General features: G+C 69.5%; 43 protein-coding genes (1 of these 43 cut by a window edge). 20 read left to right on the top strand and 23 right to left on the bottom strand.

Annotated features, from left to right (window positions below; genetic code table 11):
- Positions 1-300 precede the first annotated feature (300 nt).
- Positions 301-669: a DUF2958 domain-containing protein gene (locus tag AC07RV_RS17350; protein ID WP_208513757.1), complete on the top strand. Its 369-nt coding sequence runs from the start codon at positions 301-303 to the stop codon at positions 667-669.
- Between the two features lie 376 nt (positions 670-1045).
- Complete coding sequence (locus AC07RV_RS17345; RefSeq protein WP_208513750.1) at positions 1046-1414, top strand: hypothetical protein; 369 nt, start codon at positions 1046-1048, stop codon at positions 1412-1414.
- 77 nt (positions 1415-1491) lie between these two features.
- Here AC07RV_RS17345 and AC07RV_RS17340 read toward each other — a convergent pair whose 3' ends face one another.
- From AC07RV_RS17340 to AC07RV_RS17320, 5 genes are all read right to left on the bottom strand, one after another.
- Positions 1492-1854, bottom strand: coding sequence for a hypothetical protein (locus AC07RV_RS17340; RefSeq protein WP_492713692.1), 363 nt, complete (start codon positions 1852-1854; stop codon positions 1492-1494).
- Between the two features lie 150 nt (positions 1855-2004).
- Positions 2005-3375 carry a cytochrome-c peroxidase gene (locus AC07RV_RS17335; protein WP_492713690.1) on the bottom strand — a complete coding sequence of 457 codons (1371 nt, stop codon included), beginning with the start codon at positions 3373-3375 and terminating at the stop codon, positions 2005-2007.
- Entirely contained in the window at positions 3372-4940 is a 1569-nt protein-coding gene (locus AC07RV_RS17330) for a metallophosphoesterase family protein (protein ID WP_492713688.1), read from the bottom strand. Before AC07RV_RS17330 ends, AC07RV_RS17335 begins: the two co-directional genes overlap by 4 nt.
- Before the next feature lie 121 nt (positions 4941-5061).
- Positions 5062-5589, bottom strand: coding sequence for a PPC domain-containing DNA-binding protein (locus AC07RV_RS17325; RefSeq protein ID WP_492713686.1), 528 nt, complete (start codon positions 5587-5589; stop codon positions 5062-5064).
- 156 nt (positions 5590-5745) lie between these two features.
- Positions 5746-6156 (bottom strand): thioesterase family protein, encoded by a 411-nt coding sequence (locus tag AC07RV_RS17320; protein WP_492713684.1) that lies wholly within the window; start codon positions 6154-6156, stop codon positions 5746-5748.
- Between the two features lie 185 nt (positions 6157-6341).
- Here AC07RV_RS17320 and AC07RV_RS17315 point away from each other — a divergent pair, with 185 nt between their 5' ends.
- On the top strand, positions 6342-7268 hold the full coding sequence (locus AC07RV_RS17315) for a transcriptional regulator GcvA (protein WP_492713682.1): 927 nt from the start codon (positions 6342-6344) through the stop codon (positions 7266-7268).
- Here AC07RV_RS17315 and AC07RV_RS17310 read toward each other — a convergent pair.
- From AC07RV_RS17310 to AC07RV_RS17295, 4 genes are read right to left on the bottom strand one after another with little or no spacing between them, the layout of a single operon-like run.
- Complete coding sequence (locus tag AC07RV_RS17310) at positions 7256-8164, bottom strand: amidohydrolase family protein (protein WP_492713680.1); 909 nt, start codon at positions 8162-8164, stop codon at positions 7256-7258. The genes AC07RV_RS17315 and AC07RV_RS17310 overlap by 13 nt on opposite strands.
- Before the next feature lie 28 nt (positions 8165-8192).
- On the bottom strand, positions 8193-9191 hold the full coding sequence (locus AC07RV_RS17305) for a Bug family tripartite tricarboxylate transporter substrate binding protein (protein ID WP_492713678.1): 999 nt from the start codon (positions 9189-9191) through the stop codon (positions 8193-8195).
- A gap of 36 nt (positions 9192-9227) precedes the next feature.
- A complete protein-coding gene (locus AC07RV_RS17300) occupies positions 9228-10454 on the bottom strand; it encodes a CaiB/BaiF CoA transferase family protein (RefSeq protein ID WP_492713676.1) in 1227 nt (408 codons plus the stop codon).
- A 35-nt stretch (positions 10455-10489) separates the two neighbouring features.
- The gene (locus AC07RV_RS17295; protein WP_492713674.1) at positions 10490-11269 is read right to left on the bottom strand and encodes an enoyl-CoA hydratase-related protein; all 780 of its coding nucleotides are present in this window, start codon (positions 11267-11269) and stop codon (positions 10490-10492) included.
- 274 nt (positions 11270-11543) lie between these two features.
- On the opposite strand from AC07RV_RS17295, the gene gbd reads away from it, so the two are divergent.
- The 6 genes from gbd to AC07RV_RS17265 are packed head-to-tail and all read left to right on the top strand — an operon-like array spanning position 11544 to position 17523.
- Entirely contained in the window at positions 11544-12683 is a 1140-nt protein-coding gene (gene gbd / locus AC07RV_RS17290) for a 4-hydroxybutyrate dehydrogenase (protein WP_492713672.1), read from the top strand.
- Between the two features lie 30 nt (positions 12684-12713).
- Positions 12714-13691, top strand: coding sequence for a Bug family tripartite tricarboxylate transporter substrate binding protein (locus AC07RV_RS17285; RefSeq protein ID WP_492713670.1), 978 nt, complete (start codon positions 12714-12716; stop codon positions 13689-13691).
- Between the two features lie 59 nt (positions 13692-13750).
- On the top strand, positions 13751-14743 hold the full coding sequence (locus AC07RV_RS17280) for a TRAP transporter substrate-binding protein (RefSeq protein ID WP_093352731.1): 993 nt from the start codon (positions 13751-13753) through the stop codon (positions 14741-14743).
- Complete coding sequence (locus AC07RV_RS17275; RefSeq protein WP_492713668.1) at positions 14740-15672, top strand: amidohydrolase family protein; 933 nt, start codon at positions 14740-14742, stop codon at positions 15670-15672. Before AC07RV_RS17280 ends, AC07RV_RS17275 begins: the two co-directional genes overlap by 4 nt.
- Before the next feature lie 41 nt (positions 15673-15713).
- Complete coding sequence (locus AC07RV_RS17270; RefSeq protein ID WP_492713666.1) at positions 15714-16217, top strand: TRAP transporter small permease; 504 nt, start codon at positions 15714-15716, stop codon at positions 16215-16217.
- Between the two features lie 28 nt (positions 16218-16245).
- Positions 16246-17523: a TRAP transporter large permease subunit gene (locus tag AC07RV_RS17265; RefSeq protein ID WP_492713664.1), complete on the top strand. Its 1278-nt coding sequence runs from the start codon at positions 16246-16248 to the stop codon at positions 17521-17523.
- A gap of 25 nt (positions 17524-17548) precedes the next feature.
- Here AC07RV_RS17265 and AC07RV_RS17260 read toward each other — a convergent pair whose 3' ends face one another.
- Together AC07RV_RS17260 and gcvA are read right to left on the bottom strand one after the other, a co-directional pair.
- Entirely contained in the window at positions 17549-18037 is a 489-nt protein-coding gene (locus AC07RV_RS17260) for a YbaK/EbsC family protein (protein WP_492713662.1), read from the bottom strand.
- 34 nt (positions 18038-18071) lie between these two features.
- Positions 18072-18989 carry a transcriptional regulator GcvA gene (gcvA, locus tag AC07RV_RS17255; protein WP_492713660.1) on the bottom strand — a complete coding sequence of 306 codons (918 nt, stop codon included), beginning with the start codon at positions 18987-18989 and terminating at the stop codon, positions 18072-18074.
- A gap of 176 nt (positions 18990-19165) precedes the next feature.
- Here gcvA and AC07RV_RS17250 point away from each other — a divergent pair, with 176 nt between their 5' ends.
- The 3 genes from AC07RV_RS17250 to AC07RV_RS17240 are packed head-to-tail and all read left to right on the top strand — an operon-like array spanning position 19166 to position 23301.
- On the top strand, positions 19166-20512 hold the full coding sequence (locus AC07RV_RS17250; protein WP_057597089.1) for an aminotransferase class III-fold pyridoxal phosphate-dependent enzyme: 1347 nt from the start codon (positions 19166-19168) through the stop codon (positions 20510-20512).
- Complete coding sequence (locus tag AC07RV_RS17245) at positions 20509-21327, top strand: enoyl-CoA hydratase-related protein (RefSeq protein WP_492713657.1); 819 nt, start codon at positions 20509-20511, stop codon at positions 21325-21327. Before AC07RV_RS17250 ends, AC07RV_RS17245 begins: the two co-directional genes overlap by 4 nt.
- A gap of 24 nt (positions 21328-21351) precedes the next feature.
- The gene (locus AC07RV_RS17240) at positions 21352-23301 is read left to right on the top strand and encodes an AMP-binding protein (RefSeq protein WP_492713655.1); all 1950 of its coding nucleotides are present in this window, start codon (positions 21352-21354) and stop codon (positions 23299-23301) included.
- Between the two features lie 13 nt (positions 23302-23314).
- On the opposite strand, the gene AC07RV_RS17235 is transcribed toward AC07RV_RS17240, so the two are convergent.
- The 6 genes from AC07RV_RS17235 to AC07RV_RS17210 are packed head-to-tail and all read right to left on the bottom strand — an operon-like array spanning position 23315 to position 29882.
- Positions 23315-24307 (bottom strand): ABC transporter ATP-binding protein, encoded by a 993-nt coding sequence (locus AC07RV_RS17235; protein WP_492713653.1) that lies wholly within the window; start codon positions 24305-24307, stop codon positions 23315-23317.
- Entirely contained in the window at positions 24304-25308 is a 1005-nt protein-coding gene (locus tag AC07RV_RS17230) for an ABC transporter ATP-binding protein (RefSeq protein ID WP_296776320.1), read from the bottom strand. Before AC07RV_RS17230 ends, AC07RV_RS17235 begins: the two co-directional genes overlap by 4 nt.
- 20 nt (positions 25309-25328) lie before the next feature.
- Positions 25329-26240: an ABC transporter permease gene (locus AC07RV_RS17225; protein ID WP_296776316.1), complete on the bottom strand. Its 912-nt coding sequence runs from the start codon at positions 26238-26240 to the stop codon at positions 25329-25331.
- Positions 26237-27433, bottom strand: coding sequence for a M20 aminoacylase family protein (locus AC07RV_RS17220; protein ID WP_296776313.1), 1197 nt, complete (start codon positions 27431-27433; stop codon positions 26237-26239). The genes AC07RV_RS17225 and AC07RV_RS17220 overlap by 4 nt, the downstream gene beginning before the upstream one ends.
- Positions 27434-27444: 11 nt before the next feature.
- The gene (locus AC07RV_RS17215; protein ID WP_296776311.1) at positions 27445-28410 is read right to left on the bottom strand and encodes an ABC transporter permease; all 966 of its coding nucleotides are present in this window, start codon (positions 28408-28410) and stop codon (positions 27445-27447) included.
- Between the two features lie 5 nt (positions 28411-28415).
- The gene (locus AC07RV_RS17210) at positions 28416-29882 is read right to left on the bottom strand and encodes an ABC transporter substrate-binding protein (protein ID WP_296776308.1); all 1467 of its coding nucleotides are present in this window, start codon (positions 29880-29882) and stop codon (positions 28416-28418) included.
- Positions 29883-30082: 200 nt separating this feature from the next.
- Between AC07RV_RS17210 and AC07RV_RS17205 the strand changes: the two genes are divergently transcribed.
- The 3 genes from AC07RV_RS17205 (at position 30083) to AC07RV_RS17195 (ending at position 34534) form a co-directional block, all read left to right on the top strand.
- Positions 30083-30736: a TetR/AcrR family transcriptional regulator gene (locus AC07RV_RS17205; RefSeq protein ID WP_093354835.1), complete on the top strand. Its 654-nt coding sequence runs from the start codon at positions 30083-30085 to the stop codon at positions 30734-30736.
- A gap of 261 nt (positions 30737-30997) precedes the next feature.
- Positions 30998-32674 carry a tannase/feruloyl esterase family alpha/beta hydrolase gene (locus tag AC07RV_RS17200; RefSeq protein ID WP_444814288.1) on the top strand — a complete coding sequence of 559 codons (1677 nt, stop codon included), beginning with the start codon at positions 30998-31000 and terminating at the stop codon, positions 32672-32674.
- Positions 32675-33022: 348 nt separating this feature from the next.
- Positions 33023-34534, top strand: a complete 1512-nt coding sequence (locus AC07RV_RS17195; protein ID WP_296776301.1) for a Fic family protein — start codon at positions 33023-33025, stop codon at positions 34532-34534.
- Between the two features lie 51 nt (positions 34535-34585).
- On the opposite strand, the gene AC07RV_RS17190 is transcribed toward AC07RV_RS17195, so the two are convergent.
- From AC07RV_RS17190 to AC07RV_RS17165, 6 genes are all read right to left on the bottom strand, one after another.
- On the bottom strand, positions 34586-36217 hold the full coding sequence (locus AC07RV_RS17190; RefSeq protein ID WP_296776298.1) for an alpha/beta fold hydrolase: 1632 nt from the start codon (positions 36215-36217) through the stop codon (positions 34586-34588).
- Between the two features lie 112 nt (positions 36218-36329).
- Positions 36330-37040 carry an MOSC domain-containing protein gene (locus AC07RV_RS17185; RefSeq protein WP_296776295.1) on the bottom strand — a complete coding sequence of 237 codons (711 nt, stop codon included), beginning with the start codon at positions 37038-37040 and terminating at the stop codon, positions 36330-36332.
- On the bottom strand, positions 37037-37729 hold the full coding sequence (locus tag AC07RV_RS17180; RefSeq protein WP_296776292.1) for a glutamine amidotransferase: 693 nt from the start codon (positions 37727-37729) through the stop codon (positions 37037-37039). Before AC07RV_RS17180 ends, AC07RV_RS17185 begins: the two co-directional genes overlap by 4 nt.
- 33 nt (positions 37730-37762) lie before the next feature.
- Entirely contained in the window at positions 37763-38557 is a 795-nt protein-coding gene (locus tag AC07RV_RS17175; RefSeq protein WP_296776325.1) for an aldolase, read from the bottom strand.
- Positions 38558-38574: 17 nt separating this feature from the next.
- A complete protein-coding gene (locus AC07RV_RS17170; RefSeq protein WP_296776290.1) occupies positions 38575-39225 on the bottom strand; it encodes a glutathione S-transferase family protein in 651 nt (216 codons plus the stop codon).
- A 5-nt stretch (positions 39226-39230) separates the two neighbouring features.
- Positions 39231-40214: a Bug family tripartite tricarboxylate transporter substrate binding protein gene (locus AC07RV_RS17165; protein ID WP_296776287.1), complete on the bottom strand. Its 984-nt coding sequence runs from the start codon at positions 40212-40214 to the stop codon at positions 39231-39233.
- 98 nt (positions 40215-40312) lie between these two features.
- On the opposite strand from AC07RV_RS17165, the gene AC07RV_RS17160 reads away from it, so the two are divergent.
- The 5 genes from AC07RV_RS17160 to AC07RV_RS17140 form a co-directional block, all read left to right on the top strand.
- Positions 40313-40834, top strand: coding sequence for a helix-turn-helix domain-containing protein (locus AC07RV_RS17160; protein WP_208508864.1), 522 nt, complete (start codon positions 40313-40315; stop codon positions 40832-40834).
- Positions 40835-41311: 477 nt separating this feature from the next.
- The gene (locus tag AC07RV_RS17155; protein ID WP_296776279.1) at positions 41312-42268 is read left to right on the top strand and encodes a hypothetical protein; all 957 of its coding nucleotides are present in this window, start codon (positions 41312-41314) and stop codon (positions 42266-42268) included.
- Entirely contained in the window at positions 42265-43299 is a 1035-nt protein-coding gene (locus tag AC07RV_RS17150; protein ID WP_296776276.1) for a hypothetical protein, read from the top strand. Before AC07RV_RS17155 ends, AC07RV_RS17150 begins: the two co-directional genes overlap by 4 nt.
- 87 nt (positions 43300-43386) lie before the next feature.
- On the top strand, positions 43387-43689 hold the full coding sequence (locus AC07RV_RS17145) for an I78 family peptidase inhibitor (RefSeq protein ID WP_296776273.1): 303 nt from the start codon (positions 43387-43389) through the stop codon (positions 43687-43689).
- Between the two features lie 168 nt (positions 43690-43857).
- Positions 43858-45306 carry the start of a glycosyltransferase gene (locus AC07RV_RS17140; protein WP_296776270.1) on the top strand. The gene runs 1917 nt beyond the window's last position, so only the first 1449 of its 3366 coding nucleotides appear in the window; its start codon is at positions 43858-43860; its stop codon lies off the right edge, out of view.

Raw genomic sequence — 45306 nt, 5'->3', positions numbered from 1 at the left:
TGGCCAGCGCGCTGTGCGCGAGTAGTTGATCAGCGCGGGCTTTGGGCCCGCGGGTCGCGTTGTGTGGAGTGCACGACTCGCTGCGCCTCGTGCTTGGTGAGGTCAGGTGTGGCGTGGCATGGCGGAGGCTGGGGACGGGGCTGGCTCGCGTGACCGTGAGCGTGCCACGCCGTTCTCGCTGTCAAGGCCTGCGCGCGCTCTGCGCGCTGGCGGCCTGCGGCCGTCTTCGAGCCTTGACCGCTGCGCTTCGGCGTGACCGTGACGGTCCTGGGCAATCCCGCCCTTTCTTTGGAGCGTCACATGAATGCCTCGTACTTCTTTTTGAGCGACGAACAGGTTCGGCGACTTGCTGCGAATGGCCGCGCATCGCGCGAATTTGAGGCGCGCGACGAACTCTTCGATCCGCCACCTGTGGTCAAGCTCTTCACGCCGGATGCCGGCGCGACGTGGTTGCTGAGCGAGATCGATCCCGCCGATCCGACGATCGCCTTTGGATTGTGCGATTTGGGTCAGGGCTATCCCGAGCTGGGATGCGTGAGTCTTGACACGCTGGCTTGCCTGAGGGGGCCGTTGCGCTTGCCCATCGAGCAGGACGTGGGCTTCCAGGCGACGCGACCGCTCAGTGCCTATGCAGCCTCTGCGCGCCTGGCGGGCCGCATCGTGGCCTGAGCGGTCGGTTTGTGCCGGCGGTATGGCAGCCGGCATTTTTTTGCTTTTTCTACGTCCCTTCTCTCTTTCTTGGTGAGGGGCGCTGCCCTTTGCGTCTGTGGGAGGGCGGTCCGAGGTTGCTGCGATGGGTACTAGGCGCGGCGCTCAGGTCGTTGCCTGGTGGCCAGGCCGTTCCCGGGACCGCCTCTTTCCGACGCCTGGCTGCGGGCCTTGCGGGCGCCAGGGTGCGGCTGCGCCCCCGTCCTCACCCGGTCCCTGCGCTTTGCTGCGGGCTGCGGCTTGCGGGCGGGCCCTGGCGCCCGCGCGGTCCTCGCCGTCATGGCGTCGAGGCGGCTCCGCGGGAGCCGGCCCGTCACCTCAGAAAGGCAGACTCACCATGGACACCCCCGATCCTCGTACGCCATTCACACCCTCCGCCGCAGGCGGTCTGCCCGGTGTCGGCGGTCCGCTTGAACCGCAGGCTTCAATCGTGTGGCGCTACGCTCTCAGCGTCGATCGTCACTGGGCGCTGGTCTTCGATGCGCAGGGGCGCAATCTTGGGGAGGTTCACCGTCCCGCCCTGGCCGCGGGGCCTGATGGCCGGCTTCTCACCTTCGAGCAGGTCGTGCGTCTGATGTGTGCGGCGCCGCGCATGCGCACGCTGCTGCAGGAGATCGTTGCAGCTGGTGGCGCCGACGTGCCCGCGTCCCGCGCGCAAGATGGGTGCTTGGCCCGTGCCCGCGCCCTTCTGGCGGAGCTGGGGTAGCTGTCCCGCCGGTGCGGCCGCCCTCGTCATTCGCTGGCGGCCGCGGGCCCATGCGATCGTATGCGGTCTCTCTTTGCTCAGGGAATCACGATCGATGTGTCGGTCTTCACGCGATCGAGCGCCACGAGCGAGCGAAAACTCTTGTCGGCCTCGTTCTGAGCCGACGGGCGCCTCGTGAGACCTTCGTAGCTGCGCATATTGGGCGCGACCAAGGCGCTCGCGCTTTTGCTCGTCCTCAGCGGCGCGGCGCGCTCGCAATGTGCTGGAGAACTGTATGAGCCGCCTGCTCTCCCACTCATGGTGGTCGGACAGATGATTCTCTTTTTTGACCGTTTTGCGCTCGTCTTCGTGATCTTGAGCGTGCTGGCCTGCCACGCCGCGCGTCGCAGCTGGCCCGAGAAAGGGAAGTTCGCTTGAGCGAACGCTAGGGTGTTCGGCATGCCGAACACCTGCTGAAGAGCCAAAGCTGGTGTTGGCTGAGGGGTCGACGGCGATGCCATGCGCTTCGAGGGGGCGGGGGCTCGCTGCTGGCGAAGTCGGGCGCTCACATGAGCGTGGAAACCAGGTTTCCAGCGTTGGGCGCGTCGCTTTTACCGGGTCGCGGGCGCGTTCGCCACCGCGGCAACGCCGGGCGCGCGCATGGCCGCCTCGTAGCGCGCATCGGTCAGCGTGCCGAGGAAGGCGCTGATCGCGTCGATCTCCTCGTCGCTGAGCCCTGGCGTGCTGCCCGGGCGGCGGTTCATCGGCGTCGAGTTCACGTTGATATTCGCGCGATGCGCGGCGGGCACGTCGTCGAAGGTGGCGTGGCCGTGGTACCACTTGGCCGGATCGGTCGAGCGCGTGGCGTAGAAGGCCACCGCCTCGCGCAGCGTGGCGAAGGTGCCGTTGTGCATGAAGCTCTGGCGCACCGCGACGTTGCGCAGGCCCGGGGTGCGGAAGTAGCCGCACCACTGGCCGGGATCGGGCCAGCGCAACTGCGAGGCGGTGCGGCACAGCCCGTTGTCGAAGTGGCGCGCATCGCGGTTCGCGGGCAACGCCAGGTTGCGCGGCACGGCGATCGCGTCGTAACCGAAGTCGGTGAACAGCGAGCGCTCGGGCCGGCTCGCGGTGTCCGAGAGCGTGTGGCAGGACATGCAGTTGCCCTTGTCCGGATTCTTGAACAGCGCCAGGCCGCGCATCTCCTGCGGCGCCAGCGGCGTGCGCTGGCGCAGGTAGTCGTCGAAGCGCGAGCTGAAGGGCGCCATCTCGTCGCTCTGGAGGTAGGCCTGCAGCGCCAGGCCGATACCCTGGACCATGCGCTGCGGATCGCGCAGCACCTCGGGGCCCAGCGCCTGCGACAGCGCCGGCGCGAGTTCGGTGGCGCGTACCTTGCGCAGCAGGCTGCGTGGCGAGGCGTTGTTCATCTCGTCGGGATCGAACAGCGGGCCGCGAACCTGCTCGGCCAGCGTGTCGGCGCGGCCGTCGGCGAACAGGCCGCCGAACGGCGATGCGTAGGGCGCGTCGTCGTCCTGGTAGAAGTGGCGCCGCGGCACGTAGCGCACGTACAGCAGCGAGGGCGCGGTGCGCGCGCTGAAGCGGCCCGCGCGGCTGCCCTGCGGCGTGCGCGGCCCCGCGAGCGATGGCGCATTCAGCGTCGACGTGAAGGCGCGCAGCGGGTCGTGGCAACCGGCGCACGACAGGCCTTGCGGCTGCGACAGCCGGGTGTCGAAGAAGAGGCGCTTGCCCAGGGCCGCGAGCGCGGGATCGGGCCGGAACACGGCCGCCGTGGGGTCGACGCGCGCGGCGAGCTTCGGTGTGGCGCCGATGTGCTCGATCACCTGGCTCGCGGGCCCGCCCGGGCCGATGACTTCCATCGATCCGGGGGCGGCACCCGCGGCACCCACGATCCATCCGAGGCAGGCCGCGCCCAGGGCGAGCGCGGCGCCCGCGAGCGGGGGGAAGCGCGTCGAGCGCCGCGTCACGGCGTCAGGAAGCCGGTCTTGTCGCAGCTCAGCGCCCGGCCGGTCTGCCCGCAGGTGGCGAGCAGCTTGCCGGCCACGGTGTAGGCCTTGAAGGTCCAGCCCACGTCGGGCGACTTCTTGCGCTCCATCAGCATGAAGCCGAAGGTGTTGTGGTGCGTGATGCGGTCGATCGTCACGCCGGGCGCGGGGGTGGTGCCGGCGGGCAGCGGGTCGGGCAGCGCCACGTCCAGGTTGTCGCCGCCGTTGCCCGTCACCACGGTGGCCGGATGGTCGGTGGCGAAGTTCAGCGCCTGGAAGTCATGCACGTGGCCGTGCAGCGCGATGTGCACGCCGCTCGGGTAGTAGGCCTTCGCATAGAGGTTGTTCATCACGGACTGCAGCGCGAGGTTGCCCGGCGCGGGCGTCGCGCCCGCCACCGGCGCGAAGGCCAGGATCGGGTGATGGTTGGTGAAGATGGTGGTGCTCATGCCCGGCTTCGCCGCCAGCGCCGCCACGGCCTGGAACTGCTTCTGGTAGGCGATGAATTGCGGGTCGTCGGTCTTCAGCGCCGCCTTGCCGGCCTTGGCCGAGTCGAACACGATGACCTGCGAGCCGCCGCCCAGCGAGACGGCATAGGGCTCGGCATAGTTGCCCGTGCTGTCGTTGGTCGGGTCGTTGCACGAGCGCTTGTCGGCGTAGGCGCGCGTGTCGAGGAAGCGGTACCAGCCCTGGCCGCCGCGCGCGCACTCCTCGTGGTTGCCGCGCACCAGCACCCAGGGAGCTTTCGCGAGCAGCGGCGCGGCGGGCCTGAAGAAGTCGGCCTGCCAGGTGTCCCAGCCATAGCCCCAGGGGCTGCCCTTGCAGCCGGCCACGTCGGCCGGGCAGGCGTTCTCGCGGTAATGGTAGTCGCCGATGTGCAGCACCAGGTCGGGATCGAAGCCGGCGGCGGTGGCGGCCAATGGAGCGAACGGCCACACGCTGCTGTCGTTGCAGGGCTGGTAGGCGTTGTCGGCCTTCTTCAGGCGGCAGCCGGTGTCGGCCAGCACCAGGATGCGCTGCGGCTCGGCCTTGGGCAGCGGCAGCGCGCGGCTGCCGACGGCGACCTGCTTCGCTCCCGCGGGCAGGGTGGCCTCGCAGGTCGACACCGGAAATTCCGAAGGCTTCGAGTCGGCGGGATCGCTGGCCGTGGTGCGCAGCGGCATCGAGCCGGAGCCGATGCGCAGGCTCATGCGGCTGGCCTTGCCGTCGACCGTGATCTGCGGGCAGGTGGCGTTCGCATCGGCCGCCGTGTCGGCGGCGGGGGCGGCGTAGCTGGTGATGACGCGCGCGAAGGCCGCGTTGCCGTCGCCGATCTCGACCCAGGCGGCCTGCAGGTTGGCGTCGGCCGTGGCCGCGTCGGGCGCGGGTGGCGGCGCGGAAGCCGGCGGCGCTGCGGGCGCACCGGCCACCGGAACGAAGCTGCTCGAGGAGCCGCCGCCGTTGCATGCCTGCAGGGCGGCGAATGATGCGAGCGCGGCGAAGGCGGCGAGCCAGCGCAGGCGGCGTGCGTCGAGCCGCGCGCGCGGCGTCGTGGGAGTGGCGTGCATGGGGATCCCTCTGTTGTGGGTTGTTGTCGTGGGTCCCCGGAAGATACGAAGCCAACATGCAAGCCGTGTTACAGCGCCGTGTCACCGGCCCGCGCCAGCCCCTTTCACGCCCGCATGCCGTTTACTTCGCGCCCGGATGCAACCCCAGCACATTCGCCCCGATCGCAGGATCGACGAAGCGCTCGAGCCGCTGCGGATGCAGGATCACCGTGATCTCGCACGAGCCCGTGCCCACCGTCAGGCCCAGCAGGTGGCCGCCCGCGCCGATGAAGGTGCCGTCGGTCACGATGCCGTGCGCGTGGATCGAGGGCTTGCCTTCCTTCCAGGCGATCGAGCCCGTGAGGTTGGCGAGCTCCACGTCCTTGAAGGTCTTCGGGTTGAAGACCTTCTTCGCGAAGTCGTAGAAGCCGAAGGTGGCCTCGCGCATGAAGCCGATGCCCACGATGCTGGCGCTCGGTATCTGTTCGACCACGGCGAGGCGCTCGAGGTGCGCGAGCACGTCGTCGCCGTTGCGCAGCACCATCAGATAGCCGGTGGGCGTGCGCGTGACCTTGCCGGTCAGGTCCTGCGCGCCGGCCGAGGCGCTGAAGGCGAGGGAGGCACAGGCGGTGGCCAGTGCGAAGAGGGCGGAGGCGAGGGTCTTGAACATCGGTCTGTCTCGTTTCTTTTTGAAGATGCAACCAGGTTGCGGATTCGGCTTATCGCCGCGCGGGTGAGGAACGGCCGCACGCCCGCACCGAAAGTGCTGGCGCGCCGCTGTCCGGCACGGGGAGTCGCAGGCCGGGGCCCGCGGAATATCAGGAACTCACGAGGCGTTCGTGTCCTTGGCGACGGCCGCGTGCACCTTGGCGCGCAGCCGCGCGACGTCGACGACGAAGCGGCTGTGCGTGCCGCTCGCGACCTCCTTGTCGCCTTCGTGCACCCTGAACTCGAAGTCCACGCCGCGGCCGTCGACCGCGCGCACGCGCGCCTCGATGCGCACCGGCTGGCCCAGCAGCGTGGCGCCCACGTGCTTGAGCGCGATCGCGGTGCCGACCGAGGATTCGCCCGCGCCCACGTGGTCGAGCAGGAAGTCGAGGCAGGTCTGCTCGACGTCGCGCACGAGCTCGGGCGTGGCATAGATGCGCAGGTCCTCGCCGAGGAAGTCGACGGTGCGCGGGCGGTCGATCACGAGTTCGCGGCGGGTGAGGGCGCCTGCGCGCAGTTCTGGGTTCATGGGGGTTGGTCCGAAAGCGTTGAGCGTCAATTGACGTTGTCCCGACTGGCCGTGCGTCGGTGTGAAGGGCAGTCTAGGAATCGCGGCGCGGCGCGGCAAACGAGTTTTTCTCGAAGCATTGCGTAGAAAATATTGAAGGCCCCGGGCCCCCGTCCCGTGCCCGCTCCCGAAGGAATCCGTCCACCATGTCGCGCCCCATTCCCCCGCTCAATCCGCTGCGTGCCTTCGAGGTCGCGGCGCGGCACCTGAGCTTCACGCGCGCGGCCGACGAGCTCTTCGTCACGCCCTCGGCCGTGAGCCACCAGATCAAGACGCTCGAGGAGAACCTCGGCATCGCGCTGTTCGTGCGCGACACCAAGTCGCTTGCGCTCACCGCCGCCGGCAAGGCCTACCTGCCGGGCATCCAGGAAGCCTTCAAGCAGGTGATGTACGCGACGCAGCAGCTGCGCCAGTCGCAGGGCACGCCCTCGCTCAAGATCAACCTGCCGCCGACCTTCGCGGTCAAGTGGCTGATCCCGCGCATGCGCCGCTTCATGCAGGCCTACCCCGACATCGACCTCGAGATATCGACCTCCAAGCACATGGTCGACTTCACGCGCGAGGACTTCGACATGGCGGTGCGCTACGGCCGCGGCATCTACCCGGGCCTGCACTCCGAGCTGTGCCTGCCGGTCGAGGTGTTCCCGGTCTGCAGCCCGGCGCTGATGCAGGGCGAGCATCCGCTGCGCACGCCGGCCGACCTCAAGCACCACGTGCTGCTGCACGACAACAGCACCTACAGCGACGTGAGCAATCCCGACTGGGGCATGTGGCTCGAGCATGCGGGCGTGAGCGACGTGGACGTGACGCGCGGCCCCTCGTTCTGGCCCAGCCACCTGGTGATCGCCGCCGCGGTCGACGGGCTCGGCGTGGCGCTGGTGAAGAAGAACTGGGTGATGAAGGACCTGGCCGACGGCCTGCTGGTGCGGCCCTTCGATGTCACGCTGCCGGTGGAGTTCTCCTACTTCATGGTCTATCCGCAGGACCGCGCCGCCGACGCGCGCATCGCGGCCTTCGTGTCATGGGTGCACGAAGAGCGCGCGAAGGACGAGGCGGCGGCTCAGAGTCGGTAGAGCCGCACGGCGTTGTCGTGCAGCAGCCGCCGGCGTTCCGTGTCGGAGTGCCCGGCGATGGCCGCGAGAAAGCCGCGCAGGATCGTCTCGTAGCTGGCCACCAGGCTGTCGACCGGGAAGTTGCTCGCGAACATGCAGCGCGACGCGCCGAAGATCGCGATCGCGTCGCGGATCAGCGGCACGTTGGCCTCCTCGGTCCATGGCAGGCCGCGTTGGCCCAGGCCCGAGATCTTGATCGCGGTGTTGGGCGCATCGGCCAGACGCTCGAGCGCGCGGCGCCAGCCCGCGAGGCCCTCGGCGCTGCGGTCCGCGGGCAGGCCGCTGTGGTTGAGGATCAGCAGCGTGCGCGGAAAGTCGCGCGCGAGCTGCGTGGCCTGGTCGAGGTTCCACCACGGCGCCTGCAGGTCGAACGAGAGCCCATGCGCCTCGAGCAGTGCATAGCCCGCGCGCCAGCGCGGATCGTCCATCGAGCCCGCCACGCCGCGTGCGGCCTCGGCGGCCGACGGCGCCGTCACCGGCTTGTGGCGGATGCCGCGCACCAGCGCGAACGCGGCCTGCGCCGCGAGCACCTCGGCCACGTCGCCGCGATCGAGCGCCGCATGCGCGACGATCGCCGAGGGCCGGCCCTCGGCGGCCGCGAGGCCGGTGAGCCAGCGGGTCTCGGCCACCGGATCGGTGCGTTCCCACTCGGCCTCGATGTGCACCGTGCGCGCCGGCGCGAAGCCGCGCGTGTCGCGCGCGAGATCGGCCGGCAGGTAGTTGCGCTTGAGCGCCGAGTAGTCGCCGTAGCGGAAGTTCGGCACCGTCTCGCCCTGCAGCCAGGGATAGGGATGCGCATCGAGCTTCCAGAAGTGCTGGTGCGCGTCGACGAAGGGTTCGCTGAATTCGAAAGCCATCGCGCGATTCTCGGCCGTGCGCCGTGCCTCAGCTCGACAGGTTGATCTTGCCCGCCAGCGCCTTGAAGAACTCGCTCTCCCTGGCCATCACCGCCTCGAGCGCGGCATCGTCGGCGTAGGTGTCGGTGCTGAAGTGCAGCTTGGTCAGCGCCTCGAGCCAGGCGGGTTCCTTCACGGCCTTCGCGACCGCGCCCTTGAGCACCGCGATCACGTCGTCGGGCGTGCCGCGCGGCGCCGACAGGCCGCGCCAGATGCCGATCGACAGGTCGATGTTGCGTTCTTTGAGTGTCGGGATCTTCTCGAAGCCGTCGGCCACGCGCCGGTCGGCCATCACGGCCAGCGCCTTGAGCTTGCCCGCGGCCACGTAGCTCGACACCTCGGCCGTGCTCACGGTCACCGCGTCGATGTGGCCGCCGAGCAGCGCCAGCACCGCGGGCGCGCCGCCTGCATAGGGGATGTGGTTGAACTTCGCGCCGGTCTTCTCGGCCAGCGCGGCAGCCGCCATGTGCCAGGTCGAGCCGTGGCCCGCATTGCCCACGCGGATGTTCGCGTCGCCCTTGCGCGCGGCCTCGAGGAACTGCTCGAGCGTGGCGTAGGGCGCATCGGCGCGCACCACCACCGCGGCCGGGTCGGCATTGAGCCGAGCGATCGGGCGCAGGTCCTTGTACGAGAACTTCGCCAGGCCCAGGTGGTTGAGAAAGGTCAGCTCGGTCGACGACAGCACGATGCGGTAGCCGTCGGGCCTGGCGTTGACCACGTCGCCCAGCCCGAGCACGCCGCTGGCGCCGGGCTTGTTGATGACGACCACCGGCTGCGGCAGGTACTTGGCGACCGCCGCGCCGAAGGCCCGGCCCACCACGTCGGCGCCGCCGCCGGCCTGCCAGGGCACGACCAGCTCGATCGGCTTGTGCGGATAGGGGCCGCCTTGCGCCCGCGCGAAGCCCGGCGCGAGCAACAGCGCGCCCGAAAGCGCGGGGATGGCGCCGAGCCAGCGGCGGCGCGAGAGGTCGATGGTGCTTTCCTGCATGGTCTTGTCTCCGTCTCGTTGTGTTTCTTGCGTGTCTCAGTCCGCCGTCGCGTCGGCCGCGGCATGCGCCGCGCCGAACGCGCCGTTGCTTCGCAGCGCGGCGATGTCCTCGGCCGTCATGCCGATCTCGCCGAGCACCTGCTCGGTGTGCTGGCCCAGCAGCGGCGCCGGATGCCGCACCTGCTGCGGCGTGCCGCCGAGTTTGACCGGAAAGCCCAGGGCGCGTGTCTCGCCCTCCACCGGGTGCTGGATCTTCAGCACCATGTTGCGCGCCACCGCCTGTTCGCTCGCCAGGGCTTCGGCGTAGTCGTAGATCGGCGCGGCCGGCACGCCCGCGGCCAGCAGCGCATCGACCCATTCGGTGGCGGTGCGGCGCGCGAACTCGCGCTCGAGCTCTTCGATCAGCACGACGCGGTTGCGGATGCGCAGCACGTTGTCGGTGAAGCGCGCGTCGCGCACCAGGTCCTCGCGCCCGATCACGCCGCACAGCGCGGTCCAGAGCTTGGGGTTGGCCGCGCCGATGACGAAGGGGCGGTCGGAGGCGCGCACTGCCTGGTAGGGCGCGCTCATGCGGTTGGCGCTGCCGATCGGCGTGGGCACCTGGCCCGTGCCCCAATACTCGGCCGACTCCCACACCGACAGGCCCAGCGCGGTCTCGAACAGCGAGGCGTCGACGAACTGGCCCTCGCCCGTGAGGCCACGGCCGATCACTGCGCTGAGGATGCCGTAGGCCGCGAACAGGCCCGCGCCCAGGTCGGCCAGCGGTATCGCCGACTTCACCGGCGGCTCGCCCGGATGGCCCATCACGCTCATCACGCCGGTCATGGCCTGCGCGATCAGGTCCAGGCCCGGGCGCTTGGCCCAGGGGCCGGTCTGGCCGAAGCCCGAGATGCTCGCGTACACCAGCCGCGGGTTGAGCTGGCGCAGGGTCTCGTAGTCGATCTTCAGCCGCGCCGCCACGCCGGGGCGGTTGTTCTCGACCAGCACGTCGGCCTCTTTCACGAGCGCGTAGAAGGCCTCGAGGCCGGCCGGGTTCTTGAGATCGATCTCGATGCTGCGCTTGTTGCGGTTGAGCGCGAGGAAGCCGCCGCTGTCGGCGCCCTTGAGGCGGAAGCCCATCGAGCGGCGGGTCTGGTCGCCGATGCCGGGCGTCTCGACCTTGATGACGTCCGCGCCCATGTCGCCGAGCAGCATGCAGCAGAAGGGGCCGGCCATGATCTGGCTGACGTCGAGGACCTTGATGCGGGAAAGGGGAAGGGTCACGCGGGGACTCCGGATCTGGAAAGAGGGTGGCGGGCTCAGCGGCCCGTGAAGACCGGCTTGCCCTTGGCCAGGAAGGCCTGGAAGCCGATGCGGAAGTCCTCGGTGTCGAAGCAGGCGTAGGCCTCGGCGCTCTCCTCGGCCGACAGCGGCGCGGGCTGCGCCAGCCGGCGCACGAACTTCTTGTGCCAGCGCGCCACCAGCGGCGCGCCGTTGGCGATGCGCCGCGCGGTGGCATAGCCCTGCTCGAGCACCGCGGCGTCGTCGACCACGCGGTTCACGAGGCGCTTCTCGAAGGCTTCCTTGGCATCGAACACGCGGCCCTCGAGCACGATCTCGAGCGCGGTCGCGCCGCCGACTAGGTCGACCAGCCCGCCGAGCTCGCCGTACGACATCACCAGGCCGAGCTTGTTGACCGGCACGCCGAAGCGGCTCGAGCTGCCGCAGATGCGCATGTCGCAGACGGTGGCGATCTCGAGCCCGCCGCCCACGCAGGCGCCCTCGATCACCGCGAGCGTCGGGTGCTTGCTGGTGGCGATCGCATGCATCGCGCGATGCGTGACCTCGGCATAGGCAGCCGCCTGCGCGGCATTGGCGCGGCTGCGCTGGAACTCCTCGATGTCGGCGCCGGCCGAGAAGGCCTTGCCGCCGGCGCCGCGCAGCACCACGCAGCGCAGCTCGTCGTCGGCCGAGAGTTCGGCGAAGGCGTCGGCCAGGCCCTGCCACATGACCTGGTCCATGGCGTTCATCTTGTCGGGCTTGTTGAGGGTCACGGTCGCGATGAGGTCGTCGCGCTCGACCAGGATGAGCGAGGTCATGTCGGCTTGTCTCTTTCGTAGGGGGCGGGTTGCGAACGGGCCGAAGTCTAGGGAGCGGCCCGCGCGCGGCCAAACGAAAAAAACTGGGGCGGTCTTCAAGAAAAACTCGCGCCCGGCAGGGCCCGCGGCTTGTGAATTTTTCTCGCCCGGACTTCAAGTAAATCCACGTTGCCGCCCCCGGCACCCGTTCCTAGACTCGCGGCCCACGACGACCGGTGCCGCTTCGAGCGAGACACCGGCACCCCGGACCACCGCCGAGACAAGGAACCAGCGCATGGCGCTCATCAACTACATCACCCAGATCCAGATCGATTTCGGCGCCGTGCAGCTGCTGGCGCAGGAGTGCGATCGCCTCGGCATCCGCCGCCCGCTGGTCGTGACCGACGCCGGCGTGCGCGCCGCGGGCGTGCTCGAACGCGTGACCGCGCAGCTCGGCGCGGGCCGCGAATTCGTCGTGTTCGACGGCACGCCCTCCAACCCCACCGAGCGCGCGATGCGCGCTGCCGTGGCGCTCTATGCCGAGCACCGCTGCGACGGCATCGTCGCGGTCGGCGGCGGCTCGCCGATCGACCTCGCCAAGGGCGTGGCCGTGTGCGCCACGCACGAGGGGCCGCTGAAGTCCTTCGCGGCCATCGAGGGCGGCGTGGCGCGCATCACCGCGGCCACCGCGCCGGTGATCGCCGTGCCCACCACGGCCGGCACCGGCAGCGAGGTCGGCCGCGGCGCGGTGCTGATCCTCGACGACGGCCGCAAGGTCGGCGTGCTCTCGCCGCACCTGGTACCGCGCGTCGCGCTGTGCGATCCCGAGCTCACGCTGGGCCTGCCGCCGATGCTGACCGCCGCCACCGGCATGGACGCGATCGCGCATTGCATGGAGACCTTCATGGCGCCGGCCTTCAATCCGCCGGCCGACGGCATCGCGCTCGACGGCCTGCGCCGCGCCTGGCGCCACATCGAGCGCGCCACCGCCACGCCCGGCGACCGCGAGGCGCGCCTGAACATGATGAGCGCCTCGATGCAGGGCGCGCTCGCGTTCCAGAAGGGACTGGGCTGCGTGCACAGCCTCAGCCATTCGCTCGGCGGCATCGCGCCGCGCCTGCACCACGGCACGCTCAACGCGATCCTGCTGCCGGCCGTGATCCGCTTCAACGCGCAGGCCGAGTCGATGCGCAAGGACGAGCGCCTCGCGCGCATGGCGCAGGCCATGGGGCTGGGCGGCGGCGACGAGGTGGCGCCGGCCGTCGCGGCCATGAGCGCGCGCCTCGGCCTGCCGAGCGGCCTGGCCGCGCTCGACGTCTCGCCCGACCTGTTCCCGCGCGTGATCGAGGGCGCGCTCAAGGACCACTGCCACAAGACCAATCCGCGCGAAGCCAGCGTGGCCGACTACCAGGCCCTGCTGGCCGAGTCGATGTAAGCCTCGAAAAGAACACAAGGAGACAACGCCATGCAACGCCGCCGCTTCATCGCATCGACACTGGCCGCCAGCGCGGCCCTGCCTTTCGCCACCGTGCGCGCGCAGACCGCGCCGCTGCCCACCACGCCCGTGCGCATCGTCGTCGGCTTTCCGCCCGGCGGCGGCACCGACGTGATGGCGCGCGTGATGGCGCAGAAGCTCGCCACGCTGTGGGGCGTGCCGGTCACGGTCGAGAACAAGGCCGGCGCGGGCGGCGTGATCGCCGCCGAGTACGTCGCCAAGCAGCCGAACAACGGCACCACGCTGCTGATGACCAACATCAGCAACCATGCGATCGCGCCCGCGCTCTATCCCACGCTGGGCTACGTGGTGGAGCGCGACTTCACGCCGCTGGTGCTGGTGGGCGTCACGCCGAACCTGCTGATCTGCAACCCCTCGAATCCCGCGCGCACGGTCAAGGACCTGGTGGCGCTGTGCCGCGACAAGCCGGGCACCGTGACCTTCGGCTCCTCGGGCGCGGGCGCCTCGCAGCACCTGGCGATCGAACTCTTCAAGCTGCGCGCGGGCGTCGATGCGCTGCACGTGCCCTACCGCGGCTCGGGCCCGATGCTCACCGACCTGATCGGCGGCCAGATCGACTACAGCTTCGAGACCATGACCTCGGCCACGCCGCACGTGGCCAGCGGCAAGCTGGTGGCGATCGCGCAGACGCGGCCGCGGCGCTCGAAGGCGCATCCCGAGGTGCCCACCGTGGCCGAGCTCGGCTACCCGGGCTTCGACGCCAGCACCTGGTACGGCCTGGTCGGACCGGCGCAGATGAATGCCGCGATGGTGCAGCGCATGAACGAGGACTTCAACCGTGTGCTCGCCATGCCCGACGTGGCGGAGAAGCTCGCGAGCTACGGTGCCGAGGACGGCGGCGGCAGCGCCGCGAAGTTCACCGAGTTCATCGGCACCGAGAAGGACAAGTGGGCCAAGGTGGTCAAGGAAGCCAAGGTCACGGTCTGAGCGGCGGCCCCCGGAAGGCGCGTGCCTTCGCCGAATTTCAACGACAGGAGACGACAACCATGCACAGGAATTTCAGGTCCCTGGCCGGCGCGCTGCTGGCCGCGCTGCTCGGCCTCGGCGCCGGCGGCGCCGCGGCGCAGGCGCCGGTCAAGCTGCGCTTCAGCCACACCGTGCCCGAGAGCGATTCGCAGCACAAGGCCGCGCTCGAGTTCGCGAAGCGCGTGAAGGAGCGCACCGGCGGCGCGGTGGAGATCCAGGTCTTCGCCAACAGCCAGCTCGGCAACGACGTGACGCTGGTGACCGGCGTGCGCAGCGGCACCATCGACATCGGCGCCACCGGCAACCCCTTCGTGACCGGCCTCGCGCCCAAGCTCAATGCGCTCGACCTGCCCTACCAGTTCGCCGATGCGCAGCAGGCCTACCGCACGCTCGACGGCCCGGTCGGCCGCTCGCTGCTCGACGAGCTCGGCACGCACCAGATCAAGGGCCTGGCCTTCTGGGAGATCGGCTTTCGCAGCCTGGGCAACAACAAGCGGCCGATCAACGGCGCGGCCGACATCAAGGGCCTGAAGATCCGCACCACGCCCAATCCCTCGCACCTCAAGGCCTTCCAGCTGCTGGGCGCGAACCCGCAGCCGATGCCCTTCGCCGAAGTGTTCGGCGCGCTCGAGTCGGGCGCGGTCGACGGGCAGGAGAACCCGCCCACGCTGATGCTGTCGTCGAAGATGTACGAGGTGCAGAAGTACCTCTCGCTTACGCGCCATGCCTACACGCCGCTGGTGGTGATCATGAACAAGGCGCGCTTCGATGCGCTCAAGCCCGAGTTCCAGAAGGCGATGCTCGAGGAAGCCGCGGCGGCCGCGAACTTCCAGCGCAAGCTCAACAACGACGGCGAGAAGGACGCCATCGCCCAGCTGCGCGCCAAGGGCATGCAGATCAACGAGACGCCCGACGTCGCGAGCATCCGCCAGGTGGTGCGCGAGGAGACCCGCAGGATGTACGTCGAGAAGAACGGCGACGCGGTGCTCAAGGCGATGGACGCGCAGCCGTGAGTGCCGTGCTTCCCGCCGCCATCGTCGACGCGCACCACCACCTGTGGCACCTGGGCGAGGGCCATTTCCCGTGGCTGCAGGACGGCTACGACGCCGGGGCCTTCTTCCTCGGCGACTACGCGGTGCTGCGGCGCGACTTCGGCGTGACCGACTACCGTGCCGCCACCGAGGGCCTGCCGGTGGCGGCCACGGTGCATGTGGAGGCCGAGCGCTCGCGCGCCGAGTCGCTGGCCGAGACGCGCTGGCTGCATGCGGTCCACGCGAAACACGGCTTTCCGAATGCCGTGGTGGCCAATGTCGAATTCCTCGCGAGCGATGCCGAAGCCCAGATGCGCGCGCAGGCCGAATGGCCGCTGGTGCGCGGCGTGCGCTGCAAGCCGCGCATCTCGCGCGGCCCCGATCACAGCGTGCGCGGCGAGCCCGGCACCCTGCAGGACGAACGCTGGTGCGCGGGCCTGGGCCTCTTGCGCGACAACGGCCTGCTGTGGGACGTGCGCGTGCCCTACTGGCACCTGGAGGAAGCGGCCGAGGCCGTCGCGCGCTTTCCGGGCCTGCGCGTGGCGATCGAGCATGCAGGCCTGCCCTGGGACCGCAGCGAAGCCGGCCTCGCGCACTGGCGGCGCGGCATGCAGGCGCTTGCGGTGCTGCCCGAGGTGATGGTCAAGCTCTCGGAGTTCGGCCTGCCCGATGCGCCCTGGAGCGCCGACAGCAATGTGCGCGTGGTGCGCGAGACGGTCGAGATCTTCGGCGCAGAGCGTTGCATGTTCGCAAGCAACCTGCCGGTGTCGGGCCTGCGCGCGCCCATGGCCGAGGTGGTGCGCGCGGTGGCCGAGGGGCTGGACGGCCTCGACGACGCGGCGCGCGACGCGGTCTGGCGCGGCAACGCCCTGCGCTTCTACCGCATCGACCCGGCCGGCCCGGGGCGCTGAAGCGACCGGGTGCAAGAACCAACTACAACAGGAGACTCCCCATGCTTTCCCGCCTCTTCGAGCGCGGCGCCAACGTGTTGATGATCGCGATGATGGCCGTGATGGTCGCGCTCGTGTTCGGCAACGTCGTGCTGCGCTACGCCTTCAACTCCGGCATCGTGTTCTCGGAGGAAGCCTCGCGCTTCGTCTTCATGTGGCTCACGCTGATCGGCGCGCTGCTGGTGATGAAGGACAACGCGCACCTGGGCATGTCGACCGTGGTCGCGCGGCTCGGCGAGCGCGGCCAGCGCTTCTGTCGCGGCGTGGCCGATCTCGGCGCGCTGGCCTGCTGCCTGCTGCTCGCGCACGGCAGCTGGAAGCTGGTGGTGATCGGCATGGACGACCGCGCACCGGTCACCGGCGTGCCGATCGGCCTGGTCTATGCCTGCCTGCTGGTCAGCAGCGTGGGCATGGCGCTGATGCTGGTCGGCTCGCTGTGGCGCCTCTGCACGGGCCGCATGGCGCGCGAGGAGCTGGTCAACGACACCGGCAGCGCGGGCGAATGAGCGCGAACCAAAAGAACACGGGACATCCATGACCATCTTCGTCTTCATCGCCTCGCTGCTCGGGGCCATGGCCTTCGGCATGCCCATCGCCTTCGCGCTGCTCGTCTGCGGCGTCGCGCTGATGGTGCACCTGGGCAACTTCGACACCCAGATCCTCGCGCAGAACATGCTCGAGGGCGTCAACAACTACCCGCTGATGGCGGTGCCCTTCTTCATGCTCGCGGGCGAGCTGATGAACGCGGGCGGGCTGTCGGCGCGCATCGTCAAGGTGGCCGACGCGCTGGTCGGCCATGTGCGCGGCGGCCTGGGCTATGTGGCCATCATCGCGGCCACCGTCGTCGCGAGCATCTCGGGCTCGGCCGTGGCCGACACCGCCGCGGTCGCGGCGCTCTTGATCCCGATGATGCGCAAGGCCGGCTACGACGTGCCGCGCGCGGCCGGCCTGATCGCCGCCGGCGGCATCATCGCGCCGGTGATCCCGCCCTCGATCGCCATCGTGGTGTTCGGCGTGGTGGCGCAGATCTCGATCACCAAGCTGTTCCTCGCCGGCCTGTTCCCCGGGATCATGATGGCGCTCACGCTCACCGCCACCTGGTGGTTGTGCGCGAAGAAGGAGAAGAACGTCGCGGTGCGCAGCTTCAGCGCCGGCGGCCTGGGCCGCGCGCTGCTCGATGGCGTGTGGGCGCTGGTGCTGCCGCTGGTGATCATCGGCGGCATGAAGTTCGGCGTGTTCACGCCCACCGAGGCCGCCGTGGTGGCGGTGGTCTATGCCTTCGTGGTGGGCCGTTTCGTCTACCGCGAGCTCGAGATGCCGCGCCTGCCCGAGCTGGTGCTCAGCGCCGCCAAGACCTCGAGCACCGTGCTGTTCCTCGTGGCCGCGGCGCTGGTGTCGGCCTGGCTCATCACCATCGCCAACATCCCGGCGCAGGTCAGCGAACTGCTCGAGCCTTTCGTCGACAACAAGATCCTGCTGATGTTCGTGATCATGGTGCTGGTGATCATCGTGGGCACCGCGCTCGACCTGATGCCCACCGTGCTGATCATGACGCCGATCCTGATGCCCGTGATCCACAAGGCCGGCATCGACCCCGTGTACTTCGGCGTGATGTTCATCATGAACAACGCCATCGGCCTGCTCACGCCGCCGGTGGGCACCGTGCTCAACGTGGTGGCCGGTACTTCACGCGTGAGCCTCGACCAGGTGATCCAGGGCGTGTGGCCCTTCCTGCTGTCGCTCACCGCGCTGATGTTCCTGTTCGTGCTCTTCCCCCAGCTCATCACCGTGCCGGCGAGCTGGCTGCGCTGACAAGGTGTGAGCGATAGGCCGTAGCTCAGGGCTTGGCCAGCGGCGCGACACCTGCGCCCGTGGCGCGCAGCAGCGCGGCCGTTTCGATCTCGAGCGTGGAATCGTTGCGGCCGGTGCCGCAGTAGAGCGTGACCAGGCGCGCCGCCGCCTCGTCGACGACCACGCGCGCGCCGCCCACCGGCAGCGGTGCCACGCCGCCCGGCACCATCTGCAGGTCGGTGGCGAGCTCCTCGTCGGCCGCGAGCCGCAGGTCGGCGCGGCGCACGCCGAAGGCATCGGCGATGCGCTTGTAGTCGGCGCGGTCCTGGCCGCGCAGCGCGGCCAGCAGGTAGCGGCCGTCGGGCAGGCGGAACGCGAGGCACTTGACCATCGCACCGGCTTCGAAGGGCAGCAGCGTGCGCGCGTCCTCGAAGGAGACGACGGGGGCATGGGCGTGCAGGCGGTAGGGCAGGCCGGCCTGTTGCAGGAAGGCCAGTGCGGCCGGGCTCAGCGAAGGTTCGTGGGGAGCTTGCATCGGCACATGCTACGTAAACGCCCGCGTGCTGTCTTCAGAAAGCATCGGCCGCCGCGCGAAGCCAGTGCGTGAACGCCGCGACCGCGGGCCGGTCCCGCGCGCCGCGTTGGCACAGCAGGTGGTAGCGGTACGGGCCGGGCAGATCGTCGGGCCAGGCCCGGGCCAGTTCGCCGCGCTGAAGCGCGTCGCGTGCCAGCACGTCGGACGCGAGCGCGACGCCCTGCCCCGCGGCCGCGGCATCGAGCGCGAGATAGCTGTGCGAGAAGCGCAACGCAGGCGCCGGCCGCAGCGATGCCCCGGGTGGCACGCCCTGGGCCGTGAACCACGCCTCCCAACTGATCTGTTCGGGAATGCGCGGCTCGAACTCGTCGTGCAGCAGCACCGTGTCGAGCAGATCGCGCGGCGACGCCGGCATGCCGTGCCGCTCCAGCCAGCGCGGGCTCGCGACGGGATGGAAGGCCTCACGCAGCAGCGGCTGTGCCTCCATGCCAGGGTAGGGACCGGTGCCGAGGCGGATCGCCACGTCGACGCGATCGCGCGCGAAGTCCACCGGGGCCACCGCGGCGAGCACGCGCACTTCGACCGCGGGATGCGCGGCGCGGAAATCACCGAGCCGCGGCATCAGCCAGCGCGTCACGAACGAGGGCATGGCACTGACCGTCACCTCGCTGGCGCCCTCCGCATGCTGGCGCCAGTGCATCGATACGCGTTCGAGTTCCTCGAGCAGCGGCGCGACGCCGCGCAGGTAGGCCTGTCCGGCGTCGGTGAGTTCGACCGAGCGGGGCGTGCGCAGGAACAGCGGCAGGCCGAGCCAGTCCTCGAGCTGCCGCACCTGGTGGGCCACCGCGCCGGCCGAGACGAAGAGCTCGGACGCGGCCTTGGCGAAGCTGCCATGGCGCGCGGCGGCCTCGAACACGCGCACCGACAGCATGGGGGGAAGCTGGCGTGCCATGGCTATCGCTCCAGGTTCATGCGTGGGGAAGGGCGATCGACGGGACATGGCGAGCGCGAATTGCTTTGCGGCTCAGGCCCCAAAGCTTTGGTTTGTCCGCGTGGACCTGCATTCCTATGCTTCATCGCAGCGATCCGCTTCAACTTTTCTTCACGCAACAACACAGAGGACAGACGATGGACCTTCAGATCCATGGCCAGGCCAACGCGAGCCTGCCTGCCGCCTACCGGCAGGTGCTGGTGTCGTGGTCGGTACAGGGCGGGCTCAACCCGCCCGTGATCACGCATGCCAAGGGCTGCCACTTCCACGACACGAACGGCAAGGCCTACCTCGACATGACCAGCGGCTACGTGGCGGTGCCGCTGGGCCACGGGCATCCGAAGGTGGTGCGCGCGATACAGCAGCAGGCCGAACGGCTGTGCTGGGTGGCCTCGAGCTACTTCAACGACGTGCGCGCCGAATACGCCGAGTTGCTGAACCGCATCTCGCCCTGGAGCGAGGGGCTGCGCGTGCACTTCGCGAGCGGCGGCGGCGAGGCCAACGACGATGCGGTGAAGATCGCGCGCCTCGTCACGCGGCGGCCCAAGGTGCTGACCGCCTACCGCTCCTACCACGGCAGCACCATCGGCGGCAGCGCGCTGACGGGCGTGGACCGCTGGCGCGACCCGCTGCCGAACCTGCCGGGCATGGTGAAGTTCTTCACTCCCTATCCCTACCGCAGCCCGTTCCACACGCGCGAGCCGGCCGAGGAATCGCGGCGCGCGCTGCAGCATCTGGAGCAGGTGCTGTCGCACGAGGGCGCGCACAACGTCGCGGCCATCGTGCTCGAGCCGATGACGGGATCGAGCGGCATGGTGATCTATCCCGAGGGCTACCTGCAGGGCGTGCGCGCGCTGTGCGACCGACACGGCATCCTGCTGGTGTACGACGAGGTGATGACCGGTTTCGGCCGCACCGGCGCCGCCTTCGCCGCGACGCGGCTCGGCGTGCTGCCCGACCTGATGTCCTTCGCCAAGGGCGCCAGCTCCTCGTACACGCCGCTGGGCGGTGTGCTGGTGCGCGAAGGCGTGGCGAGCCACTTCGACACCGAGCTGTTCGACGTGGGCCACACGCATGCGGGCCATGTGCTGGCCGTCGCGGGCGGCGTCGCCGCGCTGCGGGTCTACCTCGAGGAGGGATTGTTCGAGCGTGCCCTCGAGATCGAGGGCTGGCTGCGCGAGGGGCTCGGCGAACTGCAGCGCAGGCACCCGGTGGTCGGCGACGTGCGCGGGCTCGGCGCGCATTTCGGCCTCGAACTGGTGAAGGACCGCGAGACGCGCGAGCCGCTGGTGGAATGGCACCATCCCGGGGGCTCGGCGCCGATGAAGCTGTTCTACGGCGAATTGATGAAGCGCGGTGTGCATGCCTATGGCCGGTACAACGTGGCGATGGTGTCGCCGCCGTTCGTGATCACGCGCGAGGAACTGTCGCAGGGGCTGGAAGCCTTCGATGCCGCGTTGTCGGTGGTGGAGGCGGCGCTGTGAGCACCGTTTCGAACGTCGACTACGAGGACATCCGCTACGAAGAGAGGGACGGCGTCGCGCGCATCACCATCGATCGCCCCGCGCGCTACAACGCGCTGCGCGGCCGCACGGTGGAAGAGCTGCTGCACGCGATCGGCCGCGCCGGGTGGAACCGCGACATCGGCGCGGTCGTGCTCGCCGGTGCCGGCGACAAGGCCTTCTGCACGGGAGGCGACCAGTCCGACCATGGCGAAGGGCAAGGCGGCTATGGCGGGCGCGGCACCATCGGACTGCCGATGGACGAACTGCAAAGCCTGATCCGCGACATCCCCAAACCGGTGATCGCGCGCGTGCAGGGCTATGCGATCGGCGGCGGCAACGTGCTGGTCACGGTGTGCGACCTCGCCATCGCGAGCACCGATGCGGTCTTTGGCCAGGTCGGACCGAAGGTGGGCTCGGTCGACCCGGGCTTCGGCACCGCGCTGCTCGCGCGCGTGGTCGGCGAGAAGCGGGCGCGCGAGATGTGGTTTCTGTGTCGCCGCTACGGTGCCGACGAGGCGCTGGCGATGGGCCTGGTCAACCGCGTCGTTGCGCCGGACGAACTCGATGCGGAGGTGGCGCGCTGGTGTGCCGAGATCCTGGCGAAGAGCCCGACCGCCATCGCGATCGCGAAGCGCTCGTTCAATGCGGACTCCGAGAACATCCGCGCCATCGGTGCGCTGGGCTTCGAGGCGCTGGCGCTCTACTACGGTACGGCGGAATCGCGCGAAGGCGTGGAGGCCTTTCTCGCGAAACGCGCGCCCGATTTCCGTGCCGCGCGCCGGCGCGGCGGCTGAGCCGGCAGGAACGGAGGACGATGCATGGAATTTCCCGATCTCACGCTCTGGCGGCCCGATGCCGAACGCATCGCCTCGGCGCCACTCACCGCGCTCGCCCATCGCATGGGCCTGGCGGGTTATGACGAACTGCACCGGGCCTCGGTGGACGATCCGGCGAGCTACTGGCGTCACGTGCTGGCGCAGCTCGACATCGTCTGGGATGCGCCCTGGCAACGCTTTCGCACCGACGCACCCGATGCCGCGCATCCGCGCTGGTTCGACGGCGGCCGATTGAACTGGGTGCGCAGCGCCTTGCGCTGGTCCTGCGATCCCGGGCGCGCGACGCAGCCCGCGCTGATCGCGGAGGCCGAGGACGGTCGCGTCGAAAGGGTCAGCCACGCGGAACTCGCGCTGCGCGTGCGCCGCTTCGCCGGCGGCCTGCGCGCGATGGGCATCGCGCCCGGCGACCGCATCGGGCTGATGCTGCCGATGGGTTCGGAAGCGGCCATCGCCTTTCTCGCCATCGCCGCGCTCGGGGCCGTGTGCGTGCCGCTGTTCACCGGCTTCGGCACCGAGGCCATCGTCTCGCGGCTCGAGCTCGCGCAGGCGCGCATGCTGATCGCGGCCGAAGCTTTCATGCGGCGTGGCCGCCGGGTGTCGGCGGCCGCGGCCGTCAACGAGGCGCTGGGGCGCCTGCTCGTGCTCACGCAGGTGGTGGTGCTCGGCGACCGCGATGCCATCGAAGGCGCCCGCGAGTGCCGCCCATGGGAAGAGCTCGCCGGCGCCGAGCCGATCGCGGACTTCGTCTCGATGGACCCGAATGATCCCTTCATGATCGTGTTCACCTCGGGCACCACGGGTGCTCCCAAGGGCACGGTGCATGTGCATGGCGGCTTTCCGCTCAAGATCGCGCACGACAGCGCCTTCCATTTCGAACTGCGTGCCGGCGACACCTGGTGCTGGCCTTCGGACATGGGCTGGATCGTCGGGCCGATCACGGTCATCGGCGCGCTGATCGCCGGCGCCACGCTGCTGTGCTACGACGGGGCGCCCGACTTCCCCGACTGGTCGCGCTTCGCCGCGATGATCGAGCGGCATGGCGTGACGCATTTCGGCGCTTCGCCCACCTTGATCCGCAGCCTGGCGGCGCATGCGGACGCGGCCACGCGGGGCGACCTGCGCAGCCTGCGGGTGCTGATGGCGGCCGGCGAGGTGCTCGATCCCGAGCACTTCGAGTGGTTCTTTCGCCGCTTCGGTCGTGGCGCGCTGCCGCTCATCAACTACACGGGCGGGACCGAGGCATCGGGCGCCATCCTCGCCAACGTGCCGGTGCGGCCGATCAAGGCCTCGGGCTTCAACAGCGCCTCGCCGGGCGTGCAGGCCTTCGTGGCCGACGACACGGGCGCGCGGGTGGTCGGCGTGCCCGGCGAACTGACCATCGCTCAGCCCTTCGTGGGCATGACGCAGGGCTTCTGGCGCGACGATGCACGCTACCTCGAGGCCTACTGGCAGGCGGTGCCGGGCCGCTGGGTGCATGGCGACCTGGTCTACGAGGATGGCGAGGGCCATTTCTTCGTGCTCGGCCGCTCGGACGACACGCTCAAGATCGCGGGCAAGCGGCTCGGGCCGGCCGAGGTCGAGGCCGTGCTGCTGGCCGAGCTCGCGCTGAAGGACGCCGCCGCGGTCGGCCTGCCCGATCCGGTGAAGGGACAGAAGCTGGTGCTGGTGCTGGTACCGCAGTCGGCGGGGGATGGATCCCCGGACGGCGACGACCTGGCGGCGCGCGCGGCCGCCGCGATCGAAGCTGCCCTCGGCAAGCCCTTCCGGCCAGCGGTCGTGCATTGCGTCGACGATCTGCCGCGCACGCGCAATGGCAAGGCCATGCGCCGGGTCATCCGCCGCGTGCTTGCGGGGCAGCCGCCGGGCGACCTCTCGGCGCTCGAGAATCCCGGCGCGGTCGAGGCGATCCGGCGGCTCGCCGACATGCCCTGAGAGCGGGGGCCGTTCAGGCACGGCCCTCTTCCACCGCATGGCAGGCCACCTGCACGCCGCGGATGCTCTGGAGCTTCGGCCGCTCGGCCGAGCAGCGCGCATTGGCATGCGGGCAGCGCGGATGGAAGGCGCAGCCCGCGGGCGGATTGAGCGGATTCGGCACCTCGCCCTGCACCGGCGTGCGCGCGCGCCCCGTGTGCTTCATCTGCGGGATCGCGTCGAGCAGCATGCGCGTGTACGGATGCTGCGGCGTCGAAAACAGCTTCTGCTTGTCCGCCACCTCCACCAGCCGCCCGAGATACATCACGCCCACCTGGTCGGCCATGTGGCGCACCACCGCGAGGTTGTGCGAGATGAACAGGTAGGTCAGGCCCTGCTCGCGCTGCAGATCCTTCATGATGTTGAGCACCTGCGCCTGCACGCTCACGTCCAGCGCCGAGGTGGGCTCGTCGCAGACCAGGAACTCGGGCTGCGTGGCCAGCGCGCGCGCGATCGAGATGCGCTGGCGCTGGCCGCCCGAGAACTGGTGCGGGTACTTGCTCATGTCCAGCGGCGACAGGCCCACCGACTGCAGCAGCTGGCCCACGCGCTCGCGCAGCTGGGCCTTGTCGCTGAGGATGCCGTGCTCGCGCAGCGGCTCGCCGATGATGTCCTCGACGATCCAGCGCGGGTTGAGGCTCGCGTAGGGGTCCTGGAAGATCATCTGGATGCGGCGGCGCAGCTTGCGGCCCTCGGCGGTCTTGAAGGCCGCGTGCGCGTCCTGGCCGTCGAACTGCAACCCGCCGCGCGTGGGCGCGTACAGCCCCACGAGCAGGCGCGCGACCGTGCTCTTGCCGCAGCCCGACTCGCCCACCAGCGCGAGCGTCTTGCCGCGCTCGATCGAGAAGCTCACGCCGTCCACCGCGTGCAGCAGCACGCGCGGCTTGCGCTCGAGCACGCGATTGAGCCAGGGTGGCGAGACGTCGAAGGTGCGCGCGAGGTCGTGGGCTTGGACGAGGGCTGTCATGGGAGGGCGAGGGATGGGTGGGGGGAGAGGGGGCTTGCCGTGGTGCGCGCATGCAGCCAGCAGGCCGCATGCGTCGCGCCCGCGGCGATCAGCTCGGGTCGCTCCTGCGTGCAGCGCGCGAAGGCCTGGCCGCAGCGCGGATGGAAGGCGCAGCCGGGAGGAATGCGGTTCAGGCGCGGCATCGCGCCGTCGATCTGCGCGAGCCGCTCGGGCGACGAGTCCATGTCGGGAATCGAGGCCATCAGCCCGGCCGCGTAAGGATGGGCGGCGTGCCGCACCACGTCGTGCACCGGCCCGATCTCTGCCACGCGGCCGGCATAGAGCACCGCCACGCGGTCGCAGGCCTCGGCGATCACGCCCATGTCGTGGGTGATCAGCATCACGGCGGCGCCGCGCTCGCGGCAGATGCGCTGCAGCAGCGCGACGATCTGCGCCTGCACCGACACGTCGAGCGCGGTGGTCGGCTCGTCGGCCACGATCAGCACCGGCTCGGCCGCCAGCGCGAGCGCGATCACCACGCGCTGACGCATGCCGCCCGAGAACTGGTACGGGAAGTGATCGATACGCTGCGCCGCGGCCGGGATGCCGGTCTCGTCGAGCAGCGCGATCGCGCGGGCACGGGCCTGCCGGGCGTCGAGCCGCAGATGGGTGCGGATGGCCTCGGTCAGTTGCTGGCCGACGGTGAACAGCGGATTGAGCGAGGTCAGCGGGTCCTGGAAGATCGAGCCAATGCGGCGGCCGCGGATGTGGCGCATGGCCTCGTGATCGAGCTGGTCGATGCGCTCGCCCTGCAGCCGGATGCGGCCGCCCGCGATGCGCCCGGGCGGCTCGAGCAGGCCGATGATCGAGGCGCCCGTCAGCGACTTGCCGGCACCCGACTCGCCGACCACGCCGAGGATCTCGCCCGGTGCGATGGAGAAGCTGACCGCGTCGAGCGCGCGCAGGGTGCCGCGGCGCCCGGGAAATTCGACCACCAGGTCTTCGACGTCGAGGATGTTCATGGAGTCCGTTCCTGGCGTGCTCATCGCAGCCTCGGGTTGAGCGCGTCGCGCAGCCAGTCGCCCAGCAGGTTCACGCTGAGCGCGACCGCAATCAGCATCAGGCCGGGAAAGAGCGCGATCCACCATTCGCCCGAGAACAGGTAGTTGTTGCCCACGCGGATCAAGGTGCCGAGCGAGGGCGAGGTGGGCGGCGCGCCGACGCCGAGGAAGGACAGGGTCGCCTCGGTCACGATGGCGGTCGAGACCTGGATGGTCGCGAGCACCAGCACCGGCCCGAGCACGTTGGGCAGCACATGGCGCCGCATGATGCGAAAGGGCGCGACGCCCGTGACCTGCGCGGCCTGCACGTATTCCTTGTGGCGCTCGGACAGGGTGGCGCCGCGCACGGTGCGCGCGTATTGCACCCAGCCGCTCAGCGAGATCGCGAGCACCAGCACGGCGAAGGCCACCGACGCGTGCGCGTTCGGCAGCAGCGAGCGCGCCACCCCGGCGATCAGCAGCGCGGTGAGGATCGGCGGGAACGACAGCATGACGTCGCACACGCGCATGAGCAGCGCGTCTACCCAGCCGCCCGCGAAGCCGGCCAGCAATCCGAGCGCGACGCCGACCACGGCGGAGGCCGCGACCGAGGCCAGGCCCACGACCAGCGAGATGCGCAAGCCGTGGATCACGGCCGAGAGCATGTCGCGTCCCTGGTCGTCGGTGCCCAGCGGGTAGTTGGCACTGCCTTCCGGTGCCCATGCCGGCGGCAGCCGCGCATCGAGCAGCTCGAGCCGGGTCAGGTCGAAGGGATCGTGCGGCGACACCCAGCCCGCGAAGACGGCTGCCAGCAGGCAGCCGAATGCGATCACCGCAGCCGCCATGGCGACCGGCGAGCTGCGAAAGCTGTGGCCGACATCGCTGTCGAGCCATCGGGTCCAGAGCTGTTTCATGGCGCGAGCAGCTCCTCGGCGAGGGCCGCGAACACGCCGCTGCCGACCGGGATGGTGGCGTCGTTGAAGTCGTAGCGCGGGTGATGCAGGAAGCGGCCGTCGGTCATGCCCTGGCCGAGCCGGAAGTAGGCGCCCGGCCGCTGCTGCAGCATGAAGGCGAAATCCTCCGATCCCATGCTGGGCTCCATGTCGCGGATCACGTGGGCCTCGCCGACCACCCGGCAGGCGACGCGCGCGAGCGCTTCGGCCGCCTCGGGGTGGTTGACGGTCGGTGGGTAGAGCTCCTCGTAGTGCACCTCGGCTTGGGCGCCGAAGGCCAGTGCCACGCGTTCCGCGGTCTCGATCAGGCGTTCGCGCAGCACGGCCTGCACCTGGGGCTTGAACCACTTGACCATACCGTGCAGCTGCGCGTGGTCCGGAATGACCGACAGGGCCTCGGGCGCGCCGGACTGGAAGGACTGGAAGCTGATGACCGCCGCATCGACCGGATTGACGTTGCGGCTCACGATGGTGTGCACCGCCGAGACGATCTCCGAGGCCACGAGGATCGGATCGATGGCCTGCTGCGGATGGGCGCCGTGCCCGCCGCGACCCTGCACGCGGATCGAGAAGCGGTCGATCGCCGCCATCATCGGCCCGGGGTTCAGCGCGATGGTGCCCGCGGGCAGCGAGGGCCAGTTGTGCAGCGCGAACACCTGCTGCGCGGGGAAGCGCTCGAACAGGCCGTCGCGGATCATCTCGCGCGCGCCGGCATGTCCTTCCTCGCCCGGCTGGAAGAAGAAGTAGACGGTGCCGTCGAAGTCGCGGGTCTGCGCCAGGTACTTCGCGGCGCCCAGCAGGATCGCGCAGTGCCCGTCGTGCCCGCAGCCGTGCATGCGGCCCGGAATGCAAGAGCGGTAGGCCGGATCGCCGAGTTCCTGGATCGGCAGCGCGTCCATGTCGGCACGCAGGCCGATGCTGCGGCCGCTGGCCGTGGAGCGCCCGTGCAGCACGCCGACCACGCCGGTGCGGCCGACGTGGCGGTGCACCTCGATGCCGAGCGCCTGCAGGAAGGTGGCGATGCGCGCGGCGGTGCGTTCCTCCTCGAAGCCGAGCTCGGGATGCGCGTGGAGGTCCTGCCGCAGCCGGGCCAGGTCGTCGTGGAACGCGCGCACCGCTTCGACGGTGCGCGCCATGGGAGGCGTGGGATTCATGCGGGCCGCTTTCAGGCTGTCTCTAGACGGGGATCGATCGCGACATAGAGGATGTCCACGACCAGGTTGATGCACACGTACATGGCCGCGACGAAGCACAGGTACGCGGCGATGACGGGCGTGTCGGCGAAGCCGATCGCATCGACGAACAGGGCGCCGAGGCCGGGCCACTGGAAGACGGTTTCGGTGACCACGGCGAAGGCGATGACCGCGCCCAACTGCAGCCCCACGATCGTCACGACCGGCACCAGCGCATTGCGCAGCGCATGGCGGTAGAGGATCGCGCGCTCGCGGATGCCGCGCGCGCGGGCGAAGCGGATGTAGTCGGCGCGCAGCACCTCCATCATCTCGGCGCGCGCGAGCCGCACGATCAGGGCGAGCTGGAACAGCGCGAGCGTGACGGCCGGCATCGCGAGGTGCAGCCAGCCGTCGCGCGTGAGCAGCCCGCTCTTCCACCAGCCGATGGCCACCACCTCGCCGCGGCCGTAGGAGGGCAGGAGGCCGAGCGTGACGGAGAAGACCAGGATCAGCAAGATGCCGATCAGGAAGGTCGGCAGCGAGGCACCGATCAGCGACAGCGCCATGGTGCTGCGCGCGAACCAGCTGCGCGGGCGCACCGCGCATGCGACGCCGAGGAACAGGCCGGCCACCACCGAGACGAAGGCGGCGACCAGGCTGAGCTCGAGCGTGGCCGGCAGCCGCTCGGCCAGCAGTTCGCGCACCGGCCGGCCCTGGCGCAGCGACACGCCGAGGTCGCCTTGCGCGAGGCGCGCCGAGAAGCGCGCGAACTGCATCACGAAGGGGTCGTCCAGCCGCAGCTCCTGGCGCACGCGCGCGCGGTCGGCATCGCTGGCATCGGGCCCCAGCATCTGCGTGACCGGGTCGCCCACGTGCTTGAACAGGCCGAAGGCGATGAACGCGACGGTGGCCAGCACCCCGACGGCCGCCAGCAGCCGGCGAATGAAGAACGCGAGCATCGGGCCTACCGGACGCTGATGAAGCGCAGGTTGACGCGGTTGTCGCTCTGCAGTGCCGCGTCGACGTTCTTGCGCATGCCCCAGGCCAGGCCCTGCTGGTAGAGCGGGATGTGGCCCACGTCGTTGCGGTGCAGGGTCATCGCCTGCGTGACCAGCCGCGTGCGCGCCTGCGGGTCCATCTCGGTCAGCACCTGGCCGATCAGCCGGTCGACCTCGGGGTTGCTGTAGCGCCCGACGTTCCACTGGCCAGCCTTGCCGTCACGCGTCGCCATCATCACGTTGAGGGTGTTGTAGGCGTCGAGGTTGACGGGCGTATAGCCGAAGAAATTGAAGCTCGAGTCGCCCGCGCCCACCTTGGTGAAAAAGCGCGCGCCCGGCAGCGCGTTGACCGCCACCTTCACGCCGATGCGCGAGAGCATGCCGGCGATGGCGGTGCAGACCTGTTCGTCGTTGACGTAGCGGTCGTTGGTGCAGTCGAGCGTGACCTCGAAGCCCGTCGGATAGCCGGCCTCGGCGAGCAGCTTCTTCGCGGCCGCGAGGTCGTAGGGGAACGGCCGCGCCACCATGGCGGCGTCGACCGAGTTCACGCCGCGCGGCACGAGGATGCCGGTGGGCACCGCCGAGTCGCGCAGGATGCGCTTGCCGATCGCCTCGATGTCGATCGCCTGGTAGATCGCCAGCCGCACGCGGCGATCGGCGAAGGGATTCCTGCCCTTGACGCTCGCGTAGCGCAGTTCGGGGCTGGCCTGGTCCATCGAGAGGAACAGGTTGCGGATCTCGGGGCCCTGCAGCACCTTGTAGCCGGCGGAGGCCTCGACGCGCGGAATGTCCTGCAGCGGGATCGGGTAGGCGAAGTCGAGCTCGCCCGACAGCAGCGCCGCCACGCGGGTGGCGGCCGAAGAGATCTTCACCATCGTCGCCTCGGTGATGTTGGTGCCGGGCTTGTCCCACCAGCCCGTGTGCGCCACCAGCACCGTGCGCACGTCGGGTTCGCGCACCGAGAGCTTGAACGGGCCGGTGCCGTTGGCGTTGCGGGTCGCGAAGTTCTCGCTCTTCTGCCGCATGTCGGCCGGGCGCAGCGCGCCGTTCTTCTCGGCCCAGGCCTTGGACATCACCTTGAGCTCGGGCAGCGACTGCAGCAGCGCCGCGTTGGGGAACTCGGTGACGACGTCGACGGTCGTGGCGTCCACCGCCTTCACGTCGGCGATCGAGGCGGCGAACACCTTCATGTCCGATTCGGGCGTCATCGCGCGCTTGAGCGAGAACACCACGTCCTCCGCCGTCAGCAGGCTGCCGTCGTGGAAGCGCACGCCCTCGCGCAGGCGGAAGCGCCAGACGGTCGGCGCCGGCTGGGTCCACGACTGCGCGAGCGCGGGCTCGATGCGTTGCTCGCGGTCGCGCCGCACCAGCCCCTCGTAGATGTGGCCGAGCACGGTCATGGTCGGCCCGTGGTTGAAGGCATCCGGGTCCATGGTCGCGGCGTCGTCCTGCGACGCCCACTTGAACGCAACGGCGTGCGCGGAACAGCAAAGCACGAGGGCGAGAAGGCCGGCGAAGCGGCGAAGGGCCCGAGGCGGCATGATTGACTCCAGTAAACGGTACGCACCGTATCTAAAACTTTAGAACGGTACGTACCGTATGTCAACAACCATCGGAATGTCAGAATCGCACCATGACCATGCAGGACACCCCCGACCAGAGTTCCGAGCCCGTGGAACAGGGACCGCGCGCCCGGCGCCGGCGGCAGCAGACGCACGACGCCATCCTCGAAGCCGCGCGCGAGGTGCTGCGCGTGCATGGCTATGCGCGCTTCGCGATGGAACAGGTCGCGGCGCTGGCCGGCGTCTCGAAGACCTCGATCTACCGCCGCTGGCCGAGCAAGGGCGCGCTGCTGATCGAGCTCTACATGGAGGGCCTGCCCGACACGGCCATCGTCGAGGACGCGGCCTCGCTCAAGAGCGAGCTGCGCCGCTACCTCGTGTCGACGGTCGAGCGCGTGCAGGACCGCGAGTGGCGCACGATCCTCAGCTCGCTCGTGGCCGAGGCACAGTACGACCAGGCCACCGCCACCTTGCTGCGCGACAAGGTGGTGTTGCCGCGCCGCGAATCGGGCCTGCGCCTGCTGCGCAAGGCGCAGGAGCGCGGCGAGATCGCGGCCGACGTCGACCACGACATCGTGCTTGACCTGCTGTTCGGGCCGGTCTGGTATCGCCTGCTCTTCGAGCATGCCGAGCTCGATGCCGATTTCGCGAAGCGGCTGCTCGCGCAGGTCGAGAAGATGCTGTTCGTGCCGAAGGCGGCGGGCAAGGCTGCGCGAGGGGCCTAGCAGGCTCCGTGTTCTTCATCGCCTCGCGAGGCGCAGTCGCCGCTCACGCGCAGGGCGGCACATCCCCGCGCCGATTCCATCGGCTTGCGCGCCGTGCGCCACATGAATGTTTTTGCCATGCGGATGCGGCCTTTCGCAATCGCTACGCGCGAACTCGCCACGTAGCATCCGCGGACTTTTCGCAACTGCCTTGCAAGTGAAAGGCGCCGGTTGCGACGAGGTCCAAGGTCGCATCAACAACTTCAACGGAGACAAAGATCCATGCGGGGATTCAAGAAAAGACGCGTCTTGCCATTGCTGGCTGTCCTGCTTCTTCAAGCGTGCGGTGGCGGTGGAGGGGGTGGTGGCGCCATCCAGATCGATCCGTCGGCGGTCGCCACGACGCAGCCGCCACCATCGCCGCCTTCGGCGGGCACGGCATGCGCCGCACTTCGGGGAACCAAGGTGGACGGCACCGTGATCGGACTGCCGACCAAGGGCGCAACGGTCACTGAAGCAGCGCTCGTGCCGGGCTCAGGCCAGACGAGTGAGCATTGCATGCTCAAGGGCCGCATCGCTTCCGTCTCCGAAGGGGCGCAGGACATCATGTTCGCCCTTGTGCTCCCCACGAACTGGAACGGCAACGCGATGCACTTCGGTGGCGGCGGATTCGACGGCGTGGTCCCGGATCTCGTGACCACGCCGCTGACATCGGGCGCGAGTCCGCTGCAGCGCGGATACGCCATCTTCGCCGACGACTCGGGGCATCAGGCACCGCCGACCGATCCCTTCTACACCGCCTTCGCATCGAACAGCGAGATGCTCCGGAACTACGCCGGCGACGCCTTGAAGAAGACGCGCGACGTGGCGATGAAGCTGATCGGCCTGCGCTACGGGAAGGCGCCGGCCAGGACCTATTTCATGGGCGGCTCGAAGGGCGGTCACGAAGGCATGCAGGTCATGCAGAAATGGCCCGCCGACTACGACGGCGTGGTCACGTACTTTCCGGCCTATGCCTACATGCCGCAGATGATGACCATCCAGGTCGGCACGCGTGCGTTGTGGGGCAATGGCGGCGTCGGCTTCCTCGGTCCTAAGAAACTGCAGACCTTGCGCACGGCCGAACTCGCGGCCTGCGATGCGCTCGATGGCGCCGTCGACGGCATCGTGGGCAACGTCGCCGCATGCACGTTCAAGCCGCAGAGCCTGCGCTGCAAGGGCGGGGCGGATACGGGAGACGATTGCCTGTCCGATGCCCAGATCAGGACGGTCGACACGCTGCAATCGCGCACCGCGTTCTCCTATGCGTTCAAGAACGGCGCGACCAGCAATCCCGGCTTCCTGCCGTCCACGGACTACGCCTCGGTGCTGGGCGCGACCGTGACCTTTCCGGTTCCGCCGAATCCGCTGGTGCTGGGCAGCCTGGGGGCGTTGCCCGACGCCTTCATCCGCAATGCGGTGCTGATGGATCCTCTGGGCCTGTCGATCGGTCTCGATGGCGCGTCACCGGGAAGCTACCTGCCTCGCATTCAGGAGCTGTCCGGGGTCATGGACGCCACGAGCACCAACATCGAGCCCTTCGTGGCGCGCGGCGGCAAGTGGCTGCTGGTGCACGGCACCTCCGATCCGCTGATCCCCTTCCAGGGATCGGTCGACTACTACAACGCGCTGCTGCTGAAGCTGGGCCGGCCGCAGGTCGACGCGTTCCTGCGCTTCTACCAGGTGCCGGGATACGGCCATGGCACCGGGCACTTCAATGCGACTGGCGGCGTGCCGGTGCTGGACGCACTGGAGGCTTGGGTGGAGCGCGGCAAGGCGCCGGGAGAGCTCATGGCGACCGATGCGAACCCCGCGACGGCCGGTCGCACCCGGCCGCTTTGCATCTACCCGAGCTGGCCGAAGTACAACGGGTCCGGCGATCTGAACGCTGCGTCCAGCTACCGCTGTGCGACGAGCTAGCCGCAGTCGGCCCGCATCGTCACCGTGACGCCGGGCGAGCAGGCCGACCTGGTGTTGATCGATGCAAGACGCCCCAACACGCAGCCGCTGTGCGATCCCGTCGATGCCGCATTCATGCAGACCAGCCTGGCCAATGTCGGCTCTGCGATGGTCGCGGGCAGATGGCGCAAGCGGCGGCGGCCGGCTGGTTGGCGACGACCAGGTGTCGCTTGATCCCGAGCGCTGGCTGGTGTCGCTGAGGGCGAAGGGGGCGAAGGGGGCGAGGGCTGGGGATGAGTATGTAAAAACTTAGGTAAATATCGATTTCTAAATGAAAATCCAAGCCGATACGCAAAAAGCGAGGCTGTGATGATTGGCTACGAGGCGTTGCTGTCGCGCATCCCGCTGCGCATGCCCCCCTTGAGAAGACCGGCACGCATCAAGCCGGTCACGCGCGTGGAGGCCCTGCCAGACCTGCTGGCGGTACCCAGGCAGGTCGCGCCGCGCGACGATGCCTCCATCCTGATTCACGCGCAATTCGGGCTGAAGCACGAGGGCGTCGAATTGGCGATCCTGCACGAAGCCATGAAGCTGGTGCCTGCCGAGGAAATGGCCGAGGCACTCGTCGAGCAGCCCAAGGCCGCCAACCTGCGGCGACTGGCGTTCGTCTGGGAAAAGGCCAACGCACGGGAGCTGCCGCTGCCCTGGTCGACGACTGGAGGCAACTACCTCGACATGTTCGATCCTCGAGAGCATTACACCGGCCCGGTATGGGAGAAGAGCACCCGGTTGCGCGTGAACTTCAACGGCCTCGGTCCGTACCACTACTGCCCGGTGATGCTTCGCGACGCCGAGCTCGAGCGCCGCGGAGCGAAGGTACTCGAAAGGCTCGAGCGCTGGGTGACCGATCCGGGCAACGTCGATCTGGTCGACCGCGTCATGGACTGGGCTTATCTGAGCGAGACGCGCGACTCCTATGCCATCGAGAACGAGGATGCTTCGCCCGACAAGGCGCGTGCCTTCATGGCAGCCATGCAACATCTGGCGGATCGCAGGCCTCTCACCGAGTGCTACATCGCCGCACTGCAACAGGCGGTGATCAGCCGGCCCGAGCTGTCCGAACACGCGTTTCGAAGTGGCCAGAACTGGTTGCAGCGCGGCGGCCATGGCGTCCTGGCGATCCGGTACCTGCCGCCACCGCCCGAGGTCTTGCCCGGGCTCATGGATGGATTCATGCAGATGGCCAATGCCGGTGACGACGTTCCACCGCTGATCAAGGCAGCGCTGGTGAGCTTCGGGTTCGTCTTCCTGCATCCCTTCATCGATGGCAATGGCCGGCTTTCCCGACTGCTGGCTCACCACAGCCTGAACTACAGCGGGGCCCTGCCGCAGACGCACGGAACGCCTGCGATCCTGCCCCTGTCGGTGGCCATGAAGAAGCACGAGAGGGATTACCTGCAGGCCCTGGAGACGTTCAGTAAGCCCGCGCGTGCCCTCTGGGACGTGACCTACATCGACGGCGCCCGGTTCGATTTCCAGTTCAGGTCGTCGCCCATGATCTACGGGAACTGGGCCGGTCAGGCCGCCGCCGAGTTCGTCACCTCCTGTGCGGAAGCGGCCCTGGAACAGACGCTGCTCGAGGAGACGGCCTACCTTCAGGCCTACGACCAGGCCTTCGAGACAATCGATTCGGCTTTCGACCTGCCGAACAGGACGATCAATCTGTTGATCCAGTGGATCCAGCAAAACCATTGCAGGATGCCGGAGCGCCGTCGGAAGTCGCAAGAGCTGTACATGCTCAAGCCCGCCGAGATCGATGCGATCGAGGCGATCGTTGCGCAGGCGTTCGAGCCGTCGGGGCAGGACAAGCCTTCGACCTGACCTCGCGGTCACGCCGCATCGGCGCGCGGCGCCGGCCCGAATGAACCGCTGCTAGCGCGGCTTCGACGACATCTCCCACACGTCCGGCGTGGTCGCGACGAGGCCCTTGAGGTCCGTCCATTGCGGCGCCTGCGGCAGCGCGGTGCGCCCCTGCACCGCCGCCGTCGCGAACGCGACCATCCGGCCGCGCACGCGGTCGAGTTCCTGCTTCGGCCAGGTCTCCATCGAGTGCGGTCCGCGGGAGACGACGATGTCCTTGAGCCCGCGCACGCGGTCGTAGGCCGCGACCGTGCCTTCGAGGCTTTCCGCGCGGTCCCACAGACCCTTGGCGAAGAACACGGCGGGCCACTTCGGCATGTTCGCGAGCACCGCCGAGTTGGGATAGAAGGCGACGTAGTTGTCGGCCGCCATGCCGCCGAGGAAGAGGTTGCGGTCCGCGAGGTCCGGCGCCTCGGGCAGGTAGCCCGCGCCGCTCACGAACGAGGCGTAGAGGATCGCGCCCTTGATGTTGGCGTAGCCCTTGGGCGCGCTGCACTGCACCGTCGGCATGTCGTAGCTGCAGCCGCCGGCGTAGTTCTTGGTCATGGCCCAGCCGGTGGTCATCGAGCCGCGCGAGTAGCCCAGCAGCAGCAGCGGAATCTCGCGCGACTTCATGCCGGCCATCAGCTTGCCGGCCGCCGGCGCGCCCTCGAGCTCCTGGCCCGAGGCCATCAGCACGCGCAGGCCGCGCCCGCTGTCCATCTGCGCGAGCACGCGGAAGATGTCCTCGCTCTGCTCGAGCGTGTTGGTGTCGCTGAAACCGCCCGACAGGCCTTCGCCGCGCCGGTCGTAGGCCAGCACGTCGAAGCCCGCGCGGTTCAGCGCATGCAGGTGGTCGCGCCAGAAGCGCATGCCGGGGCCTTCGGTGGTCGCGTTGGGGAAGCGCACGGAAGTCGCGCGACGCGTGGCGGGATCGAAGCGCACCGTCACCTCGTCGGGATGGTCGATGGCCGTGAGCTGGCCGCCGCCGCCCGGGCTCATGATCACCAGCGCGCGCGTGCGGCCGCCGCGGCCGTCGTCGACGCCCGCGCCCTCCACGTACCAGCCGCGCAGCTTGATGTCGCCCTGCATGTTCAGCTTGAGGCGCTCGAGCGGATCGCGCGGCACGGTGAACTCCACCAGGTGCGTGCGGTCGTTCGCTTCGGCCACTGCTTCGTTGTAGGGCGCCTTCGCGAAGAAGCCCGGCTTGCGGATGTCGCGCAGGTTCACCTGCCCGTCGGAATCGATCTTGCCGACCGGATCGACCATGCCGGTGACGCGCGTCGCGCGCTCCTTGTTCGGCGGCAGCCAGCGCTGCATCTGGTCGTTGATGCGCTTGAAGCAGGCCGCGTCGCTCTTGCACGCGGCCCAGCGTTCCTTGAGCTTGGCGTCGGTGAACTCCTGCACGTGGAAGTCGCCCGCGTAGCCGGCGGGCGCGTGGGCGGCGGTGAGCAGCAGGGGCACGCAGCGCGAGGTGCCGTCGGCCTGCCGCAGGGTGTAGCCCGGCAGCTCGGCGTTGCGGTCGGTGCCGACCCAGGCCTTGCAGTCGGTGGGTGGCACGACGCGCGCGACGGGCGTGGAAGCGGTGGGGGCGGTGGTGCAGGCGGCCAGCGCGATGCACGCGGCGATGGCGGCGGCGGCCGGCCGGAAGGTCGGGAAGGGCATGTGTCTCCTGTGCGCGGGTGTCTCCCGCGATCGATGCCCCATGTTCGCGGACGGCGCTGTCAGTCGGCTGTCCACGGGCTGCGGGTATTCCCGCCTTGCATCAGCACGGGTATCAGCGCGGGTCCGCGCCCGGCACGCACAGCCGCGGTGTCCAGTCCTCGACCTGCCGCGAGGCCGCGCGGCGCCGGAAGGTGGCGCGCCAGCGTTCGGCGAGCGCGGGCAGCTCGGCCGCGCGTTCCCATTCGGGCGCGAAGCGCTCGTCGCGCGCGAACAGCAGGGCGATGAGGCGCGACAGCGGCCATTCGGGATGCGGCCGCTCGACCAGCGCGATCGCTGCGCCGCGTTGCACCGCGCCGGGCTGCAGCACGCGGTAGTACCAGCCGGTGCGGCCGCTGTCCTGCATCTCGCGCGCCATGCCCGGTTCGCCGAAGCGCACATCGAGCTTCCAGCAGGGCTGCCGGCCCTGCGACACCTGCACCAGCGCCTCGCCGAGTTGAAGCACGTCGCCGATGCAGACGCTGGCTTCGTTCCAGCCCACGGTCGAGAGGTTCTCGCCGAAGGCACCGGGCGCGGCCAGCAGGTCATGGCGCCGGCTCCATGCGGACCATGCGGCGTAGTGCTCGCGCGGATAGTGGTGCACCGCTTTCTCGGGGCCGCCATGGATGCGCAGGTCGGCCTGCGCGTCGCCCGCGAGTCCGGTGGCCGAGAGCCACAGCGCATCGTCGCTCGGCGACTTGCCGATGCCGCTGGGTGTGCGGCCATCGGGCAGCGGCGCGATGGGGCCCACGAGCAATGCGTCGATGCGCACCGGCGCCAGCGTCATTCGAGCTGGCCCAGCCAGGCGCGCAGCATCGCCGCGGCACTCGCTTGCGGCGCGTTGCCCTGCGCAGCGCTTTGCGCGCGCAGCGCCGGAACATCGATGCCGGCCTGCGCCAGTTCGCAGGCATGGCCGACAAGCCAGGGCTCGATGCGCGCGGGATCGGCCTCGGGATGGAACTGCAACGCGAGTGCGTTGCGGCCATGGCTGAAGGCCTGGTGCGGCGTGAGCGGCGTGCTCGCGAGCAGCTCGGCGCCTTCGGGCAGTTCGAAGGTGTCGCCATGCCAGTGCAGCACCGGCACGTTGGCCAGCGGCGCGAGGCACGACGCCTGGCCGGCCGCGCTCAACGCGACCGGCGCCCAGCCGATCTCCTTGCCGCCCGAGAAGTACACGTGCGCACCGAGCGCGCTGGCCATCAGCTGCGCGCCGAGGCACAGGCCCAGCGTGGGCCGGCGCAGCGCGAGGCGCGAACGCAGGCCCGCGATCTCGTCGTGCAGGAAGGGATAGAGGCCGGTGTCGTAGGCAGCGATCGGGCCGCCGAGCACGACGACCAGGTCGGCCTCGCGCCATTCCGCGGGCTCGAGCGGCGAGACGCCGGCCTGCCGGTAATCGATGGTCCAGCCGGCTTCCCGCAGGACCGGCGCGAACAGGCCGAGGTCCTCGAAGGCCAAGTGCTGCAGCGCGATGCATCGCATGGCGAGGGACTCCTTGTCAAAGGGCGATGGAACTCAGGCCGCGCGCAGGCAGTCCGCGTTGCGCGGATCCTTGAGCGAACGGCGCGCGTAGTACTCGAAGGCCACCGTGTTGCGGCGCGGCCGCACGATCCAGTCGTGCGCTTCCTTCGCGAGGCGGTGGTCGATCGGCCGGATGGTGCCGGCCGCAGCGGCCAGCAGGTGCATCTTGGCGGCGCGCTCGAAGGCGATCGACAGCACGCAGGCTTCCTCGATGCTCGTGGCCGCGACCAGCAGGCCGTGGTGCGACAGCAGCAGCGCGCGCTTCTGGCCGAGCGCGGCCGAGATGAACTCGCCCTCCTCGTTGCCCACGGGCACGCCGGGCCATTCGCCGACGAAGGCCACGTCGTCGTAGAGCACGCAGTTGTCCATGTGGCTGATCTTCAGCGGCTCCTCGAGCATGCCGAGCGCCGAGGCATGCAGCGCATGGGTGTGGATGATGCAGTTGACGTCGGGCCGCGCGCGGTACACCCACGAGTGGAAGCGGTTCGCGGGGTTGGGCATGCCCGCGCCGTCGAGCACGTTGAGGTCCTCGTCGACGGTCAGCAGGTTGTCCTCGGCGATCTCGTCGAAGCCCAGGCCCAGTCGCTGCGTGAGGTATTCGCCGGGCTTGCCGGTGCGTGCCGTGATCTGGCCCGCGAGGCCCGAGTCGTGCCCGTTGTCGAACAGGATGCGGCAGGTCAGCGCGAGCTTCTGCCGCGGCGTGTAGGGGCTCTCGGCGAAGTGCTGGTCCATCTGGACGATGGATTGGGCGACGAGTTCTTCCTTCGCGAGTTCGAAGGTGTCTTGCAGTGCCATGGGGGATCTCCTTAAGGGGTTTCGCTGGTCGAGAAGGTCTTCTCGGGATGCGCGGGAAAAAGTGCCTGGTAGCCGTGGAGGTCCTCGATGCGCGCGAGCCAGGCGCGGATCGCCGCGAAGCCCTGCAGCTCGATGCCGCCCATGGGCGCGAGTCGCGTGTAAGGGTACAGCGCCACGTCGGCGATGCTCGGATGGGTGTCGGTGGCGACCCAGCCGTCGGGGCCCTGCCGTTCGAGCCGCGCTTCGAGCAGCGCGAGCGCGGCCAGGGCCTCGTGCCGGTAGGTGCGGAATTCGGGGCTCGCGGGATCGCGGTCGCGGTGCAGCGCCAGGTGCAGGCGCAGCTTCGCGAGCGGCTTCATGTGGCGCTCCTGCTCGAAGGACAGCCAGGTCAGCACGCGTGCCTGCGCGAGCGGCTCGGCGGGCCACCACGGCGAGCCCTGCGCGAGGAAGTGGAGGATCGCCATCGATTCGGCGATGCAGTGGCCGTCGTCGAGCTCGAGCACCGGCACCTGCGCGAGCGGCGCGATCGCGAGGAAGTCGGGCCGGCGCAGGTCGCCGCGGTCGATCGAGCGCGTGTGCCGCTCGAGCGGCACGCCGAGCAGGCCCGCCATCAGCCGCACCTTCCAGGCATTGCCCGAGCGCAAGGTGTCGTGAAGCTTCATGGCCGTCAGTCGACCTTGGTGCCCGCGGCGCGCACCACGCGCGTCCACTTCTCGGTCTCGGCGCGCAGGTGCTTGCCGTAGGCGGCGGCGCCCGTGGGCAGCGGCTCGATGCCGAGCTCGGCCAGGCGCGCCACCAGGGCAGGGCGCTTGAGCGCGCGCGCCAGTGCCTCGTCGACCAGCGCGACCTGGGCCGGCGGCGTGCCGGGCGGCGCCAGCAGTGCGTTCCACGAGCCGATCTGGAATTCGCCCAGGCCCTGTTCCTTGCTGGTGGGCAGGTCGGGCACGGCGGGGTTGCGGTGGTCGGCGGCGATCGCGAGCATGCGCAGCTTGCCGGCCTTGGCCTGCGGCTGGATCACGGGAATCGCGTCGATCACGATCTGGACCTGGCCGCCGAGCGCGGCGTTCACCGCCTCGGCGCCGCTCTTGAATGGCACGTGGAGGATGTCGCTGTGCGTCGCGAGCTTGAACAGTTCGAGACCGAGGTGCGGCGAGCTGCCGTTGCCGGCCGAGCCGAAGTTCAGCGTGCCGGGATTCTTCTTCGCATAGGCCGCCAGCGCGGGCAGGTCCTTCACGCCACCGAGGCCCGCGACCGCGAGCACATAGGGCGAGTTGCTGACCAGCGAAACGGGCGTCAGCGCCGCCGGGTCGTAGCCGAGCCGCGCATAGATCATCTTGTTGACCACTTGCGTGCCGACCGTGCCGAGCAGCAGCGTGTAGCCGTCGGGCTGCGCCTGCGCCACGGCCTGCGCGGCGATCGAGCCGCCCGCGCCGGGACGGTTGTCGATCACCACCTGCTGCTTCAGTTCCTCGCCGAGCGCCTGGCCGATGAGCCGGCCGGCCATGTCGGTGATGCCGCCGGCGCCGAACGGGATCACGAGCCGGATCGGCTTGGCGGGATAGGGCTGGGCCTGGGCCGCCGCGCCGACGCAGGCCAGCGTCAGGGCGAGGACAGGGGCGATCCAGCGGCGGAACGGCGAAGGTGCGGACATACCATACTCCTGTGCGGCGCGGGATCGGCCGCGTTGCGTGTGCGATCGGGTTCGAGAAACAAATCCATTTTAGGACACAAGTGTCCTAAAGAAAAGTCATGTCCATCAAGTTGAAGTTGTTGCGGGTCCAGTCGGGGCTCACGCTGGAGGGGTTGGCGCAGGCCACCGGGTTGACCAAGAGCTACGTGTCCAAGCTCGAGCGCGGCGTGTCCACGCCCTCGGTGGGCGCGGCGCTCAAGCTGTCGAAGGCGCTGGGCGTGCAGGTCGAGGAGCTGTTCGCCGAGTCGTCCGAGGAGGACCCGGTGGTCATCCATCGCCAGCAGCCGGCGACCGCGGGCGGCGCGGCGCGGCTGGTCTCGGGCTCGCTGCCGGGCCACCGCATGGTGGCCTTCGTGCTGCACCCGACCGACGAGCCGGTGCGCAACCACCCGATGAGCCACCACGAGGGCGAGGAGATCCTCCATGTGCTCAAGGGCCGCATCACGCTGCAGCTCGCGAGCCGCACCGAAACGCTGTCGGCCGGTGACACCGCGCATTTCAACGCGGGCATCCCGCACAAGATCACGTCGGTGGGCAAGACGCCGGCCTCGGTGCTGCTGGTGATCGCGCAGGCGGAATGAGCATGCGGGCGCGGCTTCTTTTTGCGTCGATGCTCGCCATGCTGCTGCTCGCCGGTTGCGCGAACACGCCGCCGCATGCGTATTCGGTGTGCGCGACGCAGCCAGGGACCGAGGCCTGCCAGGTCGAGCGTTACGACCACGTCGACTGACCATCCGGGCGCGACTGAACGCCGGAGTCGCACACCTGCTGGCTATCCCCCGGTTGGATGAGGCGTGCGGTGCGCGCAACGCCGCGACGAAATACCGCCGGCATGTGATCGATCCGTCATCGGGGCGCTTCTTCCCGCCCCTAAGATGCGTCCCGCAGGCACACGCGGGACGAGGAGGGCCGTGCACTGCGCCCATCGCGACGTACTTGGCCGAGTCCCCGAAGCTCGCTTCCACCCCGATCGACGTGGCGCGCGCGGCGCGCTTTGACAGAAGGCATGCGTGATGGCTATTTCTCGGATTTTCAAGGCCTTGATAGGCGGATGCTGCTTGCTGGCCGCACTGGCTGTTTCGGCCCAACAGCAGCTGCCGGGCGTGCTGGGCCTCAGCTACAAGATCGGACGGCCCTCCGTTCCGGCCGCGGCCTATCAGAAGATCACCGTCACGGAATTCAGGTCGATGGTGAGCAAGGCTTTCCAGAAATCGGGCTTCTCTCTCGTTGCCGTGGAGGCACAGAAGAACAAGTCGACGATCTTCCAGTTCAGGTTCGATGCCTATCCGAAGGTCGAGGCGAAGCCGATGATCTTCGTCTCGGCCGACGAGCTGCCCGACGAGAGAAAGCGGTGCAACCCCTGCTTCCTGCGGTTCGCCGAGATCAGGAATGCGTCCGAGTTCGAGGCGCTTCCATGGATGACGCAGTACGAGTTGAGCGCGCTGCTCGTGCCGGCCATCGACAACGCGTACGCCACGATCGAATCCAACGGGCATAGGGATCCCGCGTGGGAACGCTTCAACTACAAGCGGCAGTGGGCCGGTGAGCGGAACCTGTTCGGCAACTCCTTCACCGGTATCGAATTCTCCAGTCTCAAGGAGGCCGTCGCGGGCGCCTACAGGAATGCCGGTTTCATCCCCGTCGAAAGCCTTGGCGGCATCAGGACGCCCGAAGACACGCTGGCTTTCAGTTTCCCCGTGGATCCGGGCAAGGACGGCGGTGCCATCTACACGCTGAAGTTCCGCCGCCAGTACGACGCGGACGGACGCTGCCACCCCTGTGAGATCACCGAACAGTACGACCCCTACCAGCAGCTTCCGCCGGCCGGCTTGTCGGGCATCGCGAGCCGCGCGACGCTCGAGTCGAGGTTCACGGCGGCCCGAAGCGCGGCCTACGAAGCCATGCGAGCCGATCTCGAACGCCATCTGCGCCCCGGCTCCGTGTTTTCGATCCCGCCCAAGCAGGCGCCCCTCGGATCGCCGCGGCCGCCGCCCACGCCACCCATCGCGACATGACGGCGCACGCGCAGTCCCTGTCGGGCAACGTCGCCATCGGCTCGATGCGACGCGAGCATTGGCTGGTCGTCGGCAACCTGCTCGCGGCGCTGGCGGCCGGCGCGCTGGCATCGTGGTCCACGCCGATGATGCTGGCGATCCTCTACATCGACATCTGGCTGCTGGCCAATCCCCATATCGTCGCGACCTACACGCGCCTGGGCGCGATGTCCTCGCGCCCGCGCATGCGCCAGGCGCTGGTCTTCGTCGCGCCGATCCTGGTGCTGGCGGGCTTGACGATCGTCGCGCTCGCCTACGAAGCGGCCGGACTGTTCGCCCTCTATTTCCTGGCCCAGTCCTTCCATGTCTCCCGCCAGTGCTACGGCATCGCGAGGCGCTGCGACCGGCGGCCCCCGATGCCCTGGCGAAGCCTGCCCTATGGGCTGATCTATCTGTTCCCCGCATGGGGCTATCTGCATCGCAGTGCACAGGGCGCCGACAGCTTTCTCGGATACCCGATCTGGCTGCCGCCGGTTCCGCAGGCGTGGGCCCTGGCCGCGGGAATCGCAGCCCTCGCCGGCGCCGTGTGCTGGCTGGCATGCCTGGCGTATTCCAGGCGCAGGAGGCAGGCGGCGGGGCCGTTCGACAGCCTCGTGCTGTCCCACCTGATCGTTTCGCTGGTCGGCTATGTCTGGATCAGCGACATCACCATCGGCTGGCTGGTGGTCAACGTCTGGCACAACATCCAGTACCTGGTGTTCGTCTATCGCCAACGGCAGCGCGACGACACGACGGGCAAGGAGGGCGGCGAGATGGCGAGAAGTTCGGCGGCACGCGCAACGCCATGGCGCGCCGTCCTGATGCCGCCGATGCGCTTCTTCCTGCCCTGCGCGATCGGCGGCGCCCTCCTGTACCTCGCCGCCAGCCGCATCGGCGAGAGTCTGCTGTGGCTCGGGCTTCCCACCATTCTCATTGCGCACTTCGTCCTGAACTTCCATCACTACCTGGTGGACAGCGTCATATGGAAGCGCCGTCGCACCACGATCGGGTGAGCGGCCGCCGGCCCGTGCCGATGCCGTGGCGCGGCGGCCATGGTGGAATACGCAGGCACTGCTTCATGTTCCCGGAAAGGATATGCCTTGGCTTCCACCTCGAAATTGATACCGGCCGCGACCCTGGCGCTGGCCGTCCTGTCGATCGCCGCCTGCAGCGCGCCGCAGGCGCGTGACGACGGCGCCTCCGGCATCTGCCGGCCGGAGGCGGCGAGTGCCCTCGCGGGCAAGAACCGCATCGGCGATGCCGAGGCCCGGCAGTCGACCGGTGCCTCCCTCGTGCGCCAGCTTCAGCCCGGACAGCCCGCGACGATGGACTACCGGCGCGAGCGCGTGACGATCGAGACCGACCCGGCCACCGGCAAGATCGTGCGCGCCGCCTGCGGCTAGGGCAGGGGCTGCGCGCGCCGGCGGAATAAGCACGCGCGGCGCGGGGCCGTGCGTCGGCGCCGCACGACTGAACGCCGGGCTGCGATTTCAGTCCTGCCGGCTGTAGTCCGTGGTGCCGGATGTCGGAAGAATCGTCGGGCTCCGAGTTCGCCCGCGCAAAGCCTTCCGATGTCCACGCTCCCCACCTTCACCGCCGCCTGCGGCCTCGCACCCAAGGGCTCCTCCGCGCCACAGGCCCAGGCATCGCGCGCCTGGAGCGTGCATGCGCCCTTCGTCGCGATGCTGCTCGAGCACACCCGGCCCGCCCTCGTCGTCGACCTCGGCGCGGAGGGCGGCGTGCCGGCTGCCACCTTCAGGCAGTCCACCGCGCGCGGCGCGGCCTGCCACACGGTGGACACGCGGCTCGCGGGCCACCGCGAGGCGGCCGCGGCCTTCGCGGACGGCAGCATCGACCTGCTGCATGTCGATGCCGGCGACCCGGCGCGGCTGGCCACGCTGGACCTCGCGCCGTGGCGCGCCAAGCTCGGCCCGCAGGCGCTCGTGCTGGTGCACGGAACCCGCGCCGGCCGCAAGCTGCGCCGCCTCTGGGCGCTGTTGCGGCAGCGCCACCCGTCCTTCGAATTCGAACAGGGCCTGGGGCTCGGCGTGCTGTGCCTCGGCCCGCGCGTGCCGCCGCTCGACGGCGTGCTCGCGCGCAGGATCGAGGGGCTGGTGCAGGAGCTGGAACGGCTGCGCAGCCATGCCGCGGAAGTCACGGCCAAGCGCGAGCGGGCCGAGGAAATGCTCGAGACCCGGCACTTCGAATCGCTCGAAAAGGACGTGGAGATCGCCGAGCGCGATGCACGCATCCTCGCGCTGAAGGCGCATGCCGCGGCGCAGGCCGCGCGCATCGACGGCTTCGAAGCCAGCCTTGGATTGCAGCTGGTGCTGTTCTACGGAAGGCTGCGGCTGCGCGTCTTTCCGGCGGGCACCCGCCATGGCGATTTCTACGAGCGGCGCCGCGGGCAGTTGCTGCGGTGGGCCCAGCGCTGGGTCGCGCATCGATCGACCGGGCGCGCCCGCCCGTCGCTCGACACCATCGCCGCGTTGCCGTCGCGCGATCCCGCGCGGCACCGGCCCTGGCTCGCGCCGCTCACGCCCTTGTCGCGCCAGAGCCTGGGCGCGCGCATCCTCATCGTCGCCGAGCTGTCGATACCGGCCTGCAAGCGCTACCGGGTCGACCAGAAGGTCGACATGTTCGAGCACCTGGGCGTCGAGACCACGGTGCTCAGCTGGCGCGATGCCGAGGCCTGCCGCGCGGCCCTGCCGTTCCATGGCCTGCTGATCTTCTACCGCGTGCCGGCCGCGCCGCACATGGTGCTGCTGGCGACCGAGGCCCGGCGGTTGGGCGTGCCCAGCTTCTTCGACGTGGACGACCTGATCTTCGATTGGGACGCCTATCGCCGGCAACTGCTCGCCTCGGGCGCTCCGTCCGATCGCATGGCATCGTCGAAGGAGACGACGGCGCAGTACCGGCAGATGCTGAGTCACTGCCAGCATGGCATCGGGAGCACGGCCGCGATCGCGCGCAGCATGGGCGAGATCGTTCCCGGCAAGACGCATGTGGTGCCGAATGCA

The sequence above is a fragment of the Variovorax sp. GW821-FHT09B01 genome, assembly GCF_059418345.1.
Note: the sequence above shows the minus strand (reverse complement) of the source record. Positions and strands in the feature narration are given on the sequence as shown.

Coding starts and splice junctions, on each gene's coding strand:
- AC07RV_RS17350 (WP_208513757.1), top strand. CDS start 301: ATGAATGCCTCGTACTTCTTTTTGAGCGACGAACAGGTTCGGCGACTT.
- AC07RV_RS17345 (WP_208513750.1), top strand. CDS start 1,046: ATGGACACCCCCGATCCTCGTACGCCATTCACACCCTCCGCCGCAGGC.
- AC07RV_RS17340 (WP_492713692.1), bottom strand. CDS start 1,854: ATGCCGAACACCCTAGCGTTCGCTCAAGCGAACTTCCCTTTCTCGGGC.
- AC07RV_RS17330 (WP_492713688.1), bottom strand. CDS start 4,940: ATGCACGCCACTCCCACGACGCCGCGCGCGCGGCTCGACGCACGCCGC.
- AC07RV_RS17325 (WP_492713686.1), bottom strand. CDS start 5,589: ATGTTCAAGACCCTCGCCTCCGCCCTCTTCGCACTGGCCACCGCCTGT.
- AC07RV_RS17320 (WP_492713684.1), bottom strand. CDS start 6,156: ATGAACCCAGAACTGCGCGCAGGCGCCCTCACCCGCCGCGAACTCGTG.
- AC07RV_RS17315 (WP_492713682.1), top strand. CDS start 6,342: ATGTCGCGCCCCATTCCCCCGCTCAATCCGCTGCGTGCCTTCGAGGTC.
- AC07RV_RS17310 (WP_492713680.1), bottom strand. CDS start 8,164: ATGGCTTTCGAATTCAGCGAACCCTTCGTCGACGCGCACCAGCACTTC.
- AC07RV_RS17305 (WP_492713678.1), bottom strand. CDS start 9,191: ATGCAGGAAAGCACCATCGACCTCTCGCGCCGCCGCTGGCTCGGCGCC.
- AC07RV_RS17295 (WP_492713674.1), bottom strand. CDS start 11,269: ATGACCTCGCTCATCCTGGTCGAGCGCGACGACCTCATCGCGACCGTG.
- gbd (WP_492713672.1), top strand. CDS start 11,544: ATGGCGCTCATCAACTACATCACCCAGATCCAGATCGATTTCGGCGCC.
- AC07RV_RS17285 (WP_492713670.1), top strand. CDS start 12,714: ATGCAACGCCGCCGCTTCATCGCATCGACACTGGCCGCCAGCGCGGCC.
- AC07RV_RS17280 (WP_093352731.1), top strand. CDS start 13,751: ATGCACAGGAATTTCAGGTCCCTGGCCGGCGCGCTGCTGGCCGCGCTG.
- AC07RV_RS17270 (WP_492713666.1), top strand. CDS start 15,714: ATGCTTTCCCGCCTCTTCGAGCGCGGCGCCAACGTGTTGATGATCGCG.
- AC07RV_RS17265 (WP_492713664.1), top strand. CDS start 16,246: ATGACCATCTTCGTCTTCATCGCCTCGCTGCTCGGGGCCATGGCCTTC.
- AC07RV_RS17260 (WP_492713662.1), bottom strand. CDS start 18,037: ATGCAAGCTCCCCACGAACCTTCGCTGAGCCCGGCCGCACTGGCCTTC.
- gcvA (WP_492713660.1), bottom strand. CDS start 18,989: ATGGCACGCCAGCTTCCCCCCATGCTGTCGGTGCGCGTGTTCGAGGCC.
- AC07RV_RS17250 (WP_057597089.1), top strand. CDS start 19,166: ATGGACCTTCAGATCCATGGCCAGGCCAACGCGAGCCTGCCTGCCGCC.
- AC07RV_RS17240 (WP_492713655.1), top strand. CDS start 21,352: ATGGAATTTCCCGATCTCACGCTCTGGCGGCCCGATGCCGAACGCATC.
- AC07RV_RS17235 (WP_492713653.1), bottom strand. CDS start 24,307: ATGACAGCCCTCGTCCAAGCCCACGACCTCGCGCGCACCTTCGACGTC.
- AC07RV_RS17230 (WP_296776320.1), bottom strand. CDS start 25,308: ATGAACATCCTCGACGTCGAAGACCTGGTGGTCGAATTTCCCGGGCGC.
- AC07RV_RS17225 (WP_296776316.1), bottom strand. CDS start 26,240: ATGAAACAGCTCTGGACCCGATGGCTCGACAGCGATGTCGGCCACAGC.
- AC07RV_RS17220 (WP_296776313.1), bottom strand. CDS start 27,433: ATGAATCCCACGCCTCCCATGGCGCGCACCGTCGAAGCGGTGCGCGCG.
- AC07RV_RS17215 (WP_296776311.1), bottom strand. CDS start 28,410: ATGCTCGCGTTCTTCATTCGCCGGCTGCTGGCGGCCGTCGGGGTGCTG.
- AC07RV_RS17210 (WP_296776308.1), bottom strand. CDS start 29,882: ATGGACCCGGATGCCTTCAACCACGGGCCGACCATGACCGTGCTCGGC.
- AC07RV_RS17205 (WP_093354835.1), top strand. CDS start 30,083: ATGACCATGCAGGACACCCCCGACCAGAGTTCCGAGCCCGTGGAACAG.
- AC07RV_RS17200 (WP_444814288.1), top strand. CDS start 30,998: ATGCGGGGATTCAAGAAAAGACGCGTCTTGCCATTGCTGGCTGTCCTG.
- AC07RV_RS17195 (WP_296776301.1), top strand. CDS start 33,023: ATGATTGGCTACGAGGCGTTGCTGTCGCGCATCCCGCTGCGCATGCCC.
- AC07RV_RS17190 (WP_296776298.1), bottom strand. CDS start 36,217: ATGCCCTTCCCGACCTTCCGGCCGGCCGCCGCCGCCATCGCCGCGTGC.
- AC07RV_RS17185 (WP_296776295.1), bottom strand. CDS start 37,040: ATGACGCTGGCGCCGGTGCGCATCGACGCATTGCTCGTGGGCCCCATC.
- AC07RV_RS17180 (WP_296776292.1), bottom strand. CDS start 37,729: ATGCGATGCATCGCGCTGCAGCACTTGGCCTTCGAGGACCTCGGCCTG.
- AC07RV_RS17170 (WP_296776290.1), bottom strand. CDS start 39,225: ATGAAGCTTCACGACACCTTGCGCTCGGGCAATGCCTGGAAGGTGCGG.
- AC07RV_RS17165 (WP_296776287.1), bottom strand. CDS start 40,214: ATGTCCGCACCTTCGCCGTTCCGCCGCTGGATCGCCCCTGTCCTCGCC.
- AC07RV_RS17160 (WP_208508864.1), top strand. CDS start 40,313: ATGTCCATCAAGTTGAAGTTGTTGCGGGTCCAGTCGGGGCTCACGCTG.
- AC07RV_RS17150 (WP_296776276.1), top strand. CDS start 42,265: ATGACGGCGCACGCGCAGTCCCTGTCGGGCAACGTCGCCATCGGCTCG.